Origin of the sequence: Paenibacillus sp. JQZ6Y-1, assembly GCF_040719145.1 — a bacterium.
Taxonomy (GTDB): Bacteria; Bacillota; Bacilli; order Paenibacillales; family Paenibacillaceae; genus Saccharibacillus; species Saccharibacillus kandeliae.
Window position 1 is genome coordinate 1499458 of sequence record NZ_JBFDUZ010000001.1, and the last position, 57671, is coordinate 1557128.

Annotated in this window: 42 protein-coding genes (2 of these 42 only partly in view); 33 read left to right on the top strand and 9 right to left on the bottom strand. The window is 45.1% G+C overall.

Translation table 11 applies throughout. From position 1 onward, the window contains the following. A protein-coding gene (locus ABXR35_RS06615) for a VanZ family protein (protein ID WP_367057161.1) crosses the window boundary here: on the top strand, positions 1 to 381 show its 3' portion. Its footprint begins 54 nt before the window's first position; 381 of the gene's 435 nt are visible here — the last part of the coding sequence; its start codon lies beyond the left edge, outside the window; it ends in the stop codon at positions 379 to 381. Positions 382 to 633: 252 nt separating this feature from the next. Here the strand turns inward: ABXR35_RS06615 and ABXR35_RS06620 are convergent, their stop codons facing one another. From ABXR35_RS06620 to ABXR35_RS06630, 3 genes are all read right to left on the bottom strand, one after another. After that, entirely contained in the window at positions 634 to 1722 is a 1089-nt protein-coding gene (locus ABXR35_RS06620; protein WP_367057164.1) for a S66 family peptidase, read from the bottom strand. A gap of 214 nt (positions 1723 to 1936) precedes the next feature. Beyond that, positions 1937 to 2914 carry an aldo/keto reductase gene (locus ABXR35_RS06625; RefSeq protein WP_367057167.1) on the bottom strand — a complete coding sequence of 326 codons (978 nt, stop codon included), beginning with the start codon at positions 2912 to 2914 and terminating at the stop codon, positions 1937 to 1939. A 20-nt stretch (positions 2915 to 2934) separates the two neighbouring features. Further along, on the bottom strand, positions 2935 to 3717 hold the full coding sequence (locus ABXR35_RS06630; protein ID WP_367057170.1) for an ABC transporter ATP-binding protein: 783 nt from the start codon (positions 3715 to 3717) through the stop codon (positions 2935 to 2937). A gap of 105 nt (positions 3718 to 3822) precedes the next feature. Between ABXR35_RS06630 and ABXR35_RS06635 the strand changes: the two genes are divergently transcribed. The 9 genes from ABXR35_RS06635 to ABXR35_RS06675 all read left to right on the top strand — a co-directional run bounded on the left by ABXR35_RS06635 (position 3823) and on the right by ABXR35_RS06675 (position 16145). Further along, positions 3823 to 4815, top strand: a complete 993-nt coding sequence (locus tag ABXR35_RS06635) for an ADP-ribosylglycohydrolase family protein (RefSeq protein WP_367057173.1) — start codon at positions 3823 to 3825, stop codon at positions 4813 to 4815. After that, complete coding sequence (locus tag ABXR35_RS06640; protein ID WP_367057176.1) at positions 4808 to 5551, top strand: DUF1361 domain-containing protein; 744 nt, start codon at positions 4808 to 4810, stop codon at positions 5549 to 5551. The genes ABXR35_RS06635 and ABXR35_RS06640 overlap by 8 nt, the downstream gene beginning before the upstream one ends. Positions 5552 to 5570: 19 nt before the next feature. After that, a complete protein-coding gene (locus ABXR35_RS06645; RefSeq protein ID WP_367057179.1) occupies positions 5571 to 7355 on the top strand; it encodes a sensor histidine kinase in 1785 nt (594 codons plus the stop codon). A 48-nt stretch (positions 7356 to 7403) separates the two neighbouring features. After that, a complete protein-coding gene (locus tag ABXR35_RS06650; RefSeq protein ID WP_367057182.1) occupies positions 7404 to 9014 on the top strand; it encodes a response regulator in 1611 nt (536 codons plus the stop codon). Between the two features lie 406 nt (positions 9015 to 9420). Beyond that, positions 9421 to 9690 carry a hypothetical protein gene (locus ABXR35_RS06655; protein ID WP_367057185.1) on the top strand — a complete coding sequence of 90 codons (270 nt, stop codon included), beginning with the start codon at positions 9421 to 9423 and terminating at the stop codon, positions 9688 to 9690. A 345-nt stretch (positions 9691 to 10035) separates the two neighbouring features. Further along, positions 10036 to 11700, top strand: coding sequence for an extracellular solute-binding protein (locus ABXR35_RS06660; protein ID WP_367057188.1), 1665 nt, complete (start codon positions 10036 to 10038; stop codon positions 11698 to 11700). Positions 11701 to 11823: 123 nt separating this feature from the next. After that, positions 11824 to 12717, top strand: a complete 894-nt coding sequence (locus ABXR35_RS06665; RefSeq protein WP_367057191.1) for an ABC transporter permease — start codon at positions 11824 to 11826, stop codon at positions 12715 to 12717. A gap of 27 nt (positions 12718 to 12744) precedes the next feature. Next, positions 12745 to 13623: a carbohydrate ABC transporter permease gene (locus ABXR35_RS06670; RefSeq protein WP_367057194.1), complete on the top strand. Its 879-nt coding sequence runs from the start codon at positions 12745 to 12747 to the stop codon at positions 13621 to 13623. A gap of 443 nt (positions 13624 to 14066) precedes the next feature. Then, the gene (locus ABXR35_RS06675; protein ID WP_367057197.1) at positions 14067 to 16145 is read left to right on the top strand and encodes a beta-galactosidase; all 2079 of its coding nucleotides are present in this window, start codon (positions 14067 to 14069) and stop codon (positions 16143 to 16145) included. 133 nt (positions 16146 to 16278) lie between these two features. On the opposite strand, the gene ABXR35_RS06680 is transcribed toward ABXR35_RS06675, so the two are convergent. Next, on the bottom strand, positions 16279 to 17310 hold the full coding sequence (locus ABXR35_RS06680) for a glycoside hydrolase family 53 protein (RefSeq protein WP_367057200.1): 1032 nt from the start codon (positions 17308 to 17310) through the stop codon (positions 16279 to 16281). A gap of 834 nt (positions 17311 to 18144) precedes the next feature. On the opposite strand from ABXR35_RS06680, the gene ABXR35_RS06685 reads away from it, so the two are divergent. The 3 genes from ABXR35_RS06685 to ABXR35_RS06695 all read left to right on the top strand — a co-directional run bounded on the left by ABXR35_RS06685 (position 18145) and on the right by ABXR35_RS06695 (position 23010). Continuing rightward, entirely contained in the window at positions 18145 to 19686 is a 1542-nt protein-coding gene (locus ABXR35_RS06685; RefSeq protein WP_367057203.1) for an N-acetylmuramoyl-L-alanine amidase family protein, read from the top strand. Between the two features lie 302 nt (positions 19687 to 19988). Continuing rightward, the gene (locus tag ABXR35_RS06690) at positions 19989 to 21203 is read left to right on the top strand and encodes a C40 family peptidase (protein WP_367057206.1); all 1215 of its coding nucleotides are present in this window, start codon (positions 19989 to 19991) and stop codon (positions 21201 to 21203) included. Between the two features lie 190 nt (positions 21204 to 21393). Next, positions 21394 to 23010 (top strand): ATP-binding protein, encoded by a 1617-nt coding sequence (locus ABXR35_RS06695; protein WP_367057209.1) that lies wholly within the window; start codon positions 21394 to 21396, stop codon positions 23008 to 23010. Positions 23011 to 23047: 37 nt separating this feature from the next. Here ABXR35_RS06695 and ABXR35_RS06700 read toward each other — a convergent pair whose 3' ends face one another. Further along, the gene (locus tag ABXR35_RS06700) at positions 23048 to 24280 is read right to left on the bottom strand and encodes a hypothetical protein (protein ID WP_367057212.1); all 1233 of its coding nucleotides are present in this window, start codon (positions 24278 to 24280) and stop codon (positions 23048 to 23050) included. 138 nt (positions 24281 to 24418) lie between these two features. Between ABXR35_RS06700 and ABXR35_RS06705 the strand changes: the two genes are divergently transcribed. Then, positions 24419 to 28327 (top strand): RNA-directed DNA polymerase, encoded by a 3909-nt coding sequence (locus tag ABXR35_RS06705; protein ID WP_367057215.1) that lies wholly within the window; start codon positions 24419 to 24421, stop codon positions 28325 to 28327. A 34-nt stretch (positions 28328 to 28361) separates the two neighbouring features. On the opposite strand, the gene acsA is transcribed toward ABXR35_RS06705, so the two are convergent. Continuing rightward, on the bottom strand, positions 28362 to 30086 hold the full coding sequence (acsA, locus tag ABXR35_RS06710) for an acetate--CoA ligase (RefSeq protein WP_367057218.1): 1725 nt from the start codon (positions 30084 to 30086) through the stop codon (positions 28362 to 28364). A gap of 480 nt (positions 30087 to 30566) precedes the next feature. Between acsA and ABXR35_RS06715 the strand changes: the two genes are divergently transcribed. The 8 genes from ABXR35_RS06715 to ABXR35_RS06750 all read left to right on the top strand — a co-directional run bounded on the left by ABXR35_RS06715 (position 30567) and on the right by ABXR35_RS06750 (position 40887). Then, on the top strand, positions 30567 to 31673 hold the full coding sequence (locus tag ABXR35_RS06715; protein ID WP_367057221.1) for an acyltransferase family protein: 1107 nt from the start codon (positions 30567 to 30569) through the stop codon (positions 31671 to 31673). A 346-nt stretch (positions 31674 to 32019) separates the two neighbouring features. After that, on the top strand, positions 32020 to 32652 hold the full coding sequence (locus tag ABXR35_RS06720) for a GNAT family N-acetyltransferase (protein ID WP_367057224.1): 633 nt from the start codon (positions 32020 to 32022) through the stop codon (positions 32650 to 32652). A gap of 196 nt (positions 32653 to 32848) precedes the next feature. After that, positions 32849 to 34027, top strand: a complete 1179-nt coding sequence (locus ABXR35_RS06725; RefSeq protein ID WP_367061238.1) for an acetoin utilization protein AcuC — start codon at positions 32849 to 32851, stop codon at positions 34025 to 34027. Between the two features lie 345 nt (positions 34028 to 34372). Beyond that, the gene (locus ABXR35_RS06730) at positions 34373 to 34930 is read left to right on the top strand and encodes an imm11 family protein (RefSeq protein ID WP_367057227.1); all 558 of its coding nucleotides are present in this window, start codon (positions 34373 to 34375) and stop codon (positions 34928 to 34930) included. Positions 34931 to 35113: 183 nt separating this feature from the next. Then, on the top strand, positions 35114 to 36247 hold the full coding sequence (locus tag ABXR35_RS06735) for a glucose-1-phosphate adenylyltransferase (protein ID WP_367057229.1): 1134 nt from the start codon (positions 35114 to 35116) through the stop codon (positions 36245 to 36247). A 22-nt stretch (positions 36248 to 36269) separates the two neighbouring features. After that, the gene (glgD, locus tag ABXR35_RS06740) at positions 36270 to 37373 is read left to right on the top strand and encodes a glucose-1-phosphate adenylyltransferase subunit GlgD (RefSeq protein ID WP_367057231.1); all 1104 of its coding nucleotides are present in this window, start codon (positions 36270 to 36272) and stop codon (positions 37371 to 37373) included. Positions 37374 to 37406: 33 nt separating this feature from the next. Beyond that, positions 37407 to 39845: a glycogen/starch/alpha-glucan phosphorylase gene (locus ABXR35_RS06745; protein WP_367057234.1), complete on the top strand. Its 2439-nt coding sequence runs from the start codon at positions 37407 to 37409 to the stop codon at positions 39843 to 39845. A 223-nt stretch (positions 39846 to 40068) separates the two neighbouring features. Next, positions 40069 to 40887: a copper amine oxidase N-terminal domain-containing protein gene (locus tag ABXR35_RS06750; protein ID WP_367057237.1), complete on the top strand. Its 819-nt coding sequence runs from the start codon at positions 40069 to 40071 to the stop codon at positions 40885 to 40887. A gap of 54 nt (positions 40888 to 40941) precedes the next feature. On the opposite strand, the gene ABXR35_RS06755 is transcribed toward ABXR35_RS06750, so the two are convergent. Next, positions 40942 to 42228: a helix-turn-helix domain-containing protein gene (locus ABXR35_RS06755; RefSeq protein WP_367057240.1), complete on the bottom strand. Its 1287-nt coding sequence runs from the start codon at positions 42226 to 42228 to the stop codon at positions 40942 to 40944. A 302-nt stretch (positions 42229 to 42530) separates the two neighbouring features. Here ABXR35_RS06755 and bglX point away from each other — a divergent pair, with 302 nt between their 5' ends. The 3 genes from bglX to ABXR35_RS06770 all read left to right on the top strand — a co-directional run bounded on the left by bglX (position 42531) and on the right by ABXR35_RS06770 (position 48756). Further along, positions 42531 to 44786 carry a beta-glucosidase BglX gene (gene bglX / locus ABXR35_RS06760; RefSeq protein WP_367057243.1) on the top strand — a complete coding sequence of 752 codons (2256 nt, stop codon included), beginning with the start codon at positions 42531 to 42533 and terminating at the stop codon, positions 44784 to 44786. Between the two features lie 992 nt (positions 44787 to 45778). Further along, complete coding sequence (licT, locus tag ABXR35_RS06765; protein ID WP_367057246.1) at positions 45779 to 46636, top strand: BglG family transcription antiterminator LicT; 858 nt, start codon at positions 45779 to 45781, stop codon at positions 46634 to 46636. A gap of 191 nt (positions 46637 to 46827) precedes the next feature. Further along, on the top strand, positions 46828 to 48756 hold the full coding sequence (locus ABXR35_RS06770) for a beta-glucoside-specific PTS transporter subunit IIABC (protein ID WP_367057249.1): 1929 nt from the start codon (positions 46828 to 46830) through the stop codon (positions 48754 to 48756). A 490-nt stretch (positions 48757 to 49246) separates the two neighbouring features. On the opposite strand, the gene ABXR35_RS06775 is transcribed toward ABXR35_RS06770, so the two are convergent. Then, the gene (locus ABXR35_RS06775) at positions 49247 to 50548 is read right to left on the bottom strand and encodes an oligosaccharide MFS transporter (protein WP_367057252.1); all 1302 of its coding nucleotides are present in this window, start codon (positions 50546 to 50548) and stop codon (positions 49247 to 49249) included. A 207-nt stretch (positions 50549 to 50755) separates the two neighbouring features. Next, complete coding sequence (locus tag ABXR35_RS06780) at positions 50756 to 51730, bottom strand: glycoside hydrolase family 43 protein (protein ID WP_367057255.1); 975 nt, start codon at positions 51728 to 51730, stop codon at positions 50756 to 50758. Positions 51731 to 52274: 544 nt separating this feature from the next. On the opposite strand from ABXR35_RS06780, the gene ABXR35_RS06785 reads away from it, so the two are divergent. The 8 genes from ABXR35_RS06785 to ABXR35_RS06820 form a co-directional block, all read left to right on the top strand. Further along, positions 52275 to 52700 carry a chemotaxis protein CheW gene (locus tag ABXR35_RS06785; protein WP_367057258.1) on the top strand — a complete coding sequence of 142 codons (426 nt, stop codon included), beginning with the start codon at positions 52275 to 52277 and terminating at the stop codon, positions 52698 to 52700. 527 nt (positions 52701 to 53227) lie between these two features. Beyond that, entirely contained in the window at positions 53228 to 53923 is a 696-nt protein-coding gene (locus ABXR35_RS06790; RefSeq protein WP_367057261.1) for a phospholipase D-like domain-containing protein, read from the top strand. A 246-nt stretch (positions 53924 to 54169) separates the two neighbouring features. Then, positions 54170 to 54736: a GNAT family N-acetyltransferase gene (locus ABXR35_RS06795; protein ID WP_367057264.1), complete on the top strand. Its 567-nt coding sequence runs from the start codon at positions 54170 to 54172 to the stop codon at positions 54734 to 54736. Positions 54737 to 54748: 12 nt separating this feature from the next. Continuing rightward, a complete protein-coding gene (locus ABXR35_RS06800) occupies positions 54749 to 55216 on the top strand; it encodes a GNAT family N-acetyltransferase (RefSeq protein WP_367057267.1) in 468 nt (155 codons plus the stop codon). Positions 55217 to 55230: 14 nt separating this feature from the next. Then, a complete protein-coding gene (locus ABXR35_RS06805; RefSeq protein ID WP_367057270.1) occupies positions 55231 to 55776 on the top strand; it encodes a GNAT family N-acetyltransferase in 546 nt (181 codons plus the stop codon). A 13-nt stretch (positions 55777 to 55789) separates the two neighbouring features. Next, positions 55790 to 56329, top strand: coding sequence for a GNAT family N-acetyltransferase (locus ABXR35_RS06810; RefSeq protein WP_367057273.1), 540 nt, complete (start codon positions 55790 to 55792; stop codon positions 56327 to 56329). 1 nt (position 56330) lies between these two features. Next, complete coding sequence (locus tag ABXR35_RS06815) at positions 56331 to 57035, top strand: response regulator transcription factor (RefSeq protein ID WP_367057276.1); 705 nt, start codon at positions 56331 to 56333, stop codon at positions 57033 to 57035. Beyond that, a protein-coding gene (locus ABXR35_RS06820; protein ID WP_367057279.1) for a sensor histidine kinase crosses the window boundary here: on the top strand, positions 57032 to 57671 show its 5' end (the start). The gene runs 824 nt beyond the window's last position; 640 of the gene's 1464 nt are visible here — the first part of the coding sequence; its start codon is at positions 57032 to 57034; its stop codon lies off the right edge, out of view. The genes ABXR35_RS06815 and ABXR35_RS06820 overlap by 4 nt, the downstream gene beginning before the upstream one ends.

Sequence of the window (57671 nt, forward strand, 5' to 3'; positions counted from 1 at the left end):
CTGTACTGGATGTTTTTCGGATTTGGTCGCCATGCACCTGATGCAAATACGCCATATCGGTATAATCTGATTCCGTTACGTACGATTGCCGATTTCGCGACGATGCGTATCGGGACGGTGATGGATCAGTGGATTAATTTGCTGGGGAATATCGCGGTGTTTGTACCGTTTGGCTTGTTGATTCCATTGGTGTGGAGGGTGCGTATGCTGCACTTTGCAGGCGTGTTTGCGCTGTTTATTTTGTTACTAGAGAGCGTACAGCTGATGACCAGACGTGGAGCATTTGATGTGGATGATATTTTTCTGAATACACTCGGTGCTTGTGTGGGGTATATAGCGTGGTATGGCATTCGATATGGATTGGCAAAAAAGAAGATATAACAATCCCCTGTAGCTGCATTTTGATCGTCTACTGACCTGTTCAGAGATCATTTCTAGCGTTCTGATCACAGAGTCAACTTGTCGATGGCAGCGGTACAGGGGATGTTTGTTAGGGAAGTAGGTATTGCCATATATCCTAAAAATGAAGCTTTTTACAGACAACAGCGTAACATGGTTCTACATCATATCCTGTTCCACAAGAAATGGGGCAATATATCCGCATGATGGTTTACCAAATCTGCGCTGTCTATATTATTCGTCCAGCGTTTGAACAATCGTTCCCTTGCCACCTGTAACTGTAATCTCGGCTTGTGCACCATTGATTAATGTTACCTGCGGCGGAATGTGACCGATGTCTACATTGTAGATCACAGGGAAATCCAGCTCATCAAATACATTATGCAGCGCATCGATGAGTTTGAAGTTTTTTACATGTGCATACCCGGCAGGGCGACCGATCAGTACAGCGCGAGTATGCTGGAACCAGCCATTTTGCTGCAATTGCCACAGATGACGGTAAATATCGGCGGCATTCATCTCACAACTCTCCAGATACCAGATGATGCCGTCTTCTTTTCCATACTGTTCGACAAAGGAAGATACTGGCGCCCAAGCGGTGCCGATCAGCGGTGTCATTACATCTAGACACCCACCCAGCAATCGACCCGATACGTTGACCTTCGCGCTAGCTTGCTTTTCCTGACCAAGAATCTCCCAGCGTGTTGGTGCATCCAGCTTAAAGCCCGGTTTGCTAAAATCACTGCTAGATTGGTAATGGGTGGAGGATTGCTGTTCCACTGGTTGCCCCACTTGGGCGGTCAGCAGATCATACCAACGCGCTGTGATCTCATCATCTGCTCGTGCAATATCGACACCGCTCGGTCCATGAGCACTACCATAACCGGTGTATAGCGTATATACAAATGTTAATGTACTCGTATCGGAAAAGCCTAGAATCCATTTGGGCGGCAATGTCCGAATCGCAGCCCAATCCAGCAGTGGCAACAGCTCCATCAGGAATTCGCCGCCCCACGGTGGAATAATCGCCTTGATGTCTGGATCAAGCAGGAAGGTTTGCAGCTCAGCGGCTCGTTCTTTTTTTGGTAAACTCACACATTTATTGTCTGTCCAAACGCTCGTACCGATCACCGGCTCATAGCCAAGCGATTTCAAATAATCGCGCATACTATGGATAAGATGATGCAGTTGAGTCGTAACTCCACTAGATGGAGCAGTAACGGCAACCTTGTCACCGGGCTGCAGTGCAGGCGGGAATTGAATCTTCGCTGGATATGTAAAACTTGTCTCGCTATGGGATGAAGGACTAGAGAAATGGGACATCGGTTAACCTCCTTTGGATAGGCAAAAAATAATAAAGCTACAATATCAATAGAAATCCTTTCATTTTCAAGCATACCATACTCTTACATAGCACACAGAGTCATCGCAAGGATCAAGCAAAAGAAGAATGAAGGAAAAGAATGTACATATGAATGCACATCGTTTTCCTTCATCCTCATCCACGTATGACTACATCAAAAGCGGATCATACTTCCTACCAGAGACGATACGTAGCGAATGGCTCGCTGTAACGGAACGGCTTGCTCAGGTGTTCTAGTTCTGCCTTCACTTCATCACTCAGCGTAATATGGATGCTATTCATATTATTTTGCAGCTGAGAAACGGAGGTAGCGCCAGCAATGATACTGGATACTGCCGGTTGCTCCATCAGCCATGCCAGCGACAATACCGCTGGGTCGATGGACAATGAGCGTGACAACCAGCTAATCCCGTCTGCCAGACCGATACGCTCGCCTGTCATTAGTCGGTTAAATGAAGGATCCTTATCTGCGCGCGATCCAGCCGGCGCTTCGTCATCTTGGGAATATTTTCCTGTCAGAATGCCGCCTGCTAGTGGGAAATACGGAATGATGCCGACTCCCTGATCCAGACAGAGCGGAGTCAATTCCTGCTCCGGTGTACGGTCGGCAAGCGAATACGACGTTTGCAGGGAAATAAAGCGTTCCACGCCCAAACGGTCACTCAAGCCGAGTGCCTTCATCAATTCCCAAGCTGCATAGTTTGATGCGCCGATATATCGAACCTTACCGGATTGGACCATATGCTCCAATGTACGCAGCGTTTCATCCAGCGGCGTATTGGGATCAAAGGTATGAATCTGGTACAGATCGACATGATCGGTTTGTAGTCGGCGCAGACTGTCATCCAGTTCACGCTGCAAATGATAACGCGACGAGCCACGTTGATTAGCATCCTCGCCACGCGGCAATCCGGCTTTGGTCGCGAGAATGACCTGTTGGCGCTTGCCACTTTTCAGGCCTTCGCCGATAATTTCTTCGGAAGCAGTATTGGCATAAATGTTGGCAGTATCGATAAAGTTAATTCCGCTATCAATGGCAGCATGCAGAATTTGAATGGAGGTTTTTTTATCGGCACGTTTACCGAAGGAATTAGTGCCGAGACCGAGCAGGGACACCTGCAAACCGCTGCGACCGAGATATCTGTATTTCATAGATGAATGACTCCTTTCGGCTAATTGCCAGTTAGGCGGATGGAATAGCGCTCCCCCGGTTCGGGACGCACTTCCACATCGGTTTGGAAAAATTCGCTCAAGCGCTGAGAATCTAGCATATCTGCTGTATTACCAGCAGCGAATACATCGCCATCGCGCAGCAGCAGCGTTTTGTTAAAGCAAGGCATAATCTCTTCAATATGATGGGTGACATAGATGAGCGTGGGCGCATTCTCCTGCATAGCAATTTGCTGAACCCGATGCAGCAGCTGATCACGTGCAAAGATATCCAAACCGGTACATGGCTCATCCAAAATGAGTAATTCCGGCGACGCCATCAGCGCACGGGCAATCAGGATACGTTGCCGCTCTCCTTGAGATAAGGTATCATAAGTGCGTCCGGTCAGATGCTCAGCATCCAATTGACGCATGAGCAATGCTGCTTGTTCGCGGTCACTATCTGCCACTTCGGTATAAATGCCGATGGAGGCAAATTTGCCGCTGAGTACGATATTTTCCGCTGTATCGCGGCCATGTAGTCGCTGCTGTAATGAGGTGCTAACCCAGCCGATTTTTTTGCGATGCTCGCGTAGATCGACTTCGCCGAATGTCTCGCCAAGTACAGAGATACGTCCAGTCGTAGGCCATATGTATCCGTTGATCATGTTAAGCAGTGTCGTTTTGCCGGAGCCGTTCAGACCTAGCAGACACCAATGTTCGCCGGGCTGTACCTGCCAAGAAACGTCGCCGATGATTAGACCGGTTTCCCGCCGCCAGCTGGCGTGCTGAATATCAATAATCATGCTGCTCACTCCTCCATAGATTACATACGATTATAGCATCAATTTCGTGCGGAATCATACGCATAAACAAGGAATATACCAACTTACCGAAAGGAACTATACCTTATGAATACAATCCAACGCGTACGCGACGGCATTATCGGCCTTTTTGTCGGTGATGCAGTAGGCGTACCTTATGAATTTCAAAATCGTCAAGAGATCGCTCGTCATCCAGCAACTGATATGATCGGCTATGGCACACACAATCAGCCGCCGGGAACGTGGTCGGATGATAGTACGATGACCTATTGCTTACTGTACAGCTTGATGCTACATCCACAATTGGATACCAATGATCTCAGTCGTCGCTTTATTCAATGGTATCGACAAGGATTATGGACGGCACATGATGAGCTATTTGATATTGGGATCGCGACTCGGCAGGCGATTGCGATTATGGAAAGTGGCACTGTGCCAGTGGAAGAAGCAGGTGGAACGGATGAATATAGCAATGGGAATGGCTCACTCATGCGTATTTTACCATTGGTGTATCGATTGGATGGCATGGATATTGCTACACGGTACGAATGGGTACGCCGTGTATCTTCGCTAACGCATCGCCATCCGGTATCGCTGCTGGCGGGTGTGATTTATATTGAACTCGGCTTGGAATTGTTACATGCCAATGGACGTTCCATCGCCGATTGTTATGATGCGGCATGTCATACGATTAAGACGCATTATGCACAACATGCGGAATATGCGCGATTTGAACGTATTGTAAACGGTTCGCTGAAGCATGTAGATGCAGACGATATTTCGTCGAGCGGTTATGTGCTGCATACGTTGGAAGCGTCGATTTGGACATTGCTGCATACGGATAATTATCGTGATGCTGTGCTGCTGGCGGTTAATTTAGGGTTGGACACGGATACAACAGGTGCGGTAACTGGTGGGCTTGCAGGTATTTATTATGGATATGAGCAAATTCCTTCCCATTGGCGGGAGCAGCTGGTGCGCAGGGAGGAGATTGAGGAAGTTTGCGAGCGCTTTGCTAAGGTGATCTCTCATGCACAGCATGGAGGCGTAGCAGACCAAGGAGGAGCGCAGGATGAATGATAGCATCTGGGGAACGAAGCCGTGGACAGGTAAGCTGATTTTGCTCGGTGCACTGTTGGTAGCGACGTTATTCTGTGTGTGGCTTGGTATGCATCTGCGCGTGTATACGGGGCGTGAGCTGTATCGCTTTTTGAATTGGGATATGTTTCTCGCATGGGTTCCCGTTGTGCTTGCGCTCGTCTTGGATGGCATTTTACGTGTGTACCGTCAGCGACGTATACGTTGGCATGGCAAGCTACTAGTTGGATTTGTGGGATTATGCTGGTTGTTATTTTACCCGAATTCAGCGTATCTGGTGACTGATCTCATTCATCCGTTTGTGCACTATCGTCCGAATGGACGTTTTGTGAATGATCTGGAATTTTGGTATCATCTGTATCTATTTTTCAGTGCTGGTCTGCTTGGCTTGGGGCTGGGTACATATGCGTTATCCTCGGTTCAGCAGCATATTGCTGAAGCGTATGGACAGCTGCGCAGCTGGATTTTCGCAGCGATCATTCTGGTGTTGAGCAGTATTGGGATTTACATTGGACGGTTTATTCGCTGGAATAGCTGGGATGTATTTACCGATCCCCACAAGATCATAAATGATGTTATGATGATCATTACAGACCCGTCGGAGTTTCATTTTATGGTGATATTTACCGGCATGATCCTGATGATTAGCGTGCTGGGCTACATTTTGATGAGAGGCGGCATGTATATGATCCGCCGCACCAGCCAACGCTGGGGATGATGAAGGAGTGCGAAGAACGATGTACCGCTATAACCTGTTCACCAAGATTGTCCTGCTGGTTGTGCTGATGCTGATTCCGGTGATTGTGCTGTACAGTTATTCCAATCGGACGACAGCGGATGTGCTAAGTGAGGAGCTTAACAAGTCCAATATGAACCAACTCAGCTTTTTTCAAAATCAGGTCAATACGAATATCGAGCTGTTGGCATCATGGCCAAATCTGCTAATTCATGATCCTGATATTGTCAGCTTTAATGATCTATATTTACAAAATGATTATCTGAATCTGGATGCAATTAATTTGGTCAAGCGCATCCAGAGCAAGCTGGCGATTCAGGAAAGCTCTTCGAACTGGCGCAGTCATCTGTCCATTTACTCGCCTTCGTTACAGCGACTCATAACGGATAACGATGTGACGAGCATTAACAAAAGCGAAGCGCTACAAAGCTTTCATTCCGGCTGGCAGGTGAGCCAAGAGCCGGGTGGCAATACGACAGAAACGATCAATGGTACATCGACGACATTACCGCCGACGTTTCTATTTTCATGGACGTCGATTTCGCCATATAATGCAACGGTAGAGGCAGACAATATCAGTACGGTTGTCAAAGTGGAATTTGATAGCGGTAACATTCAGGATATGCTGGACAAATTCAAGAGCGACGGACGCCGTGATCCGTTTTATTACAACCCGTCCTTTGGTACGATTTATAATCGTTCGGCAGATCATGAGCTGACCGATCAACTGATTGCGTCGCTGCATGAACAGCCATTGCAAGATTTGGAAAGCCGCACGATCAATGTCAAAGGCAAGCCGTATATGGTCAATGTGGTGCGTTCCGAAGCGACAGGCTGGTATATGGTCGATTATATTCCGCTGGACGATATTTTGAAGCCGATTTATGATTCGAACCGATTGTTTTATCTGGCAATGATTGTCCTGCTGCTGATGAGCTGTCTTGCTTCTTATCTGCTGTACGCGCAGGTACAGGTACCAATGCGGCAGCTGATCTATGGATTTAATCGACTCAAGCAGGAGGATTATTCTGTTCGGATCAAGCCGAAGGGACGCAATGAGTTTGCCTATCTGGCGGATCGCTTCAATTCGATGGTGGCACAGATTCAGACGCTGTTCGAGCATGTCTATTTAGAGAAAATTCATGTGCGCGAAGCGCGGCTGAAGCAGCTGCAATCGCAGATCAATCCGCATTTCTTCTATAACTGCTTTTCCTTTATTACGAGTATGGCGAAGCTGAACAATCAGCAGGCAGTCATCGCCATGTCCAAAAATCTATCTCAGTATTATCGCTATACGACTCGGCAGGAGCGCGATCTAGTTCCGATGGCGGAGGAGATGGCGTTTGTCAGCAACTATTTGGCGATTCAGCAAATGCGCATGTCGCGGCTGAATTATACGATTGAGCTAGCGGAGGAGCTGCGCGAAGTACCGATTCCGCCGCTGATGATCCAACCGCTGGTCGAGAATGCAGTAATTCATGGGGTGGAGCCGTATTCGGCTGCTGGGCATATTGGGATCAAGGGCTGGCGAGAGCAGGATCGCTGGTATATCAGTGTTGAGGACGATGGTAAAGGGCTGGATGAAGAACGGCGATTCAAGCTTTGGAATAGCTTACAGCAGCCGCTTGGCGAGGAAATGGGCTGCGGCTTATGGAATGTGCATCAGCGGATGCAACTACGCTTTGGTGAGGATGCGGGTGTGATGTTGTCGCAATCTGAGCTGGGGGGATTAAAAGTAACTTTGAGTTGGCAAGCTGAGATGGCAGACAGCCGTACCATTGCCTGAGGGTGAGGGGCAGAGCAATAGAGAAAGAGATCGGGGAAGTGAATGAACATGGTAAATATTTTGCTTGTGGATGATGAATCGTATGTAACGGAAAGTCTAGCGCTGACCATCCCGTGGGAACAATTGCGCATTGATCAAGTATATTGCGCGGATTCAGTAGACGGAGCGCTATCGTTGCTTACAGAACATGAGATTGATATTGTGGTGACTGACATTCGGATGCCAGATCGTGACGGATTGGAACTGCTGGGCGAATTGTCACGCAACTGGCCTGCTGTACGTTCGCTCGTGCTGACGGGACATTCGGATTTTGAATATGCACAGAAGGCGATTCGGCTCAAGGCGAGTGATTATATTTTAAAGCCTGTCGATGACGATCAGTTTATGGAGAGCATTGGCAAGGCAGTTGTTTCTATTGAGCAGGAGTGGGGACAGCTGGACAAATATAATCAGCTTGCTTATCGTCGCCAGTCGGAGCTGGAATTGCTGCGGGATGGACTATTGAGCGATATGCTGCTTGGTCGTGAACTGAATGAACGTGAGCTGCCTGAGCGACTGGGCAATTACGAGATTGCGTTGCAGCCCGGACGATTGGCGCGTATGTTGTACGTCTCGACTGGCAGCTCATTACGCGGGATGGAAGAGAGCGAAGCCAGACTGCTGGAATACGCGGTTGGCAATATTGCTGTAGAATTGCTGGGCAGTCAGGCTCCCGTCTGGTTTGGTCGCGCTCCTCACAGCGGACTGGTGATGCTGTGGCAGACAACTGCTGATGTGCTGAGTACCGAAGAACGTCAGCATGTGCAGGCATTGGTCGACAATGCACGAACATATTTGAAAATGACATTATCAGTGTATGTGAGCGAACCATTCGCCTTCCCAACTGAGATTGCGACTGCGTACCGTCATGTGCTCCGCTCCGCTCAGCATTCCTCTGGTAGCAGCGAACCACAAATTCATTTACTGCAACCGGAAGGCGGCGTACAGGAGCGTCCAGCAATGATCAAATATATGGAGCCACTATACCGTCCACCAACGCTGATCCATCTGCTGGAATCCGGTCAATGGAACGGTGCGCGTGATAAAGTGATGGCGGTACTGGATACGTTGGAGCCGTTGCCGCTCACTCATGAACATCTGTATGAGGTGTATCTCGCAGTCAGCAATGCGCTCGTATACATGTCTCACCATCACGGACATATGCTTGGCGAAAGTGATGCTGGTGGATTGGACCCATTTTCCGCCCAGCATATTACCGGCTCACTCGATCGCTTGCGCAGCTGGTGTATAAACGTACTAGGGCGCTTGGAGGTGCAGCAAACCGCCTCGCATAACGAACCAAGCCGCAGCCGAGTCGTCAAGCAGGTGCAGGAAATTGTCTCCGACAGTCTTGGCCAAGACGTCTCCGTCAAAAGCATTGCCGACCGTGTGTACTTGCATCCGGTCTACCTTTCCAAAATCTACAAAGCTGAAACCGGCGAGGGTCTGGGCGATTACATTATCCGTATTCGTATGGAAAAGGCACTCTACCTGCTCAAACACACCAACCGCAAAATTTACGAAATCACTGCCGAACTCGGCTACCAAAATCCGCAATACTTCAGCAAACTATTCAAAAAACACTACGGCATGACACCAAACGAATTCAGAGATAGCTGAGTGGAAATAAATATGTGTACTGGGCGGGGAACCGCTTCGGAAAGGGATAAGGGCATGAACTCCGGTGGACGGACGAGAATCTACGGATTAGAAGTTACTTGTAGATTCTCGCCCGTCCAAAGCAGTAAGATATTTTGCTTCGCAAAAATCACTTTTTATTGAACCCCGCGTTTAAAATTCACAAACGCTATAAGTCGTTCATTGCCCTTATTCCCTTTCCTCCGCTCCGCCGCAACACATTCATTTCCCAGCGGGGAGGGGTAGTAGGAAAGACGAAATGCATCAATAGAGGCGGTTGCTTAATTTTAGGTGATAGAGATGTAATGGTTGAAGTAATGGAAAAGATTAAAATTATTTATAAGATTTGAACATTGAGAATCAAAATGAAAGAGAGGAGACAGAATAAATGGAAATAAAAGAATGTCCGCAACTATACTGTTTTCATTGGTTAGAAAAAGACGAGCAACATCTTCCTTTTCTATTTAGCCATTTAGAACAAGCAACATCCATAGTCGATGCCGCCAAACCTCAACAACAAGCACGTTGCGGATGCGTATTCGGTACTTGCATCAGACAAAGCAAATCTTTAAACGACAAAGACCGCTATGAACCAAACGAACCCCAATTGAAAAAAGACGGATTCTCCACCCAATACTCCCAAAACCCATTTAAATAACAAAGAATACCCCTAAGAATAAAACAATCAACTCATATACATAAGAACTATGGGATTATTAAGAATGTAACTCTAATGATTCAATATGAAATGAAAAAGCAAAAACAAAGTACCAACAAAACACCCCAAAATCTACCCCCATCAACTTACTCCCCCTCCCCCCACCAAACTCAAGGTTTAGGAACCCCTCACAATGCCAAATGGCAAAATCCCAACTAACATGTTGCAAAAGGTGCAGGAATATTAACTTCGTGACATAGGCGGAATCCCAACCCTCCCGTATAATAAAAACATGAACAACAGATTACGACATGCAGGGTTTAACCTGAAGGGGGAGCAAGCAACATGGGAATGAAAAAATTGGCTGCAGTTCTGCTGACAACTGTGCTGACGGCTGGAAGTCTGGCGGCATGTGGCGGCGGTGGCGGAAACAGTACAACGGCATCGGCTACAACTGAAAACGCATACAAAGAGAAATACGATCCACCAGTAACGATTTCGACCGTATGGGGTGTCGATCCGACACTGCAATTCAAAAACGGTGAAACGATTGAAAATAACGTAGCTACAAAATGGGCAAAAGATAAGCTCGGTATCGACATCAAATCACTTTGGTCAGTCACAGATACAAACGGAGCGTTTGCAACCAAAATGCGTCTGGCAATGTCTTCTGGACAGGAAATGCCGGATGTCGTAACAATCGGTGATGCACAGCTTGCACAGGATCTGATCGACTCTGGCATGTTTAGCGAAGTGGGACCGCTGTTTGACAAATATGCCTCCGATACATGGAAAAAAGCGATGGAGCAAGACCCGAACGCTTGGAACCCATACATCCGCGAAGGTAAAAAGATGGGTATCCCCGTTCTTGATTACGCATACAACCACGACTACGTACTTTGGATTCGTCAAGACTGGCTGGACAAGCTGAATATGAAAGCGCCAACCAATATGGACGAGTTGGAAAAAGTAATGGAAGCGTTCAAAGATAAAAACCCAGATGGTCTGTCCCCGGATAAAGTCGTTCCACTGAGTATCGGCTTCAAATCGTCGATGAACACATGGATGGGCGATCCGTCTTGGATCTTCGGTGCTTACGGTACATTGCCACAACAATGGAATGTAGCTGCAGACGGTACCCTGCAATACGGTTCGATCCAACCGGGCATGAAGCAAGGTCTGGAAAAACTCAAAGAATGGTTTGACAAAGGTTACATCCCGAAAGAAGCTGCATTGTGGGATGAAAACAAAACATCCGAGCCAGCAGTTGCTGGTACAGCTGGTATCATTCCGGGTCCTTACTGGATGAGCGGATGGCCGCTGCAAGACACAGTGAAAAACGCACCGGGCGCAGTATGGAAGCCAATCTCGATTCCTGTTGGTCCTGACGGCAAAGCGATGCGTCACGGCACAAGCACAACCAACGGCGTCATTCTGATTAACAAAAACATGAAGCACCCTGAAGCACTGTTCACGTACGAAAACTACATGTTCGATAATCTGGCGAACCCGACCAAAGATAGCGAATTTAACAACGGTCTGTTCAAAGGATATGACTATGATCTCGACGCATCCGGCAAAAACGTGCCAATCGACAAAATTGATGGTGGTTACGTAAACAGCGTTCGTTACCTGCTGGTACGTGACGGTGCTCGTATTCCAAATGCACAAATGGACGCTCTGCTGAAGCTGGCTGACGGCTCCAAACCAGAAACTCGTCTAGAACGCGATGTTGCGACCAACTATGGTAAAGAAACACCAGATGCAGCCAAAGTGCTGATGTCTCAAAAAGATAGTTCGTATCCAGATATGTTTACTGGTCCAACGACTCAAAGTATGAAAACCAAAATGGATTACCTGAACAAAATTGAAAGTCAGACTTTTAATGAAATTATCTATGGCAAATCCCCGATCGATTCGTTTGATACCTTTGTACAAACATGGAAATCGTCCGGTGGCGATGATGTAACCAAAGAAGTAAACGACTGGTACAGCAGCATTAAAAAATAAACTAGAATAGCAAACCAACTGTAGCAGGTACAGCCGCATAAAAGGAGATAACGACCTGGACTCCGGGTCGTTATTTTCTTAAATGGTCATGCCTGCATCGCCCCAACTGTAGGAGGAGAGTATATGAAAACATTAAAGAAAACGTGGCCGTTCCACGTCATGCTGCTGCCGTCAATGATTTTCCTGCTGTTATTCAGCTACCTGCCGATGGGCGGGATTGTTATGGCTTTTCAAAATTACAAGCCGTGGCTTGGCTTTACTGGCTCAGAATGGGTTGGGCTGGACAACTTCCGTTATCTATTCGAGCGTCAGGATAGCGTACAAGTCATCTGGAATACACTGATCATCGCCGTATTGAAGCTAATCTTCAACCTGCTTGTTCCGTTTGTATTCGCGATTTTGCTGAACGAAATCCGCCGCGTCAAATTGCAGCGGACGATTCAAACGTTGGTCTATCTGCCGCACTTTCTGTCTTGGGTTATCTTGGGCGGTATCCTGATCGATCTGCTAGCAACGGATGGTTTTGCCAACCGTATTCTCAGCTCGGTCTTCGGCATTCAGCCAATCTTTTTCCTCGGAGATAATGACTGGTTCCGCTTTACGGTCATCGTATCGGATGTGTGGAAGGAATTCGGTTATAACACGATCATCTTCCTTGCTGCTCTGGCAGGCATTAACCCAGCGCTGTATGAAGCTGCTGAAATGGATGGTGCGACTCGCTGGAAGCAAACGCTGCATATCACGATGCCAGCAATCTTCCCGATTGCAGCCGTTGTCGGCACACTGGCACTTGGTAACGTATTGAACGCTGGCTTTGACCAGATCTTCAACCTGTACAATCCGCTCGTTTATGAAAAAGGCGATATTATCGATACGTTTGTGTATCGTACCGCGATCCTGAACGGGGAAATGGGCTTTGGTACAGCAATCGGTCTGTTCAAATCGGTCATCAGTATGGTACTCATTCTACTTGCTTACCGTGCTGCCGCCAAATGGGCGAACTACCGCATCTTCTAATGACTTACGAGGGAAAAGAGGGAAACCATGTACTATAAAACAAGCGGTTATCGCATTTTCAATGTATTTAATATTGCCTTTCTAATCTTCCTGTCAGTCATGTGTATCATTCCGTTGGTACACGTACTGGCGGTATCCTTTAGCTCCAAGGCAGCGGCTGATGCCAATCTCGTTGGCTTGCTGCCCATTCAGTTCTCCATCGAAGCATACAAAAAGACCATGTTCAACCCAGTCTTCCTGCATTCGATCTGGATTTCCGTATTGCGTACTGTAATCGGTACAGCAATCACCTTGTTTCTGACCTTCCTAGCAGCGTATCCACTATCTAAGGAAGAATCGGTATTCAAAGGACGTACTATTTACTCTTGGCTGTTTGTATTCAGCATGGTATTTACCGGTGGTTTGGTTCCGTTTTACATCGTGATCCAGAAGCTTGGTCTGATCGATTCCTTCTGGGTACTGGTATTGCCGGGTGCGGTGAATACGTTCCTTGTTATTCTAATGATGAACTTCTTCCGTGGGATTCCGAAGGAGCTGGAAGAGGCGGCATTTATGGATGGCGCGGGTCCATTCCGTACACTGTTCACCATGTATCTGCCGATCTCCATGCCATCCATTGCAACGATCACACTATTCAGTATGGTATTCCACTGGAACTCGTGGTTTGACGGGTTGCTGTATTTGAACAATTCCAACCAATTTCCACTGGCAACCTTCCTGCAAACAGTTATCATCCAGCAGGATATGAGTTCCATGAGCGCCAGTCCAAAAGAGATGGAACTGATCTCCCAGACGACAGTCAAAGCAGCTCAAATCTTCATCGGTGCTGCTCCGATCCTAATTGTGTATCCATTCCTGCAAAAGTTCTTTGTCAAAGGAATGACACTAGGTTCGGTCAAAGAGTAGGCTGAACCCATTTATTCGAAAAGCAAAAGCATGTACAACCCATAGCTTTCTACCATCATAAGCGGAACCGAAACAGAGAGACAATCAACGGCTGGTAATATTCCATTCCAGCCAACGGCTCCGCCTCAACCTATTCATTCAAGCCATCACTTGGTATGAATATTCCATTACAGTCATTCGCTAGTCTCATCATCAGCAGTAAGCATCATCAATAAACCAAATTACTTCAAGATGGCTAAAGTCTGCATATCGGTCTACATTCCAGCGCTGTACCAGCAGTGCCTAAAATGCAGCCGATGTACGGGCTTTATGCTTTGATAGTTATCACAAAAAGATTGTTAGTTCGTTGATAGTTGCATTTTTTAAATCTAATTTCTAACAATTAAACTATCTATCTACATTTTTTCTATTCATTCTATTATTACAATCTAAAGGAGTCTACTATGACCAATCTAACGAACAACGTAACCCCAACTTGGACTGCCATGCTGCATGGTGCAGACTATAATCCAGAGCAGTGGAGACATCGCCCAGACATTCTGGAAGAGGATATTCGTTTAATGAAATTGGCAAAATGTAATGTGATGTCGGTCGGCATTTTCTCTTGGGTATCGCTAGAGCCGGAAGAAGGCGTATATACGTTTGAATGGTTGGATCAGGTACTGGATCGGTTTGCTGCCAACGGCATTTCCGCGTTTTTGGCAACGCCGAGTGGAGCGCGTCCAGCATGGATGTCCGCTAAGTACCCTGAAGTACTGCGCATTGAGAAGAACCGTGTTCGTAATCTGCATGGCTTCCGTCATAATCATTGCTTTACTTCGCCAGTCTATCGTGAAAAGGTAGAGAATATCAACACACTGCTCGCAGAACGCTACAGCGATCATCCAGCAGTCATCGGCTGGCATATTTCCAATGAATATGGTGGCGAATGTCATTGTGACTATTGTCAGGAAGCATTCCGCAACTGGGTGAAAAAGAAATACAATAACGATCTGGATCAGCTCAATGCAGCATGGTGGACTACGTTCTGGAGTCATACATACACCGACTGGTCGCAGGTGGAATCACCAGCGCCGCATGGGGAGACTCAGGTGCATGGGATGAATCTGGACTGGAGACGCTTTGTGACCGACCAGACGGTAGATTTCTGCCGTCACGAGATTGAGCCGCTGCGCAAGGTAGAACGTTTGCTGCCTGTAACGACGAACTTTATGGAATTTTTTGAAGGATTGAACTACTGGAAATTCGCTGATCTGCTCGATATTCTGTCTTGGGACAGCTATCCAACATGGCATGACCTGGAAGGCGATGGTATGCAGGGCGCGAAAATCGCCATGATGCACGATATTGTGCGTTCGATCAAGCAACAGCCGTTTTTGTTGATGGAGAGCACTCCAAGTCTGACGAACTGGCAACCGATCAGCAAAAACAAACGTCCGGGCATGCACCTACTGTCTTCGCTGCAAGCGGTCGCGCATGGCTCCGATTCGGTACAATATTTCCAATGGCGTAAAAGTCAGGGATCGAGTGAAAAACTGCACGGTGCAGTTGTGGATCATGCTGGACATGAGCACACGCGCGTATTCCGCGACGTACAGGATGTGGGTCAAGCGCTGGAACAGCTGCAAAGTATTCGTGGCAGTCAGGTAAACGCGGAAGTAGCCGTTATTTTTGACTGGGAAAATCGTTGGGCAGTGAAGGATAGTCAAGGTCCGCGTAACAGCGGCATCGGCTATGAACAAACCGTGCTCGACTTTTACCGCGAATTTTGGAAACGAGGCATCGCTGTCGATGTGATCGATATGGAGCAGGATCTGTCCAAATACAAAGTGGTCGTTGCCCCTATGTTGTATATGGTACGCGATGGTGTAGGCGCAAGCTTTGAGCAATTTGTCAACAATGGCGGTACATTGATCAGCAGCTACTGGTCTGGCATCGTAAACGAGAATGATCTGTGCTTCCTCGGCGGATTCCCGGGTCCACTGCGCAAGGTATTGGGCATCTGGTCAGAAGAAATAGACGGGCTGCATGAAGGCGAGCGTAATCGTATCATTCCAAATGAAGGTAACTCACTGTCGCTGGAAGGTGAATATGCCGTACAGGATCTGTGCGATCTGATCCATCTGGAGAGCGCCCAGGCACTCGCAACCTATGGCGATGATTTCTACGCTGGTCGTCCTGTACTGACTGTGAATTCATTTGGCGAAGGGGAAGCGTATTATGTGGCAGCCCGCACTCGGGATCATTTCCTTAGCGATCTGATCGAAGGAGTAGTAGAGCGCACGCAGGTTACTCGTACACTGGCGACTGTATTGCCGCAGGATGTAACTGCGCATGCACGCGTACAGGGTGAGAGCGAATTCGTGTTCCTGCAAAATTACAGTGAAGAAACCCGCAGTCTGCAATTGGACGACCGCGATTATACGGATTTGCTGCATGGCGACAGTATCGCAGCTGGTAGCCAGATTGAACTGGAATCGTTTGGTATTCGTGTACTGAAACGAGCAGTAACCGTCGAATAGCATCTGTTATCACAAAAGAGCCGCAGGATCGTTATCATGTAACGATCCTGCGGCTCTTTTTGTTATGTGTTTGAATGGAAACCAATGTGCTGCCATTTGCATTCCTTATAGCCATGAATCATAGAGAGGAAGATTAATTTAGAAAAGCATCCATGGCAATCGTTACTTTCCCTTTGGAATCAAAAGCACCTTTGGTATACGCATACCATGTGCCATACGATTCAGGCTCCCAGTAGAATACGCCCAGACCTTTACCGCCTGAAACGGAACGTGTTTTGGCAAGAATATCAGTCAGGAACGCTTTGGCTGTCGTTGGATCACTTGCATCCATACCAACTTCACACACCATGACTTCTTTACCATAGCGAGCCACCATATCGTTCATATTGGTGAGCGCTTGCTGATCTAGCGTTTGCCAATTGCTTTTATCTGGATAGAGGGACATGCCGATGACATCATATTTTGCGCCATTGGCTTTCAGACCGTCGAACATCCAGCGGAACAGGGAGTTATCATAGCCATTGGACAAGTGTACGATGACTTTCGTACCCGAGTTCACTTTTTTCACAGCATCGTAGCCGGAGTTGATTAGCTGGGCAAAATTGCTCATGCTTTTGGATGCACGTCCATCTTCCCACAGCATACCGTCATTGGTCTCATTACCAACCTGTACCCATTCCGGTGTAACGCCTTGCGATTTCAATGTATTCAGCACATCGTAAGTATGATCATAGACCGCTTGCTTCAGACCATTGAAGTCTTTGCTCGCCCAAGCGGATGGCTTGGATTGTTGACCCGGATCTGCCCATTTGTCACTGTAATGGAAATCAATCATAATGCGGAAGCCCATATTTTTGGCACGTACTGCTTGTTTAACAACGTCCGCTTTATTGGAAAAGTTAATAGATGGATTCACCCATACGCGCAAGCGAATCGAGTTCACACCATGATCTTTCAAAATTTGCAGCAAATCTTGCTTGTTACCAGCATCGTTGTAAAATGCCCAGTTGTAATATTCCATTTCAGAGAGCCAGCCTACATCCGCACCTTTGGCAAATGCCGTTGCTGCTTCCGCTTTAGGAGCGGGGGAAGTAGCTACGCCAAGCCCGCTGATTAATGCAACACTGAGTGCCAGCGCTGTAATCCGTTTGATCATTTTTTTCATCGTGATCTGTTCGCCTCCAACTATGTTTGTATGCGTTTACAAAAATCATATTCCCAATACGTTCTTCGCGAAGGAACAGATTTATTGTAGCGCGAACACGTCACTAGCGGTACAGATAAAAAGTCAATATTTTAGCACTTTTGTGAAGATTGTGATGATGGATATATCTCATTTTCGCAATCACCAAGGAAGCATTGCCGTCTTTTGACAAAGCAGTAGCATTTTTGCCATCTGGCAGCAAGCAAAGTTTACAAGCTGCAAGATTCTGATTATCATAATAAAAGATATACATAGTGTACGGCATCATCCATTCGATGAAAGCGTACCACAGGAGACACGCAGGCAGAGCGCAAACCTGTTCGCAGGGCATCATCATTTGGAGAGGAAGGGAGGCAGCGGTAGCAACGGGTTGATTGGTTAGCAGGGAAACAGGATCAACCATTCATCGATCAGGATGGCAACATCCATCGGCATCATTTCGTCAGGATCAATATAGGCAGCACATCAGTGACATTGTATTACCAATCCGTATGGCTTGTATGCCAACATACGCGAATGGGATGTTACGGATGCAGAGCGCTGCTATTCACATACAGATGAAGACGGACAGAACGGATGAAGAAATGATGTCAAGACTGTGCAATCTATTCGTTTCGACCGATATAAGCGATAAGATATGCCGCTGAGGCTACGATACCTTTTCATGAATCTCTAAGCTGGCGTATGTCATCGTGGGAATCGGAAGGGAACGTCAGAAACTGCGCAGTCAATCACAATACGGACTGGGGTATGACAGAAGCTACAATCGTCAACCAGAGAATGGCAGGAGGATTTATGAACAAAAAACACAACTGGATACTGGGATTGCTGCTGGTTTTATTCATGCTAGTGCTGCCGACGGCAGTGCATGCAGCGGATCAGGCGCATATCAACCTCAATGGCAAAAGTATTGACGTGCCTTCCAATGTGCAGATTACCAGCGTCAAAGGCAGTGTCATGGTGCCATTGCGTCTCGTCGTGGAGCAGCTCGGTTATAAAGTAACCTGGTCTGGTTCTACGCAGACTGCCACAATCAAGCAAGGTAAGACTGTGGTAGCACTGACTGCGAACAGCACGACAGCGAATGTCAACGGCAATGCGGTGGATCTGGAAGCTGCTCCTTTTGTCAAAGGCGGTACGACGCTAGTGCCACTTCGCTTTTTGAGCGAAAATACTGGTGCAACCGTCAAATGGGACAACAGCTCCAAAACGGTTTACCTAACCACACCGTCTACATCGACACCAACAAGTGGCAACACAACGAATGGTTCGACGACAACGCCAACGAGCGGGAACACAACGAACGGTTCGTCAACTGCGCCAACGAGCGGGACGACAGCTAGCTCCAATGCGATGGTGGATTCGATTAGTTTTAGCGATAATCGGATGACGATTACAGTGGAGGGAAATGTAACGCCTAAGTCTAGTTCACTGACCAGCCCAGATCGAATCGTTCTTGATCTGCCGAAAACGGCATTGTCCGCAGCTTTTCTGAATGGACAGCAAATGAGCGTTGGGGATGTCGGCAAGGTCGATGTGACTGGCTATCCACAAGTATCGGGTATTCGCTACTCGCTGTTCAGCGATAGCCCATCTGCGGTACGTGTCGTGCTAGATCTGACTGCTGCACAAAAGTACAAGGTGATCACCGATACACCGGGTGTCATCATTGTTGAACTGGATGGCAATGCAACAGCGGGTGGTACAACAGGTACGACTACTGGACAAAATGGTTCCACCGATAATGGCTCCACACCTGTACCTGTTACTCCAGGTTCGGGTCCAGGCGATGATGGCAAAAAAGTCGTTGTTATTGATGCAGGTCATGGCGGTTCCGACCCAGGTGCAATCAGTATCACGAAGAAGAACGAGAAGGACTTCACACTGGCAGTCGTTTTGAAAATTCAAGCGCTGCTGCAACAAGAGCCGGATATTGATTTTGTGCTTACGCGCAGTGACGACAGCTATCCGACCTTACCGGATCGCGTCAAGATCGCCAACAATCTACACGCCGATGTGTTCGTTTCTATTCATGGCAACAGTACATCGTCAGCAGTGTCGCCAAGCGGTACGGAGATTTATTACACTCGTGCTGACAGCGTAAGCTTTGCCCAGATGGTACATGATCATGTGGTGCAGGCTCTAGGGTTGCCAGATCGCGGTATCCATGCGAAAAGTCTGCATGTTACGCGTGAGACGACCATGCCTGCTGTACTGGTGGAGGCTGGTTATTTGAGCAATGCAGGGGATGAATCGCTGATGTACAGCGATGAATTCCAGCAAAAGCTCGCTCAAGCAGTCGTGGATGCTATCAAGCAATATTTGAATGTGCAATAACGATAAAACGTTAACAAAAAAGTGAATCTATTGTTATTTTTAATCGACAACATTTGATTCAGTGTGGTATAAATGTGGTAAGCAACTATGATGAAAATATGACGTCACTGTCATTTTGTTTCATTCATAGACGTGCTTACCACATTTTTTTATCACTTTTGGCTGCTTTTATCATACTTTTTTCATAATTGATTCGATTTTTGTCATTTTTGATTAACGGTTCTGACGGGATTGTCAGATAGTATACATAACCCCATGATTACGCAGCATGAACAGCCCCATAACCGCTGAGGAGGACATCCATGAAAAGAAAGCTCATTACACTGCTCACTGCTGCTGTATTATTAACTTCCGCTCCAGACATTAGTCAGGCGGCAGTAACGACCGTACCGATCGGTAAAGTGAATATGCCCGTTAACTTCCGCTCCGGTCCTAACACAGACAGCACCGTGTACAGTACACTTCAGCCGGGAACAAGCATCAAAGTACTGCGTCAAGTGAACAACTACTGGCTGCGTGTCAAAGTCGGTGTCAAAACAGGCTATGTGTCTGCTAGTTATATCGACTATAAACCGTCCGCAGATTGGGCAACGGTCAAGAGCAGCACTTCAACCGCGACTGGGTCGGCTACCATTACCTCTGGCAGTGCATCAGGCAATGGTACAGTGACCAATGCGTCATCATCCGTTCCGGTGACAACGACAGGCAGTAGTGTTGTCACATCGTCCAGCCCTGTTAGCACGCCGCCAACTACAAGCGTTTCCAATAATGATGCTACTAGCGCAGCCCCTGCACCGTCTGCGGTGAATGCACCCGGAACAGGGCTTGTGGAAAAAGGCGTGAATTTCCGCGCGGAACCAACGACGGGGAGTGCGGTACTTCGTGTATTGCCTGCGGGAGAAGTATTCAGCGCATTGGAGCAGCCTAGCGCAGCTTGGATCAAGATCAAGGATAAAGACGGTGTAACGGGATATGTATCCGCAGATTATGTATCCTATACGCTACCTGCTTCGCAGACCGCCGTGCTGTCGGAAGTGCCATCGCAAACAGTGGATCAAGTGGAAGAACAGCCATTTAATCCGCCAGCTTCATCCTTCAGTTTCCCTACACTATCGACCGGTTCACCGCTCGATGAAGCATCTGCCGACCGTATTATTGCAAATGCACTTGCGTTACAGGGCGTGACTCAATATGGCTTCGGCAAAAATGAAGCGCCGACTCTGTTTGATTGCTCCTCCTTTACCCGTTATGTATTCGGGCTGGAAGGTATCGATCTGGCATGGGGAACGCGTTATCAGAAAGATGTTGGCATCGAAGTGGAGCGCGGTCAATGGCAGAAGGGTGATCTGCTATTCTTCTCCGGCGGCGATCCTAACGTGATTACGCACGTAGGTATTTACGGCGGCGACAACAAGCTGATTCACAATAGCCCAAGCCTGAATGGAATTACGATTTCCAACCTTGATCTGCAATATTGGGTGGATCATTATGTAACAGCGCGCCGGATACTGCGTTAAATGAAGACGATATTTGCCTGTCCGGGTAAGGATTGGAACTCGGACAGGTTTTTTGTGTCTTTCATTTGTCAAAATGTTGTGTCTTATCTGCATATGCGTGGCAAAAACATATGTTTGTATGGTATGCTAGACACATTATGATGGTAACGTATACTTACTGCAATTGATTATACCCACTCAGGGAGGCAGCATGAATATAGATCCTAAAGCACCAGCAATTGACTGGGAATATGTAGTGCAAAATTTAAAATCGTCTGTCACGATTGCGGATGCGCGCAAGCCCAATTGCCCGCTCGTATTTGTGAACAGTCATTTCACGGATCTGACCGGTTATACCCGCGAAGAAGCGGTCGGTTATAACTGCCGTTTTTTGCAGGGCGAGGATACCGATCCAGAAGCCGTTCAAGCATTTCGTGAGGCATTAGCAACACGAACATCCGTAACAATTGAAATTCTAAATTATCGCAAAGACGGCACTTCCTTCTGGAACGAGGTCAATCTGGACCCGATTTTTGACCAGAATGGAGAATGCCATTATTTTGTTGGTATTCAATTTGATATTACCAAACGTAAAGAAGCCGAATTGCAGGTTCTCAAAGCCAAAGACCAAGCAGAAAGCGCGAATGTCGCCAAAAGCCGGTTTCTTGCCAATATCAGTCACGAGATTCGTACACCACTAAATGGGATTATCGGGATGACCGAGCTGATTCTGTTGAATGAGGTAGAGGAAGATCTGCGTGACAATATGAAAATTGTGCAAAATAGTGCGGAAACGCTGCTAACGCTAATCAATGATATCCTTGACTTCTCCAAAGCCGAAGCAGGCAAGATGAACCTCGAAAGTATCGAGTACAATCTGTACGAGCTGATGGATATGACGATTAAAGCGCATCGTCCGCTTACATTGGAGAAAAAAATCAATCTGAATCTGCATATTGGTCATAATGTACCGCAATTGGTATACGGTGATCCGCATCGTCTCAAGCAGGTTCTTAACAATCTGATCAGCAATGCCGTCAAATTCACACGCCAGGGTGCAGTAGATGTATACGTAAATGGGGCTGCTGATAACGGTGAGGAAATCCAACTGCATTTTCGAGTGAAGGATACCGGTATCGGTATTGCTGCCAAGGATCTGGGCAAGCTCTTCCAAAGCTTTAGTCAGGTCGATGATTCACAAAGTCGTGAATTTGGCGGTACTGGTTTAGGTCTGGTCATCAGTCAGCAGATTGTAGAGCTGATGAACGGCGAGATTACTGTGGAAAGCGAACAGGGACAGGGGAGTACCTTCCAGTTTACGATTCCTGTACGTTATCCAGCGATCTCCAGCCGACGCAGCGACGCAAGTACTGTTGTGAAAAAGCTATCAGAGAGTGTTGCCCGTCAACCGAAGCATGTAGATGCACCGGACAAAGCATCTGCTCGTCTGAATGTATTGCTTGCAGACGACGATCGGATCAGCTGCATCATCACGTCCCGTATGCTGAATAAGCTGGGATATTATGTTGATGTAGTCGATAACGGGCTGGAAGTCATCCGTATGCTAGAGCAGGATGATAGCTATGATCTGGTGCTGATGGATATTCAGATGCCAGTGATGGATGGTCTGGAATCGACCTATGCAATCCGTAATTCCACTACAATCAAGAATCGAAACATTCCTATCATTGCTGTGACCGCCAATGCGTTCAAAGATGATGAGGATAATGTGATCGCCGCTGGAATGAACGGTGCATTGTCCAAACCGGTACAGATCGAGCGTCTTGCCGAATTGGGACAACAATTAGAAAAGCAAAGATATAAATAATAAAAAGGAATTGATGCAAAGCATCAATTCCTTTTTATTATTTAATATTCAAAGAAATATAATTTGTCCAATCATTAACTCTTTTATCAAGAGATTCTTTTATTTTCTCTCCATACATTTTATCAATGCTAATTTTTAATTTTGGCTGATTTTGATCTGTTATTAATAATTGGGTTTCAATATCTTCTGCCATACAATGATTTATATTAGCCCAGTTATCTATATGCTGCGACCCAGATAAAAATCTATCCCATATCTGTAATTCATCGCACATAACTGATAAGAAAAGTAGGGGTTCATCATTTAAAGAAAACTTGAATTCGGGCAAATTATGAAATGCAATAGCTCTACATGCAGGGATTATATGTTTATTAAAAACAGCAGGATAGTAATTAAACTTACTATAGAAAGCGTTTGGCTCATTTGAGTTGACAATAGCATACCAAGCAGACGTGTATTTTAATAACATCAAACTTCCAGTAACACCATGATCAACTACTGGCGTTCCGTCATATCCTTGTTTAGCCATCCTATACGCAAATTCGTTTAAGCTAGGTAAGTTTTCAGTATCTTTATAAAGTAATTCTAAACCTTTTATATTTTTTGAAGTCAATTCTGTAATCCATGGTATATTTTCTAGTTGTTCAATTAATGAAATAGCATTATCTTGTGATGAATGTTTTATTGCCATATACTTTTCCTCAAATTTTGCACTAACATCCTGAAAATTCTTATTTTCGACTTGATTAAGATTTTTATTTTGTTTAGTCATGAAATTTGATGAGAGCATTTCATCAAAGAAATTCCAATACTCTTTATTAGAACTGTCTGGAAATGAATAAAATAAATAGCCAACATCATGTAATAAAGAGGCAAATGTCCATTGAAATAAAAACATTTTTATAGGTTTTTTACTATCTATTTTTGAGTCAATTTTATTTCTTAAACTATCTATGTTGTCATAAAACCATATACCTATAAGAAAAAGATATAAAGTATGAGCAGTATGATCAGATTGCTTTTTATAATTTATTTTCCGTTGAATCTCTAAAGTAGCTACTTTTGATCGCAAAGGAATTACATCATCAAAATCCATTATTTCTAAAATTTTTTCACATACTATCTCGGATAATTGAATTCTTTTGATATCAGAACGAGTATTAAAAAATTTTTCTAATGTAATGACTAATTCAGGAATATTTTCTTTTAAGTACTTTGAACTATGTTGCCCAGATATTATATGTTGGAGTAATAAATTATTTATATTCATATTCCAATTCCCTTCCAAAATTAATTAATAATAACATAGTCTCATTTTTTTTGTAAAATATCAATCATTTGTTGATTCTAAAGAATTAGTTATATATACTCTTTTACAATATACGTAAAAAGTAAAGGAGTATATATTATGTCAATAATTGTAGATGATCTTAAATTTATTGCGCCCAAGAGTGAATTTTTAAAAAATAAAATTGTAATGGCGCAGGCATGGAAAAAAGCACACTCATATATAAGGCGACATAACTGGTATGCTGATACCTTAGAATTGGATTTATCGACTATAAATTTGGAAAAAAATCTTGAGGATTGGTGTAAAGCATCAAGCTATAGTCCAGATAATATGTCATTAGTTTTGGCTCCAAAAAATGCTGAGTGGGAATTTCCAGATGATGAAGATAATACTTTATGGAGGTCAATTAAGGATGATAAGGCAAAATCTCAAAAACTTCGAGCATTGGCCCATCTGTCTTTAAAAGATCAAACAATTTCGACAGCTGCAATGTTGTGTTTAGCAGATGCTATTGAGAGCGCTCAAGGTTCTACTAACATAGATGATTTTTTTCTGGCTCAAAAAAAAGAGATATATAGTTACGGTAATAGACTTCAATGTGAATGGGTTAAAAGTTCACATCATAAAGAGATCGCTCAATTTGGATGGGGAAATTCTTTAACATACAGACAATATTATGAGGATTATCAAAAATTTTTGACACGTCCACGTAATATATGTCAAAAACTGAGTAAAAACTTAGATTTAACTAAAAAATTATGTGTAGTTTCATTAGATCTCAAAGGTTTTTATGATCAAATCGATAGAACAATTTTGTTGAATGAATTAAAAATTCTTTATAAAGAATTTTTTGAAGTTTACAACTTAGAAGTAGAGTATGAAGATGATCCTAAATTTTGGGAGTATCTCAACAAAATTTTTTCGTGGAAATGGGATTCTCTAGACATAAAGTATGCTGGTTTAATAAATGGAGATGAGAAATCTAAAAACTTACCTCAAGGTATTCCTCAAGGATTAGTTTCTGGAGGATTTTTTGCCAATGCTTATTTAATAAGATTTGATAGAGTTGTAGGTAAACTAATAGGTGAACATAATGATGGTTTTGTATTAAGAGATTACTGTCGCTATGTTGATGATATTCGCTTAGTAGTAGAAATAGAAGAAGAAAATTTTAGTGATCAGGACTATACAAAAATCTTTAATGGGTTTTTTAATAAAAAATTAAAAGATTACTTTCAAACTGATTCTTTAAAAGAAATAAATTTAAAAGTGAATAGTGGTAAAACTAAAATTCAGTTATATGAGAATATTTCAAACCAAAATGATATTTCAATGAGAATGAATTCAATACAAGGTATCATTAGCGGTACACCAGATGTTGAATCTTTAGAACAAGCAGTTGGAGGTTTAGACAGCTTATTACAACTATCAGAAAATTTATTTGAAGATGAAAAAAGTAAAAGTACTAAGATGTTTAACAAGTTAGAATTGTCTTATATTTCTGCCTTAAATATAGATGTTAAAAATGATACTTTGAAAAGATTTGCAGCAGCTAGGTTAGTGAAAGCACTTAGATTAAAAAAAACTATGTTTAATTTTAAAGAAGATATTAATTATACAGAGTCTATATTAGATTCATCTACAAAAGAGGGTTTATTAGATCATGAATTTGAAACTTTTGCTCGTAAGTTAGTTGCTCTTTGGTCTAGAAATCCTTCTCTTTCTCTTTTAATGAAATGTGGACTGGATTTATATCCAGATATAAAAATCCTTCGCCCTATTTTAAAAGCAGTAGAATATAAGTTGTATTCAAATAATTTTATAAATAATGAAAATGATTTCTCAGTTGCTATAGAAAAAAAAGCAATGGAATATATAGCTTCTGATCTTCTATATGCAGGTGCAGTGAGGATAGGATATAAGGCAAAAAAAGTTTATCCTGAAAAGGCTAATATAATACTTTTTAGGGAAGAATTAACAATATTTGCTGAGAAAATTTTAGCGAATTACAAACAAAATCCATGGTATCTTCAACAACAAGCTAGTCTATTTTTAGCATCTGTAAATAAATATAATAATTTAAATTTACTTCCTTATTCTAAAAAAAGCAGGAGTAAAAAGTCTAAACAAAGTAGTAGTTTATATTACTACAGAATATTACATGAAGCATTGCAATATAAAATTGAGCCAGGATTAATAAATGATTTACAAAACTTTAAAGATTATTTCATAGTATCTCTTGTGGTACAACAAATAGTGCCCAATTTAGAAAGGTATATTACTTGGTTTAATAGGATTTGGGCAGATCTTGATGATGCAAAGAGAAAAAAGGCGATTGAGATTCTTTCACTTAATAGGCCAGATATTTTAATTGAAATTTTGAAAATCCAAGATGAAATTAAGGAGGAAATAAAAAAAGACTTACCTTACGAATTAGTCGTGGGGGCCGAAAAACCTAAAAGGAATATATCTGTTAATAACAATAAGCAGTTTAGATTAATAGATATAATTTCTAATGAGAAAAATCCTTTTCAACAAGAGAATGCGCTTCTACTCCTCGCCAATGCGTTGTTAGAAAATGATGAATTTTATAAAAAAAACAAAAAGGATTTTAATACTAGATCAATTAGTGAAATTTTGATAAGGTGCAATGATTGGAGTAAAATACAGAACTTGATTACAGATAAAGGCTTTCTGAAAATTGATTTCAAAGATATTCCAAGGAATAAAATTAGTGAGAAGCCTGACTGGGTTAAGTTAGAGAATGCTTGGACTTATAATCTAGGTCAAATTTTAAGATCTTCTTTAACAGGAGAATTTGATTTTACTGCACACTCATTTTTAACTAAAAATAATTCGGAAAGCTATAGAGGACTACGTTCTACTTGGTTCACTAGAAGATTTGGAATGTCGAATAATGCGCAAAGTTTATTTGAAGATGCGTATCCTATATCTCCTTGGATAAGCGAATTACTCTTGCTACTTTTACAATGGCCTGGGATAAATTATCATGAGCGTGAGCTTGAAAGTTTAGGAGATACTTTAACTAAAGAGAATTTGCAGAGCTTAATTTTAAATAGAATAAAACTTCAAAAAAAAGTTTGGGGTAGTTTATCTGAAACTCCTATGTATACAATGCCTGTGTACAATAGTAAAACTTTCAGTAATCCTTTGTTTAGGGTAATTACTGCTCAAACTTTATTGCCTACTTTTGATGATTTTGATGAAAAAGATCCTTTACATTGGACGGACTCATTCAGAGCTAGACATAGAAGTCATATTGCATCTGTATGTAATTTAATATCGCAGTATCTTACTACATCTAAAACAACTAATAGGAGAGGATATAATGAGAATATTGATTTGATTGTTTTCCCAGAATTAACAATCCATCCTGATGATTTAGATTTGTTAAGAGGACTATCTGATGCGACTGGCGCAAGTATATTTGCTGGTATGACTTTTACAAAAAGATCAAAAAGTGAACAATATATTAATCAAGGAATTTGGATGCTGCGATCAGAAAAAAATACTGGTCGTGAATTTAATTATATTTGGCAAGGAAAAAAACATATGACAGAATCAGAAAGTTCTTTAAATATAGAGGGATTCCGTCCTTATCAATTGCTAGTTGATTTTAAGAAAGATAATAATGCTTCTATACGGGTAGCAAGTGCAATATGTTATGATTCTACAGATTTATCTTTAGTAGCGGATTTGAGGGATGTTTCTGATATTTTTGTGATTGTAGCACTAAATCAAGATGTAGATACATTTGATAATATGGTCAGTGCTTTGCATTACCATATGTATCAACCAGTTATATTGGTTAATACAGGAGAGTTTGGTGGTTCTACAGTAAAAGCGCCATTCACCAAACATGAGAAAACCATTACTCAAGTTCACGGGAATAATCAGTTATCTATAAGTTTATTTGAAATTGATCCACATGTTTTTAAAAGTATTGAAAAACCTAAAAAAGTAAAGCAAGTGAAAACTCCGCCTGCGGGTTATAAAGGGAGATAGAAAAATCCAACCACTCAAAAGTGGTTGGATTTTTTTAGTCTTCTAAGGTAGACAAATCGCCAGTCGGCAATTCCAATTCCCAAGCCTTCAATACACGGCGCATAATCTTACCACTGCGTGTCTTCGGCAGCTTGTCCTTGAACTCGATTTCGCGCGGAGCAGCATGAGCAGAAAGTCCCTCTTTGACAAAACGAGTAATTTGCTGCTTCAGCTCATCGGATGGTTCAAAGCCTTCTCGTAAGGAAATGAATGCTTTGATCACCTCGCCACGCACAGGGTCAGGTTTGCCGATAACACCTGCTTCGGCAACTGCTGGATGCTCTACGAGCTTGCTCTCTACTTCAAAAGGCCCAACCCGCTCACCAGATGTATTGATCACATCATCGATGCGTCCTTGGAACCAGAAGTATCCGTCTTCATCCATATACGCCGAATCACCAGAAATGTACCAGCCATCAATACGCATATACTCTTCGTACTTAGCAGGGTTATTCCAAATTTTGCGCATGATCGACGGCCACGGCGTTTTGATTGCGAGATTGCCCATACGTAATGGTGGCAGCTCATTGCCCTGATCATCAAGAATAGCGGCTTCTACACCCGGTAGTGGACGACCCATAGAGCCGGGACGAATATCCATACGTGGATAGTTACAGATTAGCTGTGCACCCGTTTCCGTCATCCACCATGTATCATGAATCCGCTGTTTATACACCCGATGTCCCCAGCGAATAACCTCAGGATTCAGTGGCTCACCGACACTAAGTACATGGCGGAGGGAAGAGAGGTCGTATTGTTCGACCGCTTCGTCACCTGCACCCATTAACATGCGGAAGGCCGTTGGTGCGCTATACCATACGGTGACTTTGTACCGTTGAATCGTTTCATACCAATCCTGTGGGCTAAAGCGTCCGCCGCGGATTACATTGGTTGCACCGTTCAGCCATGGAGCAAAGATACCGTACGATGTACCCGTAACCCAGCCCGGATCAGCAGTACACCAGTAAATATCGTCTGGCTGCAAATCGAGTGCAATCCGACCAGTATATTCATGCTGCACCATCGCCTGATGCACATGATAGACACCCTTTGGCTTGCCAGTCGAGCCGGAGGTATAATGCAGAATCAATCCGTCCTCTGGATCGACCCATTCGATCTCCGCTTCATCCGATGCTTCTGCAATCGCATTGCCCCAGTGAATATGCCCTTCGCCCAGATCGGCTTCATCCCCGTATACAATGATATGTTTTAGCTCTGGTAAATCAGCAGCAGGTACACGATCTACAAGCTTAGGAGTAGTTACAATCGCTACAGCGCCACTATCCTGTAGTCGATCACGCACCGCTGTTTCCATAAATGCTTCAAATAATGGACCAGCAATCGCTCCGATTTTGATAATACCAAGCAGTGTAAAATATAGCTCTGGCGTACGTGGCATAAAAATAAACACCCGATCACCTTTGCCAATGCCCAGCTTACGCAGCATATTGGCTGCTTTGTTCGATTCACGGCGCAATTGCTCAAATGTATACGATTCATCCCGTTGTAAATCGCTATAGTGCAACGCAATTTTATCCTTCAACTCGGATGCGGCATGCCGATCAATCGCTTCATAAGCAAGATTCACTTTTCCTGTTTCTGACCAGCTAAATCTCTTCTCCACATCAGACCAATCAAACTCCTGACGTGCCTGTTCGTAATCCATCAAGTTGGCTTTGTTAGCTTCTACAGCAATGACTTCAATCGTGTCTTTTCCCATAATGACCTCCACAGAAGATAAAGTAGTGATTTTCAATTGAGATGATCTATTCCATTTACCATATATAGCGCTTACAAATTAAGATACTACCATTTCACAAAATGTTCAAATTTTTCTGTCCGATTAGCCCAAATCGCGTAATGAACTATCGATTTACGGAAAAATAGTGAAATTGAAAACGTAATCATGAATATTAATCATTAAATTAGCACATTTTTCCACATCTTCGTTTAAACATGGTGTACAATATACAAAAATTAACAACAGTTATTCAAAACGAGAACTTTTCAGAAACGACGCAAATCTGTATACTAATGTACCGTAAAACAAAACGGTACTGATATAAAGCCTGAAGTAGTGATTCGCACTGTAATAAACGTGTATTCATGCCATATTGGTAATCAAATAGCAAAAGGAGGTATGCGAAACGCGAACTTTTGAGGAGATTTAATAATCAAGCAAAGGAGGATGTATAACGTAATGAGTAATCAAGCAATACAGTCAAAACCAAAACGTACGATCAGTGAAGTGTCGATCGTGCGCGCGATTGCCTGCATGAGTGTAGTACTGCTACATTCCATCAAATTCTCGACAGGTGAGAGCACAGAGGGACCTGTTCAATTTGGGATGTGGACGCTGGCAGGCTTGCTGTCGTTTGGTACATCGACATTTGTATTTATTTCGGCGCTGATTTTGGCGTATTCGTATCCGAAGGATTTACCGAAGGGGTTTTATAAGAAACGAATTCAGTTTCTCTTTATCCCGTTTGCCTGCATGGCAGTCTTTTATGCGATCACATCCGGTATTATGAATGATTGGTCGATACCAAAGCTCGTCGTGTATAACATGCTGGGTGCTTATCATGGCTGGTTTGTGCTTGTAATTTTCCAATTCTATATTTTGCATCAGCTGTATGCGCGTTATATTGACCGTTTCCGTCCCATAACGGTGCTCGCCGTATCGCTGATTATCAATGTGGGTTATCTTGCGTTTTTCAATCTGGTTCCGCCGATCAGTGATAACCAGTATGTGGCATACATATGGGATCGCGGATATTGGATGCCATTTACAGGCTGGTTGTTCTATTTCTCGCTTGCATACTATTGCGGCAAAAATTATCAACAATTTCTTAATGTGCTGGAAAAATATAAATGGTGGATCATTGCTGCATTGCCAATATCCATTGGGCTTATTATTTACAACAATGCGTTTTCCAGCTTTGGCTTTGGTTCGAAGCGAATGGATATGATCTTGTTTACAGTGGTGATGATCTTCCTCATGTTCCTAGCATTCCGCCGGGTAACGAATATTCCACCAGTGATCAATCTGATCAGTCAATATTCATTCGGGATCTATCTAGTACACTGGTTCTATCTGGAAATGATGGACCTTGCCATCGAAACCTTTGGCATTCAGATGGGCTACTTGGAGATTCCACTACTGTTCTTTACTGGTATCGCCTTGTGTATCCTAACTATCAATCTGTTTAACCGCTTCAAGCTGGGACAGTATATCGTTGGTCGCATCAATGTGCGCCGACCTGCTACCGAGAAGCGCTCATTCAGTACGGCAGCAGCAGAACATTAATGAATGCTTGTGCTTGATTCATACTTGGATAAGCATAAATAGTAGATGAGCAGGAATCTTTCATGTACAAGGAACGGGCTTTGATGAAAGAGAAGGCTTGAATGCTACAAGCTCGACTTTTGAATATCAAAAGCTCGATACCGAACGTCTCACGATCAAATGTTTAACTATTATAGGTACAGAGCCTTCTATGATCCGTATGATTGCTTTTGCTTTCATATAGACAGAGAAGGCTCTTTTTGTAGCGTTTATTTTCAACTGGCATGCAAATATTGTAAAATCATCTATAATCAAAGCAGGCATAATTATCGTAAGCGTTATCATAACGATCAGAAAGGAACCCGTTATGGAACATATCAAACTCAAACAAACCGAGGTGCTGGAACGTGGGAATCTTCGTCTAGTATTGGAGGGTCCAGTGGAATCTGAGCGTATTGCGACGTGTCGAATGCACCCACAGTTGGACGCCTTTCGTCGTCCTGCTGAACAACAGGAGGCGTTAGTCGAAATTGCTGAATTGCCAGAAGGACGCATCATTATGGCGACCGATGGTGATCTGATTGTCGGGTATGTCACCTTTCACTATGCAGATGAATATGAGCGCTGGTCCGAAGGGAATATGGAGGATTTGATCGAACTGGGCGCAGTAGAGATTGCCAACGATTATCGGGGGTTGGGATTAGCGAAAAAGCTGATCAAGCTCGCTTTTCGTGACGCTCAATTGGATAACGTGATCGTATTTACTACGGAATATTATTGGCATTGGGATCTGGAAAGCACGGGTTTGAGCGTATGGGATTATCGTAAGATGATGGAGAATTTAATGAAAAATGTAGATATGGTCTGGTTTGCGACCGATGATCCCGAAATCTGCTCCCATCCTGCCAATTGCCTGATGGTGCGCGTCGGACGACAGGTGCCGCAGGAATCGGTAGAGGCATTTGATCGGCTTCGTTTCCGTCAGCGCTTTATGTATTAATGAGCATGATGAATCGGAACTCGCATAGGCGTAATCTTGACGAATATGATGGAACGAATGTTGAAGAATGTGATGGAACTAGTGATGAGGAATAGGAATGAAATTATGCCGAAAGGCTCGAATAAGGCATGTAAATCAACATAGCATATAGTATAACGTGCACAGTATATTCGCGAATTGGAGAGGAGACATGGCAATGCCAGAAGCAGCGTATGTGTATCACCCAGATAGTCTGAATTATGTATTTCGCCGCGATCATCCATTTGATCAGCGTCGCTTGGTGATGACGATGGAGCTGCTGCAGCAGATTGGCGCACTGAATGACTCCGATCTGATTCAGCCGCCGTATGCGCTGGATGAGCAACTGCTACGCAGTATTCATATTCCACAATACGTCGATACGGTCAAGCAGCTCAGTCTAGAGTATCCAGAAGAACGGTATATTAGTCTAGCAGGGCAGTTCGGTTTGGATTATGACGAGACGCCCTTTTTCCCGGGGATGCACCATAGTGCGAGTGCGATTGGAGCTGGTTCTGTGCATGCTGCCGAGCTAGTAATGAGCGGGCAGTATCGTCATGCACTGCATCTGGGCGGTGGTCTGCATCATGCGCTGCCGCAAAAAGGTGCGGGATTTTGCATCTATAATGATGCTTCCTTGGCGATTCAGCATATTCGCAATCAATACGATGCCAAAGTGCTGTATATCGATACCGATGTGCATCATGGGGACGGGGTAGAAATGAGCTTTTACACCGATCCGCATGTGTTTACATATTCCATTCATGAAACGGGCAAGTACCTGTTTCCCGGCACTGGACGAGTAGAGGAGCGCGGAGCAGGGGAGGGCTTTGGCTGTACGATCAATTTACCGGTGGAACCGTATACGGAGGATGATTCATGGTTGGAGTGCTTTGGTACGTTGCTGGATCAGGTATTGCAGCGCGCCAAGCCGGATCTGATCATCAGTCAGCATGGCTGCGATGCGCATGCGCTGGACCCGTTATCTCATATTCACTGCTCCATGCGCATTTATCGTGAGATGCCGCAACTCATTCACCATGCGGCTCATCAGTGGTGTGAAGGACGCTGGGTGGCACTCGGCGGCGGTGGATATGATATTTGGCGCGTCGTCCCGCGTGCGTGGTCGCTACTGTGGCTGGAGATGAGCGAGCATCCACTGTTGCAATCGCTAGATCGTGATCCGCAATTATTGTTGCCGGATGCTTGGGTGAAGCATTGGCAGCAGCAAAGCCCAGTGGAATTGCCACGCACATGGTTGGATGATGTTCACCGCTGGGAGCCGATGCCAAGACGTCAGGAAATCACCAAGCAAAATCGTTACATTTGTGAGCTGGCGGCTTCATATTTGAAGTAGATGGAAATGTAGAGCTAGATTCCATCACCCAAGATCAATACACAGGCAACACCACCTATTCACAGGATTGTCACAGAGCGGATATATGTATGATACAGCGCGGCTTGATGAACTTATCGTGTAAAAAAGTGGCATATTCGGTGGATTCGGGTATATAAGCATAGCCGGACACAAAATGATGCAGCCTGTCCATTTGCACAAAACGCTCAACTTGTTGCCTGTCGGCAGAAGGTGAAATTAACATTCATGTCGAAATACTCAACAGCAGGTAATGAAGTAGAATCGTCATGTTGGCATCAAGCAGTACATATGATGATTTTCATGTTGCGAAAGGATGAGGTATGTATGTGTTATGTCCTGCTGCCGGCGGATATTTACCCGGACCGTTACTGGTTCAAGTACAATTACAACGAATCACCGGATCATCTCAGCTTTAAAAAAGGCACGCCGCAGCGCGATTGGGCGAAGCCGCCTCGCTTTCATTTGCAAGGTGACATCGATCTTGACCGGTTATTGCTATTTGACTGGTTTATGACCGATGGACCTGATTTGATTGGACCGCGGCTCACTGCGATTATTCGTCAGCACGCGCCTAAGGATGTGCAGCTAGTGGAGGCGGAAGTAATGGTGAATGGTGAACCGCTACGCGGTTTTCATGTGCCGAATATTACGACTGTCATCAACTGTCTGGATATGGAGGAATCGGTATATGTGCCGCTATTGCCCGGTATACACGGCAGTCCGCCACATTTTATCTCGGTTGCGTTCCGTCCAGATGCGTTGAAAAAACATGGGCTTGTGCGTTCCAATGAAGACATCAGCCTGATCATAGCATCTGACGAATTTGCGAAGGCTTGTCAGGCACAGAGCATTACCGGTATTCGTTTTCAGGAAAATATCTGACTTTCCGTGGCACGCCCTGATAACAGCCCGTACAATCACATAAAATGAGCTGATTCCAGCGGGAAAGTCTCCTTACATCTACTAGCGGCCAGCATTTGTTGAAACATGGTTTTTGCATTTGGTCTCTCTGCGTTATCGTATTTCGGCTAAGAATATGACAACTTACACGAAGGAGGCTTTTCCATGAGTAAAAAAGAAGTTGTGGCTATGCTGCTTGCCGGAGGTCAGGGCAAAAGGCTGAAAGATTTGACCAAATCCCTGGCAAAGCCTGCCGTTTTCTTTGGCGGCACGTATCGTATTATCGATTTTCCGCTCAGCAATTGCGCCAATTCCGGTATCGATACTGTAGGTGTACTGACACAGTATGAGCCTACCGTTCTGCACGCATACATAGGCGTGGGTAACGATTGGGATATGGATCGCAAAAATGGCGGTGTTTTTGTCTTGCCACCACATGAACGGCAGGAAGGCAGCAGCTGGTATCAGGGTACGGCGGATGCCATTTATCGCAACCTGAAATTCGTGGAAAGCTTTGAACCGGAGCATGTGCTCATTCTGTCCGGTGACCACATTTACAAAATGGATTATCAAAAAATGATCGACTACCATAAAGAAAAAGACGCGGATTGCACGATCTCTGTGGTGAATGTCACCCTAGAAGAAGCGAGCCGCTTCGGTATGCTGAATACGCATGACGACCTCAAAATTTACGAATTCGACGAAAAACCGAAACACCCGAAAAGTACACTTGCCTCTATGGGTGTCTATCTGTTCAAATGGGATGTGCTTAAATCGTACCTGATTAAGGACGAAGACAATCCTTCCTCTTCTTATGATTTCGGTAAAGACCTGATTCCTTTATTGCTTGGCGATGACAAAACATTATACGCGTATCCATTTGATGGTTACTGGCGCGATGTCGGTACGATTCAAAGTCTGTGGGAAGCGAATATGGATATGCTGTCTGAGGAGCCGCAGCTGGATTTGAATGATCCACAATGGCGTATCTTCACACGCAGCCCGAACCAGCCAGCCGCCTTTATCGCACCATCTGCGGATGTGCAGGATAGTATTGTAAACGAAGGCTGCATCATCAACGGTGAAGTGAAGCATTCCGTGCTATTCTTCAACGTAGAAGTGGGCGAGGGCAGTGTCATTACCGACTCCGTCATTATGCCGGGCGCTAAAATCGGCAAAAATGTACGTATTCACCGTTCTATCGTCAATGAAGGCATTGTCATTGAAGACGGCGCACAAATTGGCGTCGGGCAGGACGAAAACAGTGAAATTGAGCTGATTACAAGCAATCAATCCTAATTAGACAGGGACGGTGATCGGAATGAAAGGATTTGTAGGCGTTATTAATCTTGACCATGAGCTGGATCAACTGAAGGAATTGACGTATTTCCGTTGCGGAGCGGCCGTCCCATTTGCCGGTCGCTATCGACTCATCGACTTTGCACTATCCAATATGATGTATGCTGGTGTACAGGACATTTCCCTGTTTGTACGCCGTAAATATCGCTCACTGATGGACCATCTTGGTGAAGGTCGTCCGTGGGATCTGGATCGTAAGCGCGGTGGATTGTTCATTTTGCCACCGGACTGGCATGACCCGACTGATACGTCGCTCGGCGATTTGCAGCATATTCATAACAATATGGACTTCTTTTACCGCAGTCTGGGCGATACCGTTGTGCATACTGGTACCCAGCATGTGAATAAGGTCGATTACAAGGACGTATATGCCTATCATCTGGAAAAAGGCGCCGATGTAACCGTCGTGTATAAGAAAGTCGATGAACTGCTGCCAGAACATGGCGCATGCCGACGCGTGGAAGTGGACGAGAATGGATTTGTAACCGACATCCATCAGGACCGCAGTCATCACAACATCTATGTGGAACTGTTTATCATGAGCAAAGAGCTGTATTTGGAGCAGGTGAACTATTGCATCGCACATGGCAAAAGCTATTTCTTCCGTGATGTGATCCAAAATAATCCGAACAACCTGAAAATCGCAGGCTACGAGTATGAGGGCTACAATGCCGTAATTAACTCTGTCGAAAGTTATTACAAAAATAGCATGGACCTGCTCTGCCCAGATACGTATCATCAGCTGTTCCATGAGAAGCCGGTACAGACCAAGATCAAATACGAAGCACCGGCAAAATATCTGGAAGGCGCAAATGTGCGTAATTCGCTTGTTGCCAACGGCTGCGTGCTTGGTGGCGAAGTCGAGAATAGCATCCTATTCCGCGGCGTTAAGGTGGAAAAGGGCGCTCGTGTCGTAAATTCGATCATTTTGCAAAAATGTACGATTGAAGCTGGAGCAGTATTGGAAAATGTCATTCTTGATAAGGACGTACAGATTTCCCATGATCGTACGTTGATCGGCGATGTGAGAAGACCGTATGTAACTGCCAAAAGCACCCTTCTCTGATGCCGAAAAACTGACTTCAGGAGGTATTCCCACTTGTTTACTACGAAAGAGGAATTTAAGCAGATTTTTCAAAATAATGTCGTCTCCAAACTGGGCAAGCCGCTGGAGGAAGTCTCGCATGAGGACGTCTATACGATCCTGAGCCGGATGATGAGGGAATTTGCCGGTCGGGAATGGGCGGCAACGAATAAGGATCTGCGTCAGGATCAGGAAAAGCAGGTATACTATCTGTCGCTCGAATTTCTGATTGGTCGTTTGCTCGGCAACAACCTGCTCAATATGGGCATGTTCCGTATTGTGCAGGAGGGTTTGAGCGACTTAGGTATCTCGCTTGACGATATTGAGGAGCAGGAGGCAGATGCTGGTCTTGGCAATGGTGGCTTAGGTCGTCTAGCTGCCTGTTTCCTTGATTCGCTCGCGTCGCTTGGTTATGCGGGACATGGATGCGGTATTCGCTATCGTTACGGTCTGTTCGAGCAGAAAATTGTAGATGAGAATCAGGTGGAACTGCCGGATGATTGGCTGCAAAAGGGCTTTGAATGGGAAGTGCGCCGTGCGGATCGCCGCGTAGAAGTACGATTCGGTGGACAGGTTGAGACGCGCGACGAGGATGGTCAATTGCATTTCTCGCTGCGCGATTATGAAGCGGTCTGGGCGATTCCATACGATGTGCCTGTTATCGGCTATCGCGGTGAAAAAAAGGACTATCATATCAATACGCTGCGATTGTGGAGTGCCGAGCCGATGCGTGAGATGGCAAACCGCAATTTGGGCGGCTCCAGTAACTATTACAGCTATCTCAACTACAATCGCTCAGTCGAATCGATCTCTGAGTTTCTGTACCCAGACGATTCACAGTACGAAGGACGCTTACTGCGTTTGAAGCAGCAGTATTTCCTTTGTTCCGCCGGATTACAGAGTATTCTGCGCACGTATGACAAGCTGAATATCAGCTATGATCAGCTACCGAACAAGATTGCCATTCATATTAATGATACGCATCCTACGCTCGTCATTCCTGAACTGATGCGTATTCTGATGGATGAAAAGGGCTATGGCTGGGATCAAGCGTGGGATATTACCAATCGTACCGTATCCTACACCAACCATACAATTTTGAGTGAAGCATTGGAAAAATGGCCAGCACAAATGATCCGTGATCTAACACCGCGCGTGTACATGATTATCGACGAGATCAATACGCGTTTCTGCCGTTTGCTAATGGACAAGTATCCGAACGATCCTGATCGGGTGGCGCATATGGCAATCATTTACGATGATCAGGTGAAGATGGCGCATCTAGCGATTGCTGGTAGCTACAGCATTAATGGTGTAGCCGCGCTGCATACGGATATTTTAAAAGAACGTGAGATGCGTAATTTCTACGAGCTGTATCCACAGCGCTTTAACAACAAAACGAACGGCATTACGCACCGTCGCTGGCTCATGCACGCCAATCCGCAGCTGAGCGATCTGGTGAGTGAATCGATCGGCAAGCGCTGGATTACCCATCCGCAGGAATTGACCAGTCTCATCAAATTCAGCGAGGATGCGTCCTTCCAGCAAAAGGTGGCGGACATTAAGCATCATAACAAGCAGCGCTTGGCTCAATATATTGAGCAGAAGTATGGAGCTGTCGTTAACACCGATTCTATCTTTGATGTGCAGATCAAGCGTCTGCATGCGTACAAGCGTCAGTTGCTGAATATTTTGCATGTGATGTATCTGTACAATCAGATCAAGTCCATGCCATCGCAAAATACAGTGCCGCGCACCTTTATATTTGGAGCGAAGGCAGCACCGGGGTATTATTTAGCTAAAAGCACGATCAAGCTAATCAACCGTGTCGCTAACGTGGTGAACAACGATCCAGATGTGAAGGACAAGCTGAATGTCTTTTTCTTGGAAAATTACTCAGTGTCTCTTGCCGAGAAAATCATTCCGGCAGCTGACATCAGCGAGCAAATCTCCACTGCCAGTAAAGAAGCTTCGGGTACGGGCAATATGAAGCTCATGATGAACGGTGCACTGACTGTCGGTACGATGGATGGTGCAAATGTGGAGATGTTCGAAATGCTGGGCAATGCCAATATGTTCATCTTCGGGCTAAGTGCGGATGACGTAATGAACTATTACCAGCATGGGGGCTATGTAGCGCGTGATGTGTACAATAGCGATCCTCGCATTCGTGAGGTGGTCGATCAATTGATCGTACCGGGAGCCTTTGCGTATAACTCGTATGAGTTTGAGTCGCTGTACCGTTCGCTGCTGGATAGCAATGACGAGTACTTCATGCTCAAAGATTTTGATTCGTACGCTGAAGCTCATGTCCAGATCGAAGCGGCATATCGCAATCCGAAGGAATGGCTGAAAAAGTCCATTCACAATATTGCACATTCCGGCAAATTCTCCAGCGATCGTACGATCAGTCAGTACGCAGCGGAGATTTGGAAGATCAAGCCGATTCAGTAGTAGATTTAATGATTTACACCGGTGCATGATTCTATCTGCACCGGTGTTTCTTTTATGACAAGTATCGTTTCGTAGTAGTAAGGATGAGTGCCAATATACTCTACATACAGAAAGTAGGGAAGTAACGATGATACCGATCAAAAAGCTTATGCTTCTCACTGCTCTTTTATCATCTGCTCTAATCACTATACCTTCTGCCACACAAGCAGCAAGCCCTATACATATGGAAATCAATGCAAGTGAAGTGAATGATATGCAACCAATTATGCACCAGCATACCGTTTATATACCGATGCGCGCATTAGAACATATTGAAGGGCTGCATATTCAAAGCTGGAATAACCAGACGAAGATACTGATCATCACCGATCAATATACCAATAAACAACTAACCTTGAATCTTAAAAACCATACTGCTCTGCAACAGAATAAGCCACTTGCAATGAACCAAACCGCCCTATTACAGGACAATCGAGTCATGCTTCCAGTACGCTGGATCGCAGAAGTTTTTCAAGCGGATATAGTGTGGAATTCCTCCACTCATACAGTGCAAATTGCCAGAGCTACAGCAGCACAGCAGCATAAACGAAAGAGCGATCAACTGAGCGAAGCTCGTGCAGCAGCGCTCGCCTTGCCTATAGTATCACCTTATCAAGATTTGCCAGTCACTGGTGATAGTCTGGGTTCGATTAGTTTGTATTTTTACGAGGGACGTTCGGATGCCTTTTTCATAACAGGGAATGGAATGCTGACTTATTTTACTGTGACCGATAATGCGTCCCATATACAATACGAGGCGTCATTCAAGTCAGTTGGAAGTAATCCGAATCCGTATGCTACAGCTATTTTACAACAGCAGGGCAAACGTCCATCATTGCCAGATCATTTGATCTATTATGATATTTCCACACATGCAGGCGAAGCAGAATATGGTCGCTTGGATCGTAACGGCAAGCGTGTCGTGTTTGGCAAAGGAGAGATGAACAATCTAGATACATTGCTTCCCATCGAACAAGACTCCCAGCCTCATACGTCCCAATAAAACACCAAGCCCGCCATCGTTAATATCCCAAACGATTGGCGGGCTTTGATTTACCTAGCTATGCTGATAAACCACTTGATCCTGCAGCACCCGTTCACCACCACTACGCCGACTGCTATATTGCTTCGGCGTCATTCCAACCACCTTTTTAAAAATCTTCGTAAAATAACTCTGATCATGAAACTGTAGCATCGCCGCAATCTCCGCTAGCGCATAATCGGAGCGTACCATCAACCGCTGTGCTTCCTGCACACGAATCTGCTGTAGAAACTCCACTGGCGATACACCCGTCTCCTTTTTAAACCGCCGAGACAGGTAGTCCCCGCTCAATCCTGCTACTTCTGCTAATTGCTCCAACTGCATCGGCTCATACAGATGATTGAACATATAATTGCGACATACATTCACTTCCACCGAATACTGCTGCCGCTGACTTTCCAGCACTCGATCCACGAAGTCGGTATGACACTTCCGCAGCACATCTTGCACCTCCGCTGGGTTCTGGCATTCCTCTACTGCCTGAATGTAAAAGTCACTCAGCGTATACCCAATCTCTGGATTCACCCCGCCATCCATCGCTGCTCGTGTAGCAAGTGTAATGGAGCAAATCGCCAAATTTTTCTCACTCCGCAGCAGGCTTTTTTTGGATAGAACGCCCAGCTTCTCTGTAGGAAATCCCAATTCCCAGCGCACTAGATCTTCTTTACGCCCATCGCGAATATATTGCATAAAGATTTTCTCCATCTCCGGGTTATGATGATACGTCGTTTGTGGATAATGCTCGTATTCATCGTAAGGCGAAGGGAGGGAGGGTCGCTGTGTCGCGGGTTGAATATGAATATGCAGATTATGCTGAATGACCGCTGCAATATCGAGTTGCTCCTGATACAGCATATAATGGATCATCACCGCTGCATTATAGATACGTTCCTTGGAGATCAGCGGTACCTGCTGGTAAAAATCTCGAATCACATCCTGCTGTCGAAACGACAGATGATAGTCCCGAATAATCCCGCTAATCAACTCATCCGGCACAATCGCATGGAAAAAAGGTCCGGCAATTAGCGTACCTTCATCCTGATCACCATCCATCAACGGCACGGTCAAATAATGCTCTAGCACATTGGTCGCTCGGACTGCTGGATAGTGATCGTTTTCCGTTACCCGTGTCGCTAGCAATGCTAGCGTTTGTTCGCGGCTATCATAGATTGGATTAAACGGACGCGACGGATGCTGCTCTAGCAGTTGCCCCTTTTGATCCACGATATAGAGAGTAACCTGATATTCGGTATGAATGATTTTAAGCAAAAAACGCAATGTATTCCCAAATGACGTTTGCATTGTTATATCCTCCGTTGTGATAAAACACGCAAGCTATCCATCTATCATTTCTCTGGTAAGTCTTCCTTATGCAGACCAGTATATTGATCCACCATCCAGAATGTACAAGTTCTGCAATAAAGTGAAAGATTAGATTGTCGATGGAGCTTAGCTTGTGTATATTGTCTGTTATTTTACCAAAAAGAAAGGAATATAACCATAAAATGAATTCGTAAACGCCTACATTAGTACTGTAAGCTGTATCAACCTGCAATACTGGATACAGCAGGTTCACTTATATTAACGAAACGAGGATGATCTCAATGACAAATGTACAACATACGGATGCTCAGGAATTGGCGGCACTTGTAGCGCCTTATCATAAAACAGGCGTAACGCCGCGTAGCGAAGAAAATATCACTGCTGCGGTTGAGGAACTGCTGGGTCAGATGACATTGACAGAGAAGATCGGTCAAATGAGCCAGTGTGCGGATTCGGAATTTGCGTTTGGTGCAGATGTAGAAGCCGATCCGACCGATATTCTGGTGCGCGAAGGACGTGTTGGTTCCATTCTGGGCGCATTCAACAGCCGCCGTACCTTTGATCTGCAAAAGCTATCTGTTGAGCAATCCCGTCTACGTATTCCACTGTTATTCAATGCAGACGTAATTCACGGCTACCAAACCATTTTCCCGATTCCGCTCGGTTGGGCAAGCAGCTGGGATCTGGAGCAGATTAAACATGCATGTGTAATCGCTGCTCGTGAAGCGACAGCATCCGGTATCACTTACAACCATGGACCGATGGTTGATATTACGCGCGATGCCCGTTGGGGACGTGTTATGGAGGGTGCAGGGGAAGATCCATACCTCGGTTCCTTGATTGCCAAAGCTCAAGTCGAAGGCTTCCAAGGAGAAAGTCTGTTTAGTGAAGAAACGCTGATCGCTTGCCTGAAGCACTTTGTCGCGTATGGTGCATCCGAATCCGGTCGCGATTACAATACCGTGGATATTTCCGAATGGACACTGCGTAACGTGTATCTGCCACCGTTCAAAGCAGGTCTGGAAGCAGGCTCCGCTTCGGTTATGAACGCATTTAACTTCTATAATGGCGTACCAATTGCTGGTAACAAATTCATTCTGAATGATCTGCTGCGCAAGGAGCTTGGCTTTGACGGTATGCTTATCTCCGACTATGGCGCGGTGGATGAAATCTATATTCATGGGGCTGCGCGTGATCGCAAGGAAGCAGCACGTATGTCACTGGATGCAACGATGGATATTGAGATGGTGACACAGCTGTATGAGCAATACTTGCCTGAACTGATCGCTGAAGGTAAAGTGGACATCGCACAGGTAGATGCTGCCGTTCGCCGCATCCTGACCTACAAATACGTAATCGGCATCATGGACGATCCGTTCCGCTATATCCGTCCCGACAAAGAAGCCGAGTATCATTTCCATCCAGAGCATTTGCAAGCGAGTTTGGAGCTGGCACGCAAATCGATTGTCCTGCTCAAAAACGAAAATCGCATTCTGCCACTGTCCAAAACGGGCGTACTGAATGGCGACAGCACCATTGCGCTGATCGGTCCATTTGCAGATAGTAAGGATCTGCTTGGTGCATGGCAATTCTCCCGCTATGGCGAACAAACGGTAACCTTGCGTGAGGGTTTCCAAGCCAAAGGCATTAAGGACGAGCAATTGCTGTATGCACAAGGTAGTGCCGTGAACGAAGCGATCTCCGGTGGTATCGAGCAAGCGCTACAAACTGCTCGTCAAGCCGATGTAGTCGTACTGGCACTAGGCGAAGACAGCGAAATGTCCGGCGAAGCTGCATCCCGTATGGATATTACGATCCCAGCACCACAGCAAAAGCTGGCAGAAGCCATCGTCAAGCTGGGCAAACCAGTCATTCTCGTACTGACTAACGGACGCCCACTTGTACTGGACTGGTATGAGCAACATGTCGATGCCATCGTCGAAACATGGTTCCTCGGCTCCCAAGCAGGTCACGCGATTGCCGATGTATTGCTCGGCGATTACAACCCATCTGGCAAGCTAACCATGAGCTTCCCACAACATGGCGGACAAACGCCGATTTACTATAATCGCTTCAATACAGGACGCCCAGTAAATGACCAAAACAAAGACGAGAAATACATTTCCAAATATCTGGACGGTCCTAACGATCCACTGTACCCATTCGGCTACGGTCTGAGCTATACCAACTTTACCTATTCCGCGTTGAAGCTGGATCGCGATATTATCAAACGCGGCGAATCTATCACCGTGCGTGCTACTATCACCAACACCGGTAACGCCGCAGGCGAAGAGACCGTACAGATGTACATCCAAGACCTGTACGGCAGTACCGTTCGTCCAGTAAAAGAACTGAAGGGCTTCCGCAAAATCCAACTGTCTCCAGGTCAAAGCACACAAGTCGAATTCACCATCACCGAATCCGACCTGCAATACTGCAACGCCCAACTCCAATGGGTCGCAGAAGAAGGCGAATTCAAAGTCTTCGTCGGCACCAACTCCAACGAAGTCATCGAACGCACCTTTGAACTGATTTAATATTCCATATGATTAAACAGGATATGGACCGCTCATTCAAGCCATCCATATCCCCCAAACCAATCAACAAGCACACCAGCAACACAATCTATACCATATCAACATCGAACCAACCCAAAAGGGACAAAGACTGCCATCCTCAATCGCAGTCCTTGTCCCTTTATTTGAGCAATATACAAATATATGTTAAATTAAAACACATACCCTAACCCAAACAATGAAAGCGAGGAATCCCCATGAAATCCCAACGATCAACCTGGTTACTGCCCGCATCTATCATGATCATCCTAATCCTATTCGCGACCTGGTTAACAATAGCTATTCTAATAAGAACCATCTCCGCAGCCGCCTAATCTTAGCCCTAAATCCAACCCACCCAATCCATCCCTATCAACAAATAGCAATTCGACCCATATCAAAATAAAGCAAATACATCTATACCACCCAAACTCAAATTAAAAACCTAAATCTAAAAACTAAAAAAAGCAAAATTAAAAACAAAGCCAAAACCAAAAACTATACGCCACCAAGCAACTTCTACATAATTCCCACCCAACAACACGCCGCCTAATAAAGCACTCCCCAAACCATTCTCTAAACTACCCCAGCCACCTCACTCCTCAACACCCAAAATCTTTCCCTACCACAACCCCCACAGTATTGTGAGTGCGGCGGAGCGGAGGGGGAGGAAAAATGCCAAAAGGTCGACTTTGGAGAGTGGAGTTTTTACCGCTTATTTCCTCATCTGTAAAAACTCCACTCTCCATCGGAGACCGTTGGCATTTTCCTCCCCCGTAGCGGTCCCCGCCTCCAACCCCATCCCCCCAGAAAAGGCTTACAAAAACGGTTGTCATTTTATGTCGCCTATGTTAGTATAAAAATATAGAAACCAAAACACGGATTGTTACTGAGTAATCAGGCAAAACCGAAACTGACCGAAGTGTCAATTTTGGTTTTGCCTTTTTGAGCATTCATATAAAAAGGTGATGAAGATGAGAATATCGCAGGTTCTGAATAACAATGTCGTCACCGTTGTAGATTCCGGCAAACAGGAACTGGTCGTTATGGGTCGAGGCATCGGATTCAAAAAGCATCCCGATGACTTGGTTGATGAGACGAAGATTGAAAAGGTATTCAAGCTGGAAAATAAAGAGATTTCAGACAAGCTAACCGCATTGCTATCGGACATTCCGATGGAGTATGTAGAATGCTCAGATGAGATTATCCGCTATGCACAGACCGTACTGGGCAGCCAGCTTCATGACAGCATCTATATTTCGCTCACCGACCATATCCATTTTGCGATTGAACGGCATCGGCAAGGATTGGAAATCAAGAACGCACTGTTATGGGAAATCAAAAAGCTGTACCGCAAAGAGTACTACATTGGGATCAAGGCACTCCAGATGATCGAAGATATGCTGGGCGTCTCGCTTCCCGAAGATGAAGGCGGCTTCATTGCGCTGCACTTCGTGAATTCTCAGCTCAACGGACAGATGAGCGAAACGGTCAGCATGACGAACATCGTCAAAGATGTGCTGCGGATCGTAACCCGCCATTATGTGATTGAGCTGGACGAGGAATCACTGAATTATTTCCGTTTCCTCACACATCTGAAGTTTTTTGCGCAGCGTGTTATCAGTGGCACAGCAAGCGAGCAGGGGGATAGCCCACTGCACGATATGGTCAAAAATCAGTATCCACAGGCATATGCCTGTGCGCTGAAAATTCAGGATTACACACGCAAGATTCATCAGCGTGATCTATCCAATGAAGAACTGCTGTACCTGACCATTCATATTGAGCGGGTCACCAAAAAGGAACATGCAGATTCATCGGAAAGCAATTGAATACCGGCTAGAGGGATTGTTACTTTGGGTAGGCAAAACCTAAATGTCGAAGAATGGTACATCATAACGTGTGAGCTTCAAGCGCAGATGGCATCATTCCTCCGCATTTAGGTTTTTTTATATCCAAAAATGGATCAAAAACGAATCAAGCAACATACAATGCAGAACAGTACGATAGAGGAGTGTTGATTGTGGATAAAGCAAAAGTAGCACAGGATGTCCTAACACTGGTTGGTGGCGAGCAAAACGTAGACCAAGTGACTCACTGTATGACGCGTCTACGGTTTAACTTGCGTGATGATAACAAGGCAGACAAAGCGCAGCTGGAGAAAACACCTGGCGTCATGGGGGTTATGAAAAACGGCGGTCAATTTCAAGTGATTATCGGCAACGAAGTAGCCGGTGTATACAAAGAGTTGACGGCAAACATGTCCGGCGGCGGTGCCAAAAAAGCACCGGTCGAAGGCGCAAGTCCTGAGAAAAAACGCAATGCCATCAGCGCATTGTTCGACTTTATTTCCGGTATCTTTACACCGATTTTGCCAGCGATTACCGGCGCAGGGATGATCAAAGGGATTGTAGCGATTCTAGTAGCACTCGGCTGGATGTCCAGCACCAGCTCCACCTATATCATTTTGTCGGCGATTGGTGACGGAGCGTTCTATTTCCTGCCGATCATTCTAGCGGTTAGTGCTTCTCGCAAGCTCGGCAGTAATATGTATATTGGCGCAGCCTTAGCTGCTGCGATTATGCACCCGACTATTACAGCACTGCTGTCTTCGGGTGAAAGTGTAAGCTTTGCCAGCATTCCAGTTATTGCAGCAACGTACTCGTCGACGGTGATTCCTATCGTCATCGCCATCTGGATTGCATCCTATGTTGAAAAAGCAGTAGATCGCATTACGCATTCTTCTATTAAATTGCTCGTTGTACCGACCGTTACACTGCTGGTGATGGTTCCATTGACCTTGATCGCCATTGGACCACTGGGTTCGATTATCGGGAATGGGTTGTCTGGCGGTATCTCTTGGTTGTTTGATAATATGTCGATTGTTGCAAGTATTCTGATTGGCGGTACGATGTCTTTGCTGATCATCACAGGTATGCACTATGCACTGCTGCCTATCATCGTTGGTTCCATGACATCGCTTGGTTATGATTTTATTATCCCATTGATGTTTGCAGCGAACTGGGCACAAGCAGGTAGCGCCTTTGGTGTCGGTCTACGTTCCAAAAACGGTAAAACCAAATCGCTCGGTTTCTCAACTGGTCTGACCGCGGTAATGGGGATTACAGAACCAGCGATGTATGGTGTCAACATGAGATTCAAAAAGCCGTTTATCGCCGCTTTGTCTGGTGGCGCTATCGGCGGTGCATTTATGGGTATTTTCCATGTCAAAGCTTATGTTATTACCGGTCTAGTTGGTCTGCCGAGTGTAGCAGCATTTATTAGTCCATCCATCAGCACATTGATCTATGCACTGGTAGGCGGTTTGATTGCATTGGTTGCAGCCGCAGTGATTACCTATATCATTGGTATCCAAGAAGAAGTGCAGCAAGAAGCAGAGGTACAAGCAGTAACAGAGCAACCGTCTACTACTGTTACCGAACAGGCAAATGCAGTAGCAGCTACTCTGATTGAGAACGAAACGGCTCCACGTACGATGAAAGCTACGCAAATTCTTAGCCCAATGAACGGTAAAGTGAAGCCGCTGAGCGAAGTTCCTGACCCTGCATTTGCTGAAGAAATCATGGGTAAAGGGGTAGCAATTGAGCCATCTGAAGGACGTGTCGTATCGCCAGTGAACGGTACCGTATTCTCAGTATCCAAAAGCGGTCATGCGATTGGTCTTGTTAGCGAAGATGGTACCGAAATGCTGATCCATATCGGTATCGACACGGTGAAGCTAAAAGGGAAACATTTCACTCCACATGCTCGTTCCGGTCAAGAGATCAAAATCGGCGATCTGCTGATGGAGTTTGATCTGGAAGCTGTACGCAGCGAAGGCTACGCGACCATCACCCCAGTTATCGTAACGAATATTAACGATTACAACCATCTGGATCGTGCTGACCATGTACAGGTTCAGCAGGGCGACCTGCTTTACAAACTGAACTAATTCAGGACGCTTCCATCGAAAGCATTAACAAAACGCCAAAAGCCTGTAACCAAGACGCATCAAGAATGCGCGTAGGTTACAGGCTTTTTTAGTTTCATGGGAATACAAGAAATACAGAAATGTACAGCAGTATCAAAAATGGTATACCTACGACAGATTCATAGGCAGCTGTGCTGAATGAGTATACTACGATTACAGATCGCCGCTGAACATTTTGATCACGACAATACCGCCCCATACAATCACAATACCAAGCGCTGCGTACAATCGGTCTTTTACAGATGGATTCAATGGTCTAACTCCTTTGTTCAGTTTGTTTAACCTCACATCATATGACCACATTGTACCAGAATGACAGCATGTCGCAAGGGGATTTGGGAAAAAAGAATGAACGAAAATTGGAACAATGCCATAGATTATAAAATGGAGAAAAGCCGCCCCCTATTGTGACAGGATAGGGGGCGGCTTTTTTTGCTAATGATTATAAATCTTATACTTTCGATACGCTCATGGCAGGCGACGCTTTGGTGGAGGCGCTATTCGCTGCTCCGACTGGATCACGACGTCTGCGATCATTGGACAGTCCGAAGATGGAAATGATCGTAATGATCAGAACGATGGCACTCAGGAAATAATACGTATTTTGAAAACCAATATTGGTATACATCTGACCGGCAATACTAGAGAAGATGACGATGGCTGCCTGTTTGGCAAAGTTGAACGCTAGCAGATAGATCGTTGCCGACAGACGTACATCAAACACACCGGTAATGTATTTGAAGATGGATACGAGCAGCAGTGGCATTTCGACTGCGGCAATCAGACGCAGCAGCGACAGGCTAATGGTATCGGTTGCAACAGCGCTTCCAAAGATACGGATAAAGGTCAGCAAGCCGAAGAGCAGCAATCCATTTTTGGCACCAATACGATTGATAATCCATGGCATAAAGATCATCAGTACTGCTTCAATGGCTGTTTGCAGGGATACCAGTTCACTGAAGCGCTGGGTACCAAGCTGAGTCGTTGGGAAGAACTGATTGTAATAGTTCGGGAACTGCTGGTCAAACACATCGTATACACTTGCCGTACCAACAATCAGCAAGGAGAGGAACCAGAAGTTTTTCAGCTTGAAAATGGAGAAGACTCGTTCCTTCGTAATCTCGCTTCCGCCATCGCCTGGCTCTGCGGCTTCTGCTGCTGCGGAGGAAGGATCTACTTTAACCGTTTTCAATAAAATGCCGAGAATGGCAGCCGAACCAGAAGCAAACCAGAAAATGCTGATCGGATTGGCTAGATACATCATACCGCCAATCAAAGTTGCCGTTGCACCTGCGATGGAACCGAACAGGCGAACACGACCATATTCAATCGAGCTGGCACGACTGGCGCGCTCGATATAGGCTTCAACTACACCAACCCCCGCTTGGAATACTGCACTGAGATAAATACCACCGATGATAGCACCGACCCAGATATTATATTTCAACAACGGGATAAACAGCCAAGTGAAGAATGGACCCATTAATAGCGCTGCAATCACAACAAACCAGAACAGGTTTTTGCGGAAGCCGAGCTTATCGGAGATGACGCCGAAGAATGGTTGATAGCATAGTGCAATCAGCGAGATTGCCGAGAAGATCAGTCCGGTATGACCCGCATCCAGTCCAGCCTCTTCCTTGAGCCAGATTGGCAAAAAGGCAAGTACCACTGCCCAGATTAAGAAGTAGAAGAAAAACAGACCGCCAAAGTTCCAGAAGTTCCATTTTGGTAATTTCAGATTACGTATATTCATGATGATGCCTCCCATCCACAGTACTGCTGCGCCGTTTCATGTATGTAGGGCGAGCAGTGAAGCTTATTTGGTTACTCCGTATCAAGCATAATAGGGGCTGCCGTTCGTTGTTAGTCAGAATAATGCAGGACCAACAACCGACGGCAGCCTACAATCAAGCATGTGCTGCATGTGACGTATGGATATTGTTGAAAATGAGCCGATTACTCAGGAGTGAACGAAGCCTTCATCCGGTACTGGCTTGCCAAAGTTCGGCGTGCCATCTTGGTTCCATGAGATCAGCTGTGCACGAGTATGACGGTTCGGATCGTGCAATGGATCGCCAACGATCTCCGTGTAGTTGCGGGCATGATAGATCAATACATCATGCTGATCATCCTCAGTACGCGTGAAGCTGTTATGACCCGGACCATATTGACCGTTTTCCGGTGCGCTGCGGAAGACAGGCTGCTCTGATTTGTGCCATGAGTTGATGTCCAGCAGATCGCTGTTCTCGTCGGCAGTGAGCAGACCCATGCAGTAGTTGATATCTGTTGCACTTGCGGAATAGGTGATATAGATTTTGCCGTTCTTTTTCAGCACAGCAGGACCTTCATTAACTAAGAAGCCGACAACTTCCCAATCCAGTTCCGGTTTGGTGAGCATCAATTGAGGTCCTTTGAGTGTCCACGGGTTCTCCATTTCGGAAATGTACAGATTGGAGTTGCCTGGAATATCATACTGACGCTGTGCCCAAACGTAGTACAGTTTGTCGTTGTGCTGGAATGTCGTTGCATCCAATGCGAACGATTCCCACTCGGTAACAACCTGTCCTTTTTCAACCCATTCTCCTTCCAATGGATTACTGGAACCGTTCTCAATCACATACATACGATGGTTAAATGTATCATTGACTGGATGGTCCACATTCGCAGCGGCGAAATAGATGTACCATTTGCCTTGAATATAATGAATTTCCGGCGCCCAAATGAGCTGGCTCATTGGACCTTCGTCATGTTTGTGCCATACCGTAACGGCAGGTGCGTCGCCAATACCTTGAATTGTTTTGGAACGACGAACTTCCAGACGATCATATTGCGGCACTGAAGCCGTGAAGTAGTAGTAACCATCCGTATGCTTGTACACCCACGGATCGGCACGTTGTTCAACGACCGGATTTTTGAAAGAGTATTCTGCATTCATACTTGGACAACCCCTTTGAATAAAATGGAATGATGTCGGAACCAACATGTAAACGCCTGCAAAGAACGATTGGAGTAGAGTGAGGATATCTCTGCATCCAACAAAGCTTAGGCGATAGAGACAGATAGCACAGAGAGCCATCGGAATCCTATGTAGATATTTATGCCTGCATCGTCACTCAGAATTGAAGTGCAAATCCGTTTACAGGTAACGCTTACATGTACCGACAAAATAAATGTACGTACAAATATAATTAATATAAATATTAATAATAAATATTTACGTACATGATATGATTAAATCCTAGCACTTTTGCTTGCCGAAATCAACACTTCCACTGAACTTTGCAAAATGAAATCCAATTCTTCTTTTTCTAAAGGTGTAAGCATGTCTGTTTTTAGGCGGAAATGAATAGTATTGTACGTACATCGTTTTTGCGAGAATTTCATTAAAATAAGCACCTAAACAAATAGGTGCCTGCGGTCGATATAAACATATATATCATGGATTTGTAAGCCAGAAACCAGTTGAGGAGCTAAACGCTATGAAAATCGAGCTTATTGTCTTTTACGTGGCGAATCAGCCGTACGCAATCAGCTTTAATGAGATTGAAGAAATCCAAACCTCCAAAAAAGGCACACCGTTGCCGTTTGCCGAAGAATGGCATGAAGGTCTGATCACCATTCGTGGATCGCTGTACCCGCTTGTTAATCTGCGCAAGCTGATGGCTGTCTCTTATGACGGTCCCAAAGATACTGACAAAATGATTTTGCTGCGTCGTGCGCGTGTAGCATTGCTGGTGGATGAGCTGGATAATACCGCAATCATCGACGAAAGCGATCTGCGTGAGAATCCAGAAGTAAACAGCCGCGACATTTTGCCAAATGCCTTTGAAACCGATGGTGGCAAGATCGTTCCAATCGTTAATGTGGAAACGTTGCTGGCATATACACGCAGCTCGTACGTATAAACGAACACAAGGAATTGCAAAACGAGTATAGACAGGGCGCCATTGTTTGGAATCGCCCAGAATGCTTGCTGTGTGAGCTGCCTGAATGCTTAGTGGGTAAGCTAACTGAATGTTGGAAATGGAATCACAAGCTTTGACTCACTACATTATCCTCTGTTTCACCCATTTGTCTCATTATGATGATAGAGGGGATAGAAGCAGGGGATTTTTTGTGTTGAATACCCGGCATACATAAGCCGTTCGTTTTGTGAAATGCAGCTTTATCGTACGTTCGCATGTGCAGTTGAAATCTCGTATAATCAAAGATAATCCTTTCGTTGGCTTTTTGGTTTGTAAGGGTCTTCTATAGGATGAGACTGCTAGACTAGTTACAGTCAAGGATCATCTTAGCGTAACAAACTGTGCCTCCTTGGAGCGGATGGATATCATCACATATCAGAGTTGTACTGTTGGCAGCAAGAGGATGCGGGGGCAGACTCTAGCCATGTCATGCAGCACTGATGATCTCTCCGAAGGGAATGAACACCATGAAACGAAAACAACAAGCTTTATATCCGATCAACGCGTATCCGCAGCGGCGCGGCAAATGGGTATTGCCCGGTGCGATTTTGCTTAGTGGTACCTTGTTATTGAGTGCTTGCAGTTCGGGAACGAGCAATCATAGTACTGGAAGCAGCTCATCAACAGATGCAGGAGCAAGTGGAAGCAGTACAGAGACAACTGTTTCGACAGCATCACCTACATCGGGTGAAACGACCAGCACTTCGACTGCCATAGAATATGCCTTTACCTCGCAGGGACAGGATGCCGAAGGTATGGTGGTCAATGCCATCAAAGGCGCGACGACCTCGATTGATCTTGCGATGTACAATTTATCCCGTGGTAAAATTATTGATGCACTAGAGGAAGCCAAGCAGCGTGGTGTCAATGTGCGCATTATCAGCGACCAATCCAAAGCAAGCACCGCTGATCTGCAACCGCTACTAGATGCAGGCATTCCCATTAAAATCAATACATTTGATGGCAAAATGCATGAAAAATTAATGCTGGTGGATGGTAAAACAGCATTAACTGGTTCGTTCAACTATACAAAAGCATCCAGTGAAGAAAATGACGAGGTTATTATCGCGATTCACGATCAGGCATTGGTAGGCAAATGGGTCACCGTGTTTGATCAAATGTGGAATGATACCAAGCGTTATGCAGATTGGACTGGAGAATAACAGGGCTGGATGATATTGTACCTGTATTTTCGTGCAATGATGGAGTGAAATTGAAGTCGATCTGTTTATAGGCAGATCGACTTTTTGCGTTATGTCGCAGCATGAGGTGTGGAGCTAACGTGGATACGTAGGTAATACCATATCGACACTGTATTTGCGACAGGCTTTTCCAGATCGAATTGTGCTAAACTAGAATAGTCATGATTAATACATTCCAACATTCATACATACAAGGGAGCGGAGCATATGAAAATTGAAGACGTATTTGGACAACTGCCGGTGCTGGAAACGGAAAGACTGATTTTGCGACCGTTGAAATGGGAAGACCGCGAAGATATGTTTGCTTATGGCTCTGATCCAGAAGTGACGCGTTATGTTACTTGGTATACGCATCAAAAAATTGAAGATACAGATGAGTTTATCCGTACGGTTCTCGACAATTACGAAACGGGAAAGCTTGCTCCTTGGGCAGTGGAAGAGAAGGCTTCTGGTAAAATGATCGGTACCGCTGGTTATGTCGGCTGGCAAACTCGTCATTTCCGCGGCGAAATCGGTTATGCACTTGCCCGTCCGTACTGGAATCGCGGCTATGCAACCGAAATCACCAAACCGGTACTGCAATTCGGCTGGGAGCAAATGAAGCTGATTCGTATTGAAGCGAGATGTATGCCGGGCAATATCGGCTCCTCGAAAGTTATGGAAAAGCTCGGTATGCAATACGAAGGATTGCTGCGTAAGCATCTATACGCCAAGGGTAGCTTCCATGATGCCAAAATGTACTCCATTATCCGCGCAGTCGACGATTTCGTTTAAAAGGCTTAGCCGATGCTGTACGAATTGAGCCAACGCAAGATAGATGAAGAGAATCAGCAACAAATCATCTACCTATTGTCCGTATGTATGTGGACAGACGGCGACCATCAGCAATTGCTTCGTAAAGCTTCAGCACAATACGAGCAGTATAGGACTGTACCGGAACGACATCTATACGGTTGGTTAGATGACGATATGGGTGCTTTTGTCGGTGTTTTAGGTATTACAATCCACAATACGAACACAGATGAAAAAGAAGCAACCTGTCATATCATCAGTCATCTGTCTGTATTGCCAGAACTACAGACAAGGGGCATTGGTCGGCGTATGCTGGACGGTTATGTTCAGAAGCATCCGGGTATTGATGTATATGCTGAAACGGATCACGATGCCGTCGAGTTCTATCGGCGTTGTGGATTTGAAATTGTGGCGCTCGGAGAGTATTATCCGGGCGTTATGCGTTTTGGCTGTACACGGTGAGGGGAGAGACGCAGATGGATTTACATGCAAAACAGGGCTTCCGGTCACCGGAGCAGCACAAGGAATCTAAGCAGCAGGTGGAGTTATGTTTATACGATCCACAATATTTGGACGATCTATTGGCATTTGGTCTTCCGGCAGAGCAGCATCAATTTACGGCATTACCAGCAGAGGTGTTATCTATTTCACTGCGCGATCCAGAGCGTCATCCGATCGTCATGGTGGCGGAAGGACATGCGGTTGGCTTTTTTGTGTTGCATGAAGGGGATGGCATAACGACGTATCAATCATATACCGATACGCCGCCGGAGCAGCTTATGCTACTGCGTGCCTTACTGATTGATTATCGTCAACAGGGACACGGCTATGGTAAGCAAGCAATGAAGCAGCTGGGAACGCTGGTAAACAGCCATTTCCCACATATTCGTGAAGTGATTTTAGCCGTAAATGAGAAAAATGAACGAGCATGTCAATTATATTTGGCAACTGGGTTTGAAGACCGCAATATTCGTCGTCAGGGAGCGCTGGGGATGCAGCGAATATTGCATTATTTGATATGACGGGGGAATGGATATGCAGACGACGATTACATTTAATACGATTCAGGAGCAGCATTTGCCTGAAGTCGTAGACATTTATAATTATTATGTTCAACATACAACCGTTTCTTTTCATACCGAGCTGCAAACGGTGGAGCAGATGCGAGAGCAGATTTTGCAGGTGCCAGAGCGTTATCGTTCGTACGCGATTCTAGAATCGACAGATGCAACGCATGGGCAGCAGGAGCAGCGATTGCTTGGCTACATACTGATTACCCGTCACAAAAACAAGCAGGCGTACGATACGACTGCCGAAATTACTGTTTATTTGAAGCCGGATCAGACAGGTAGGGGACTAGGAAGCCAATCGCTAACGTTTATCGAGCAAGCGGCAATGCAGAGTGGGTTCCATACGCTAGTAGCAACAGTCTGTACGGAGAATGAAAATAGCATTCGATTATTTGAACGTCGTGGATATGAGAAATGTGCCCATTTCCGCGAAGTGGGACGCAAATTTGATCGCTGGCTAGATATTGCTAGCTACCAGAAAATCATCGGCAACAAGGAGGAATGAAATGCCTCGCATATTGATTGTTGAAGATGAACATAAAATCTCCCGCCTACTGCAAATTGAGCTGGAGGCGGAAGGCTACGATGTTACCCAAGCTTACAATGGGGCACAAGCATGGGATATGTATCAGGAAGGGCAATGGGATCTGGTGCTGCTGGATGTGATGCTGCCGGAAATGAGTGGAATTGAGATTTTGCGGCGCATTCGCTCGGTTGATTCGGGTATCATGGTTATTTTGCTGACGGCGCGCGATTCGGTCGAGGACAAAGTGGCTGGGCTGGATCTTGGTGCCAATGACTATGTAACCAAGCCTTTTCAAATTGAAGAATTGCTTGCGCGTATCCGTGCTTCACTGCGTCTGCGGGAACAGCAAAGTCAATCCACTGCATCCAATCCGCATGCAGATGGCTGGATGCAGGCAGCGGATTTGCGTCTAAATGAGAGTACGCGTGAAGTAGAGCGTGCTGGACAGTTGGTGGAGCTGACACCGCGCGAATTTGATCTGCTTGCTTATTTGCTGACCAATAAACGACAAGTGCTCAATCGCGACCAGATTTTGGCGGCGGTCTGGGGCTATGATTATTATGGTGATACGAATGTGGTGGATGTGTATATCCGCTATGTCCGCAAAAAGATTGATCAGGGACATGAGCATGACTTAATTCAGACGGTACGTGGCGTCGGCTATGTATTGCGGGAGCCATCATGAAGCTAAGGCATAAGATTCATCTGTATTCGTCTGTTCTATTTGCCTTGCTATTCATCGCCACGAACGTATTGGTCTACTTGGTATTCAGTACATTGACGATTCGTGAACAGCAGAGTCGCATCGAATCGCAAACAACCAAAACAGCCGATAACATCCGTCTGTCCGCGGCGGATACACAGGCTGCCGATCTGCTGCGTGCGTATGTACCATTGGAAGGGATGATTCGAATCGTCACTCAGCAAGGTAGCAATTCCTTGTTGGTTACATCGTCCGGTGAGCAGGAATTATCCAAACGTCCAGTGAGCTATAGCGAGAGTAGAATGTCGGAAGTAGTCACGATTGGCAGTCATCGTTATGTATTTGTCTCTGTGCCAGTAATCTGGAGCGATGGACGTGTCGTCGATATTCAGGTGACTGAAAGCTTGCGGCAGACGGAAGAGTATTTGAATGTATTGGAATTGGTATTGCTGATCGTAACGGGGCTGGCGATGATTCCAGTGTTTCTATCGGGGCAGGTGCTAGGACGGATTGTGATTCGTCCAATTACTGCACTTACGTCGACGATGAAGGATATTCGCCGCAGTGGCAAATTTAAGCGTATCGAGCTACCGGAGCGCTCACGTGATGAGTTGTACG

Coding starts and splice junctions, on each gene's coding strand:
- ABXR35_RS06620 (WP_367057164.1), bottom strand. CDS start 1,722: ATGTCCCATTTCTCTAGTCCTTCATCCCATAGCGAGACAAGTTTTACA.
- ABXR35_RS06625 (WP_367057167.1), bottom strand. CDS start 2,914: ATGAAATACAGATATCTCGGTCGCAGCGGTTTGCAGGTGTCCCTGCTC.
- ABXR35_RS06630 (WP_367057170.1), bottom strand. CDS start 3,717: ATGATTATTGATATTCAGCACGCCAGCTGGCGGCGGGAAACCGGTCTA.
- ABXR35_RS06635 (WP_367057173.1), top strand. CDS start 3,823: ATGAATACAATCCAACGCGTACGCGACGGCATTATCGGCCTTTTTGTC.
- ABXR35_RS06640 (WP_367057176.1), top strand. CDS start 4,808: ATGAATGATAGCATCTGGGGAACGAAGCCGTGGACAGGTAAGCTGATT.
- ABXR35_RS06645 (WP_367057179.1), top strand. CDS start 5,571: ATGTACCGCTATAACCTGTTCACCAAGATTGTCCTGCTGGTTGTGCTG.
- ABXR35_RS06650 (WP_367057182.1), top strand. CDS start 7,404: ATGGTAAATATTTTGCTTGTGGATGATGAATCGTATGTAACGGAAAGT.
- ABXR35_RS06655 (WP_367057185.1), top strand. CDS start 9,421: ATGGAAATAAAAGAATGTCCGCAACTATACTGTTTTCATTGGTTAGAA.
- ABXR35_RS06660 (WP_367057188.1), top strand. CDS start 10,036: ATGGGAATGAAAAAATTGGCTGCAGTTCTGCTGACAACTGTGCTGACG.
- ABXR35_RS06665 (WP_367057191.1), top strand. CDS start 11,824: ATGAAAACATTAAAGAAAACGTGGCCGTTCCACGTCATGCTGCTGCCG.
- ABXR35_RS06670 (WP_367057194.1), top strand. CDS start 12,745: ATGTACTATAAAACAAGCGGTTATCGCATTTTCAATGTATTTAATATT.
- ABXR35_RS06675 (WP_367057197.1), top strand. CDS start 14,067: ATGACCAATCTAACGAACAACGTAACCCCAACTTGGACTGCCATGCTG.
- ABXR35_RS06680 (WP_367057200.1), bottom strand. CDS start 17,310: ATGAAAAAAATGATCAAACGGATTACAGCGCTGGCACTCAGTGTTGCA.
- ABXR35_RS06685 (WP_367057203.1), top strand. CDS start 18,145: ATGAACAAAAAACACAACTGGATACTGGGATTGCTGCTGGTTTTATTC.
- ABXR35_RS06690 (WP_367057206.1), top strand. CDS start 19,989: ATGAAAAGAAAGCTCATTACACTGCTCACTGCTGCTGTATTATTAACT.
- ABXR35_RS06695 (WP_367057209.1), top strand. CDS start 21,394: ATGAATATAGATCCTAAAGCACCAGCAATTGACTGGGAATATGTAGTG.
- ABXR35_RS06700 (WP_367057212.1), bottom strand. CDS start 24,280: ATGAATATAAATAATTTATTACTCCAACATATAATATCTGGGCAACAT.
- ABXR35_RS06705 (WP_367057215.1), top strand. CDS start 24,419: ATGTCAATAATTGTAGATGATCTTAAATTTATTGCGCCCAAGAGTGAA.
- acsA (WP_367057218.1), bottom strand. CDS start 30,086: ATGGGAAAAGACACGATTGAAGTCATTGCTGTAGAAGCTAACAAAGCC.
- ABXR35_RS06715 (WP_367057221.1), top strand. CDS start 30,567: ATGAGTAATCAAGCAATACAGTCAAAACCAAAACGTACGATCAGTGAA.
- ABXR35_RS06720 (WP_367057224.1), top strand. CDS start 32,020: ATGGAACATATCAAACTCAAACAAACCGAGGTGCTGGAACGTGGGAAT.
- ABXR35_RS06725 (WP_367061238.1), top strand. CDS start 32,849: ATGCCAGAAGCAGCGTATGTGTATCACCCAGATAGTCTGAATTATGTA.
- ABXR35_RS06730 (WP_367057227.1), top strand. CDS start 34,373: ATGTGTTATGTCCTGCTGCCGGCGGATATTTACCCGGACCGTTACTGG.
- ABXR35_RS06735 (WP_367057229.1), top strand. CDS start 35,114: ATGAGTAAAAAAGAAGTTGTGGCTATGCTGCTTGCCGGAGGTCAGGGC.
- glgD (WP_367057231.1), top strand. CDS start 36,270: ATGAAAGGATTTGTAGGCGTTATTAATCTTGACCATGAGCTGGATCAA.
- ABXR35_RS06750 (WP_367057237.1), top strand. CDS start 40,069: ATGGAAATCAATGCAAGTGAAGTGAATGATATGCAACCAATTATGCAC.
- ABXR35_RS06755 (WP_367057240.1), bottom strand. CDS start 42,228: ATGCAAACGTCATTTGGGAATACATTGCGTTTTTTGCTTAAAATCATT.
- bglX (WP_367057243.1), top strand. CDS start 42,531: ATGACAAATGTACAACATACGGATGCTCAGGAATTGGCGGCACTTGTA.
- licT (WP_367057246.1), top strand. CDS start 45,779: ATGAGAATATCGCAGGTTCTGAATAACAATGTCGTCACCGTTGTAGAT.
- ABXR35_RS06775 (WP_367057252.1), bottom strand. CDS start 50,548: ATGAATATACGTAATCTGAAATTACCAAAATGGAACTTCTGGAACTTT.
- ABXR35_RS06780 (WP_367057255.1), bottom strand. CDS start 51,730: ATGAATGCAGAATACTCTTTCAAAAATCCGGTCGTTGAACAACGTGCC.
- ABXR35_RS06785 (WP_367057258.1), top strand. CDS start 52,275: ATGAAAATCGAGCTTATTGTCTTTTACGTGGCGAATCAGCCGTACGCA.
- ABXR35_RS06790 (WP_367057261.1), top strand. CDS start 53,228: ATGAAACGAAAACAACAAGCTTTATATCCGATCAACGCGTATCCGCAG.
- ABXR35_RS06795 (WP_367057264.1), top strand. CDS start 54,170: ATGAAAATTGAAGACGTATTTGGACAACTGCCGGTGCTGGAAACGGAA.
- ABXR35_RS06800 (WP_367057267.1), top strand. CDS start 54,749: ATGCTGTACGAATTGAGCCAACGCAAGATAGATGAAGAGAATCAGCAA.
- ABXR35_RS06805 (WP_367057270.1), top strand. CDS start 55,231: ATGGATTTACATGCAAAACAGGGCTTCCGGTCACCGGAGCAGCACAAG.
- ABXR35_RS06810 (WP_367057273.1), top strand. CDS start 55,790: ATGCAGACGACGATTACATTTAATACGATTCAGGAGCAGCATTTGCCT.
- ABXR35_RS06815 (WP_367057276.1), top strand. CDS start 56,331: ATGCCTCGCATATTGATTGTTGAAGATGAACATAAAATCTCCCGCCTA.